Below are 57,671 nucleotides of genomic sequence, written 5' to 3'. Positions count from 1 at the left end.
ACGCCGCAAATGCCAAATTCACCTTCGGCGTGTGGGTCGTCGGTGTCGTAGCCGTAGAGCGTGGGCAGGTCGAACGCAATCGAAAGCCCGGTTTGCCCCTGTTCGAGCAGGTACTTGAAGCGGGCGTTGGTTTCCTCGGCACTCCCAAAGCCCGCAAACATGCGCATGGTCCAGAGGCGGCCGCGGTGCATGGTGGCGTGGATGCCGCGGGTGAAGGGGTATTCGCCGGGAAAGCCGAGCGATTGCTCGTAGTCCATGTCGGCAAGGTCGAGCGGGGTGTACAGGCGCTTGATGGGCACACCCGACATGGTGCTAAAATCGGGATAGCGTTCGGGGAAGCGGGAGATGCTTTTCTGGACGGTGGTTTCTTCCCACTGCTTCTCGTGTTCGGCAAGGCGTTCAAGGGCTTCTTGGTTGAACAGGTTCATGGCTCACTCCTTTGTGATATGTCATCTTTTGGTTGTTGGGCTTCGCTTCACGCAACGCAACAGGCTCGTTGGCTTACGTCCATTCTGCTCCGCCTAGAATGGCTTGACGTATCCACCTTGTCAAAAAGTCGGCGGTCTGCGGCGTGAGGATGGGAATATCGTGCCCGGTGCGGGGCAACAAACGCAATGTTTTGGGTTCAACAGCGCGCTCGTAGAGCGCCAGCGCCGACTCAGGCGCGATGAGCGGATCCCATTCCCCATGAATGAAGAGCACCGGTTCGCGGATACGGTGCACCACGTCCACAGGCGGAATGCTGATGCGCAGTGCGCCAATGCGCGTACCGCGCCCCATTTCGGCGGCGACGCGCCCCAGCCGTGTTTTGAAGAGCAGGCGCAAGCCGAGTGAGGCGGTGCTGCTCCGCATGTAGCGCAGGTGCGCGACCGCGCCGATGGTGGCGACGCCGTCCACGCCGCCCAACAGCGCCGCATGCAGCAGAACCGCCGCGCCCCCCATGCTACTGCCAACGGTGATGATGCGGTGGTAGCCTTGTCGGCGTGCATACGCAACCACGGCTTCGACGTCCAGCACTTCAAGTTCGCCAAAGGTGGCTCGCCCGCCGCTTTCGCCATGCCCGCGGAAGTCGAACGCGATGGCGTCGAAATGCGTGGCGAGATGTTCCACAAAGGCGGGAACGGCGCGATGATATTTGTTGCTCAGAAAGCCATGAGCGTAGATCACCACTGTGTCGCTTTGGCGGCGCAAATGAACGCCCGCGATGGAAACGCCGTCGCGGGTGGTGGCGCGAAAGGGTGTGTGCGGCGTCTCGTAGGCGTGGTTGATGGTGCGCAAAACCAGTTGTTTGCTCCGTTTGGCGAGGCGTTCACCAATCACATGGGCTCCTGGCGCACGTTTCATCGGGCTACGCTTCCATTGTAGAGAGAGAAGGGAGAAAATTCAAGCCTCTGCGCTCAATGGCACGTTGCAGTGCCGTGCAGACGTTGAACGTTGCGCTTTCTTATGCTAAAATGGGCAACGCTCAGGTAGAACATTCAGATTGATGAAGTGAGGTGCAATGACAGACGTGAAACACCAACAAACGGATGCTGATGCGGCCGCCATTGCGCGTATCGCAGTAGATGCTGCGGAAGACCGCAAAGGGAGCAACATTGTCTTGATTGATGTGCGTGGGCGTTCGCCCATTACCGATTACTTTGTCATCGCCACTGGCGAAAGCGACCGACAGTTGCGCGCGCTTTCCAAAGCGATTGAAGACCGCTTGCGCGAAGATGTGGGCGCGAAGCCTTTTCATCGTGAGGGCGAAGCGGAAACCGGCTGGATTTTGCTGGACTACGTGGATGTGATTATTCACCTGTTCTCGCCCGAACAGCGCGCCTATTACCAACTGGAAACGTTGTACGAAGATGCGCCGGTGGTGCTGCGCATTCAGTAACGTTTGACGCCATGCAAAACGCCCCTCGATGTGAGGGGCGTTTTTTTGTGTGCGGTGGGGATTATTCGTAAATCCAGGTGTCGGTGTTGCGCGTGTAGGCGCAAATTTCGTCTTCGCTGAACCAGAGCGACGTTTCAAACGCCGCCGTTTCCGGACCATCCGAGGCGTGCACAATGTTGCGCCCGATGTCCATGGCAAAATCGCCGCGAATCGTGCCCGGCGCGGCGTCCACGGGGTTGGTGGCGCCGACGGTGTTGCGCACGGCTTTGATGGCGTTCTTCCCTTCCACAATCATCACCACGACGGGGCTGGATGTGATGTAGTCAATCAGCCCATCGTAGAAGGGTTTGCCTTTGTGCACAGCGTAGTGCTGTTCCGCCAGTTCGCGGCTCACGTTCATCATTTTCAGCGCCACCACTTTCAAGCCGCGCCGTTCCAGGCGGCTGATGACTTCACCGGTCAGCCCACGCTGAACGCCGTCCGGTTTGACGATGACAAGTGTGCGTTCCATTGGTCTGTTCCTCCTTCTCTGTCTCTCAGAATGACTTGATACGGGTCTGGTCTTGCTCAGCGAAGTGGTCTGGCGCGTTCGTACTGCCTGGGCCAGTCCACGTCGTAGCCAAGGGTGTGCGCGGCGCGCAACGGCCAGTGCGGGTCGCGCAAGAGTTCGCGCCCCAACGCCACCAGGTCGGCTTGCCCCGTGCGCACAATGTGGTCGGCTTGCTCGGGGGCGGTGATAAGCCCCACCGCCATGGTGGGCACACCTGTGGCTTGCCGAATACGCGCGGCAAAGGGCGTTTGGTAGCCTGCGCCGACGACGTCGGGCGGGGGTGGTGTTGGGGTGATGCCGCCCGACGAGCAGTCAATCACGTCTACACCGCGCCGTTGCAGTTCGGGCGCCAGTTGCACAAAATCCTCCACCTGCAAGCCCCCCTCGACCCAATCGGTGGCCGAGATGCGCACAAAAAGCGGCTTTTCTTCCGGCCAGACGGCGCGCACAGCCTCCACGATGCGGAACAAGAGACGGGCGCGCCCCCACAAATCGCCGCCGTACTCGTCGGTGCGGTGGTTGCTGATGGGCGAAAGAAACTCATTCAGCAGGTAGCCGTGCGCGCTGTGAATTTCCACCACGTCAAACCCGGCCTGCAAGGCGCGGCGGGCGGCGGCTTGCCAGGCGGCGATGAGCGCCTCGATTTCGTCCACCGTCAGCGCATGTGGGGTTGCCCACCCTTCGGCGAAGGGGATGGCGCTGGGGGCGACGATGGGTTGGGGACCAAACCCCCGCGCCCGTGAAAAGGCTTTTCGCCCGGCGTGGGCGAGTTGAATGCCCACCGCCGCACCGTGGGCGTGGCAAAAGTCCACAATGCGCGCCAGCGGCGCAATCTGGGCGTCGTCCCACAAGCCCAAATCGTTTTCGCTGATGCGCCCGCGCGGCTCAACCGCTGTGGCTTCGGTGATGATCAGCCCACAGCCGCCAACCGCCCGCGCGCCCAAGTGCACCAGATGCCACTCGGTGGCGCACCCGTCGGATTCCGCCGAGTACATGCACATGGGCGACATGACAATGCGATTGCGCAGCGTAAGACCGCGCAGGGTATAGGGCGCAAACAAGTGCGCAGACATACGCTTTGACTCCTTTCAAGTCGCAATGGCGGGAGTAGTACACTCAATTTTGTGAAAGCGTCAAGCCGCTCCCACTCTGTGAACAAAGGCACAAATGGGAACGATACCAAACTTTGCGTTCCCCCACATTCCGCATACCATGGCTTTGTTTTCTTGCAACCGACGCCATTGTGGAGGGTGTGCATGCAAACCCCAACCTGGGTGCATGATGCCGTGTTCTATCAAATTTTCCCCGACCGTTTTGCGCGTGGGGCCGCCAGCCCCGCCAACCCGCGTTTCGAGCCTTGGGATGCTCCACCCACGTTCACGGGGTTCAAGGGGGGCGATTTGTGGGGCGTTCTGGAACGCCTGGACTACCTGCAAGATTTGGGGATTACCGCCATTTACTTCAACCCCATTTTTCAATCGGCGGCTAACCACCGCTACCACACGCACGACTACTACCGTGTGGACCCGCTGTTGGGCGGCGATGAGGCGTTTCGCGCTCTGCTGAACGAAGCGCACCGTCGTGGTATTCGCATTGTGCTGGATGGTGTCTTCAACCATGCCAGCCGCGGCTTTTTCCAGTTCAACCACATTTTGGAAAACGGCGCTTCGTCGCCCTACTTGTCGTGGTTTTACGTGTATGGGTTTCCGTTGCACGCCTACGATGAAAAACACCCACCCAACTATGCCGCCTGGTGGGGGATGCGGGCGTTGCCCAAATTCAACACCGACAACCCCGATGTGCGCGAGTTTCTCTGGCGCGTGGGGGAATACTGGATTGAGCAGGGGATTGACGGCTGGCGACTTGATGTCCCCAACGAAATTACCACCCCCGGCTTTTGGGAAACGTTCCGCGAACGTGTCAAACGCGCCAACCCCGAAGCCTACATTGTGGGCGAAATTTGGGAAGACGCCACGCCGTGGCTGAACAACCGTTTCGACGCCGTGATGAACTACCTTTTCACCAAAGCGGCTTTGGGCTTCTTCTTGGGCGACCTGCTCGACCCCGCGCTGGTGGAAGGCGTTGGGTATGCGCCCATTCCCGCGCTTGATGCGGAAGCATTCGCCCATTCGATTGAAACGCTGCTCGCGCATTATCCCCGTGCGGCGACGTTCGCCATGCTCAATTTGCTGGGGAGCCACGACACGCCGCGCATTCGCACGCTGGCGCAGGGCGACACCACACGCCTGAAACTGGCGCTCTTCTACCAGATGACCTATCCCGGTGCACCCTGTCTCTACTATGGCGATGAAATCGGCCTGGAAGGCGGCAAAGACCCCGACAACCGCCGTGGGTTCCCGTGGGGGCGGCGCGAGACGTGGGACGCCGACTTTTTGGCATGGACGAAGCGTTGTATCCGCTTGCGCCATGCGCATGGGGCGTTGCGTCATGGCGAATACCGCACGCTGTACGCCCAAGGGGACTTGCTGGCGTATGCCCGCTTCACCGGGCATGAGGTGTTTGTGTTGGCGCTCAATCGTGGCGCGCAGACCGCCGTGTTCGATGTGCCGCTGGGCGACCTGGCGGATGAAGGGGCGCGCTTTACGGACATTTGGAGCGGGAGCCAGCACCTGACCGTGCAAAACGGTGTGTTGCCCGCTCTGCGGCTTGCGCCGGGGAGCGTGGGCGTCTGGCAATATGGCATGCGCCCGCAGGTTTGAACGCGTTTTCAACCAAAGTATAATGCTTGCGAATGTGAAGCGAGAGAAGGCGAGCCTGTGAACATTGTTCGCCGCTGACGATGAAGCAAAAGGAGTTTGACGCCGATGGATATTAAATGGTATGGGCATGCGTGCTTTCGTATTCGTGAAAAAAACGCCGTGGTTGTCACCGACCCGTTTCCCAGTTCGCTGGGCTATAACCGCCCACGGACGCGCGCGGATATCGTGACCATCAGCCACGATCATCCGAACCACAACGCCCGCACCGGGTTTCAGGGCGAGCCTTTCTTCATTACAGGACCCGGCGAGTACGAGGTGGCGGGCGTCTTCGTGACGGGGATTCGCACCTACCATGACACCAAAAAAGGCGCGGAGCGGGGCTACAACACGGTGTACATGATTCGGTTCGATGAGTTGAATGTGTGCCACCTGGGTGATTTGGGGCATGTGCCTTCGCAATCGCAGGTGGAAGATTTGAGCGAGGTGGATGTCTTGCTGGTGCCGGTGGGGGGCGGCGGTGCGCTCACCCCCGCCATGGCGGCGGAAACCATTAGCCTGATTGAGCCGCGCATTGTCATTCCCATGCACTACAAGACCGACGTGTACGACGGGGGCTTGTTGCCCGTGGAGCAGTTTTTGAAAGTGATGGGCGTGAAGGATGTCCCCGTTGAAGAGGAGTTGAAAATTCGCTCACGCAGCCAATTGCCCGAAGAGACGCAAATCATCTTGCTTTCTTACAAGTAGGTGGCTATGCGGATTCGTCCATTGGCAGCACACACACACGCAGACCTGGTGCGCGAGTTAGCCGCACAGGGCTGGGCGATGCCCGAAAAAAAAGCGGCGCACGCCCACCAACTCACCCTGTGGGTGTCGGGATTGACGCCCGAAGAAGAAGCCGTGATGCGCCGTGCAACCGTTGCGGGCGTGAGCGTTCTGGCGCCTGAGGGGGCGCGTGGCGGCGCCTGTTTGCTGCTGACGACACAGGCCGCCTTGCTCGCCCTGGCGGACGAGGTCGAGGCGCGCGGCGCTGATGCGTTGGCGGACGCCTTGCGCGGTACGCACCGCCGGTTGACGACGCCGCCCGCACCGTTGCGCATTGGTCCGCTCATGTGCGAATGGGGCACACGCACCTATGTGATGGGTATTCTCAACGCAACGCCCGACAGTTTCAGCGGCGATGGGTTGCTGCAACAGGATGATTGGGTGCGCGCGGCGGTCGAGCGGGCGCGGCTCTTCGTCAAATGGGGGGCGGATATCATCGACGTGGGGGGCGAAAGCACACGCCCCGGTGCGCAGCCGGTGGACGAAGAAACCGAATTGGCGCGGGTCGTGCCTGTGGTGGAAGCCATTGCGCGCGAGGTCGAAGTTGCCATTTCGGTGGACACCTACAAAGCACGGGTCGCCGCCGCCGCGCTGGAAGCGGGCGCGCACCTGGTGAATGATGTGTGGGGCTTGCGTATGGACCCCGACATGGCGCGTGTGGTGGCGGACTACGGCGTGCCTGTGGTGGTGATGCACAACCGCAGTCGCCCCAAAAACGCGGTGCAGGAAGCCCGTTTGGGTGGGCGGTACGAGGGCATTACGTACACACACCTCTTGAACGATATTCTGGACGAATTGGAAGCCAGCATTGAGATGGCGCTGGCGGCTGGTATTCCTGAGGAACACATCATCATTGACCCCGGTGTCGGTTTTGGCAAAACCGTCGAGCAGAACTTGGAACTCGTTGACCGCCTGGATGCGTTTCGTGCCCTCGGACGCCCCATTTTGCTGGGGACGTCGCGCAAAAGTTTCATCGGCTACACGTTGGATTTGCCGCCTGACGAACGTGTTGAAGGGACAGCCGCAACCGTGGCGATTGGCATTGCGCGCGGCGCTGATATTGTGCGCGTGCATGATGTGTTGCCCATGGTGCGCGTTGCCCGTATGACCGACGCACTTGTACGACGCAGAGGGTAGATGCAATGCCGAAAACAACGCAGACCTCTTCTTCTACCACTTTTACCACGTATCAAGACGAATGGGTCGGGCATGTGGTCTATCATTCGCGCTTGCCCAATGGGCTGCACGTTGTCAGTGTGCCGCTCCCCGATCGCTTGTCGGTGATGGCGGTGCTCTCGTTGCGTGTAGGCTCACGCTACGAAGACGATCGGCAAGCCGGTGTGGCGCATCTCATCGAGCATCTTGTGTTCAAGGGGACGCATACCCGCCCCACATCACGCGATGTTGTGTTGCCGATTGAAGGCGTTGGCGGCATTCTGAACGCCAACACCTCGCGCGAGATGACCAACTATTGGGGGCAAGTGCCTTTCCAGCATGTGGAGCGCTTGTTGGATGTCTTGTTCGACATGGTGATGAACCCCCTCATGCGCGAGGAAGATGTTGAACACGAAAAAGCCATCATCATCGAAGAAATCAACGCCAGCCTGGATATGCCCGACGAAGTGGCGGGGCTGGCGGCGATGGCGCTTCTTCACCCTGGGCATCCGCTTGGGCGCGATATTGCCGGAACGCGCGAGACCGTGCGGGCGCTCACCCGTGAGGACGTGTTGGCGTTCATGCAGACCTTTTACGGTCCGCAAAACGGTGTGCTGGCGGTTGCCGGACGGGTTGAACATGAGGATGTTGTCGCCTGGGCGCAGGCGTTGAGCGCTGAGTGGCAAGGCGGCGCGGGAAAGCAACCCTTTCCTGCACAGCCGTTGCCTGCGGGGCTTCATGTCCAATGCATTCACCGCGACATTGAGCAAGTGCAACTGGTGATGGGGGTGCGCACCGTTCCTGAGCGTCATCCCGACCAATACCCCTTGCTCTTGTTGAATGCGTTGCTGGGCGATGGCATGGCGTCGCGGTTGTTTTTGCAGGTGCGCGAGCAACTGGGCTTGGCGTACCATATCGGTTCGTACCTCTCGTTTGGCTCCGATTTTGGCGAAATGACCATCGAAGCGGGGGTGGACCCCGCGAACGTCATGCTCGCGCTCGAAGCCATTGCCAGCGAGGTGCGCAACATTGTGGCCGAAGGCCCAACCCCCGAAGAAGTCATCTTTGCCCGCGAATACGTGACAGGGCGCTTGTTGCTGGGGCTGGAATCGGGAATGCGGGCGGCGGGTTGGTATGTCACGCAGTTGTTGCAAGGCGTCAGCCCTTTGCTCTCGCCGAGTGATGTGTTGGCGGCGTTGGCGGCGGTGCAGGCTGAAGATATCCAGCGCGTGGCGCAAACGTATCTCACGCCGTCCAACATGGTACTGGTATTGGTGGGACCGGTAGGCGACGCACCGCAGTTGTCGCCGCCGTTGCTGGAAGAACGGCTGATGACATGGCTCGCGTAAGATGATCACGTGAGCGTTGTCGCGGCTGATTGATGCCATGCAAGGGGATGTGGGCACATATCCCCTTTTTCAAAACAGAAAGGAGAAAGCGCTTTCATGTTTACAAAGAAAAGAATGTTCCTGCATGGTGTTGTAATTGTGTTCGCATTGCTCTGCGCCGCCTGTTCGCAACCGCTTGCCGGCTTGAACGACCCACCCCCCACGCCGTCCCCCACGCCCTGGCCGACGCCGGCGCCGCAAAGCATCTACGTCAATCCGCACATATCGCTGGGAACAATCAGCCCCTACGTGTATGGCGCCAACTATGGTCCATGGATGAGCATTCCGCTGGCGTTGCAGGAAGAAGCGCGTCAGTCGGGGATTACCTTTTTGCGCTTCCCCGGCGGCAACTGGGGCGATACCCACACCCTCAAACCGTACCACATTGACGGCTTGATGATGGTCTCGGAAATGTTGGGCGGCGCTGAGCCGAGCATCAGCGTGCGGTTTTTGGACAGCACGCCTGAGGAAGCCGTTGAGGTCATGCGCTATGTCAAGGAGCAGGGCTATCAGGTGCGCTATTGGAGCATCGGCAACGAGCCGAGTTTGTACGATGAGTACGACACCGAGCGGTTCAATCGTGAATGGCGCGCCTTTGCCGAAGCCATGCGAGCCTTCGACCCCGATATCGTGCTCATGGGGCCGGAAATTCACCAGTACACCGGCAACCCGGCGACTGACCCGCGCGACGCGCAGGGGCGCTTGTGGATGGAAGAGTTTTTGCGCGCCAACGGCGATTTGATTGATATCGTCTCCTTCCACCGCTATCCGTTCCCACGCAGCATGACCGACCCAGAAGCGACGCCCGACGAACTGCTTGCCAATAGCGAGGAGTGGGACCATATCATCCCCACTTTGCGCCAAACCGTGCGCGACCTGACGGGGCGCGACTTGCCAATCGCCGTCACGGAAGTCAACTCTTATTGGAGCAACACCAGCAGCGGCGAAACCACCCCCGATTCGTTTTACAGCGCCTTGTGGTGGGCGGATGTGTTGGGGCGGTTGATTCGCGAGGATGTGGAGATTGTCGCGTACTTTGCGTTGCAAACGCCAACCTCGATTGGCGGCTATGGCTTGCTGGCGCGGACGGACGTGCGCCCCACGTACTACGTCTACCAACTCTACAAGCAGTTTGGCGATGAGCGGGTACAGGCCGAAACCGACGTGCCGCGCCTTTCAGCCTATGCCGCGCGCCGCGCCGATGGGGCGCTGACGCTGATTGTGGTCAACCGTGCGGCTGACGCGCAGCGTGTGCCCTTGCAGATTGTGGGCGTCGAACAGGCGACCGCCGAGGTATGGCTCTTCGACCGGGCGCATACAGCCGAGCAGGTTGCCAGCGTCACTTTGCAATCGGGGCAAGCGGTGGATATTCCCGGCGAGGCGGTCGTCCTCTATGTCATTCATCCAGAATGAGGGTTAGCGTTCGTCGAATGTGTGGGGCGGCACGTCGTACACGTCGTACTCATCCGGGGGCGCGGCGACGACGAAGAACGGCCATGCCATCAGCCCGCCCCCCAGCACCAGCAGGAAGAGGCTCAGCGTGAGCGGGCTCATGTGGCGGCTCATCAGAAGCCCCAGCAAAACGCCCAGCACCAGCCCGATGAGCACCGCCAGCACCACAAGCGCCAGCAGCAGAAGAAGCCAATCCGCCCAGGATGTACCGCGTGCAAACATGGCCGCCTCACAAACGCCGCTGGGTGAAGAAACAAACAAGGCGCACCCACGTGCGCCTTGTTTCATTCTTGCAACAGACGTTGCATCCACTGTTCGAGTTCGTCATGTTCCAGCGGGCCGATTTTCACCCCCGCGATGTTCCCCTCGCGGTCCACAAAAAATGTCTCCGGGACTCCCTGAATGCGATACGCATCCGCAATGCGATTGCCTTTGTCCATACCGTTCGGGTAGGTGATGTCGTAGCGGTCAATGTATTCCAGCGCCGGTTCCAGCGTGTCCACGTAGTCCACGCCGATGAACATCACTTGCCCCTTGTAGCGGCGCCATGTTTGCTCAAGCAAGTCGGCTTCGCGGTAGCATTCCACACACCACGACGCCCAGAAGTTGATGACCACAGGCGTCCCGCGAAAATCGGAGAGGCGCAGCGTTTCGCCCTCAAACGTTTCCAGCGTGAAATCAGGGGCGGGGCCGCTGCTCACCTGCCCTTGTTGCGTGCGTATCAGCGCCATAGCCAGCAACGCCAACACCACGAGCGAAACCGCCACAACCCCATAAAACCAGATGGGGCGGCTGCTCGTTGTCGGCTTCGGGGAAACGTCGCCTTGAACGCTCATTCGCTCTCCAATGCCTCTAACTCACGCTCTACACGTTCCAGGTCGGCATCATCCACGGCGATATCGCCCACTACTGGGCTCGTTGTGGGAAACAGCCGTTCGCCGTTGAAACGCTGCCGCCACCACCAGAGGACGCCGAGCCCTGCCGCCAACGCCAGCACAATCGGGAAGAGCCACACGAGCCAGCCCCACCCTTTCTTTTCAGGAGCGCCCAACACTTTGGGACCATACTGCTCGGCGAAGTAGGCTTTGATTTCTTCCGGCGTTTGGCCGGCGGCAAGGCGTTCGGCAATCTCTTGCCGCATATCTTCGCAGACTTTCAACTCGCACACGTCCAGGCGCAAACCGGCGCACAATGGGCAATAGAGTTCAGCCGCCACCGCGTTGACTTCATCGGCGGTGGGGGTTTGCGCCTTTGTTTCGGTCGCAATGCCCAACAGCAGCACCAGCACGCCGCTTATCAACAGCAAAATGCGTTTCATACTTCCGCGCCTCTTTCGCCTCATGATAGACGACTTGGTCGGTGGAAAAGTATAATCCAATTGAACACACGTACAAGTGAAAAGTTTCACGTTGCCTGTTCCGCTGGACGAAACAGAAAAATGGCGGCTGATGGGCGACGCATTCGCCGCATGATTGCGGCGCACTTTTCTTTTTCGTATAATTCACCAGCGACGCGAGCCGCTCTCGCCTCTGTTTGACGGCAATGGCGCCGAGATGATGAGAGACAACTGCATAGGGGGTTGACAACATGAGCGACAACAATCTGAACAAAATTCGTGTGTTGATTGCCAAGCCCGGCTTGGATGGGCACGACCGCGGCGCAAAAGTGGTTGCGCGCGCCTTGCGCGACGCCGGTTTTGAAGTGATTTACACCGGTTTGCGCCAAACGCCGGAAATGATTGTGGAATCCGCCATTCAGGAAGACGTGGACGCGATTGGGCTGAGCCTGTTGAGCGGTGCGCACATGACGATTTTCCCGCGTGTGCGCAAATTGATGGATGAGAACGGTCTGGAAGATGTGATTCTGTTTGGCGGCGGTATCATCAGTGAAAGCGACGCCAAAATTTTGAAGGAGCAATACGGTGTGGCGGGCGTCTTTGGTCCCGGCACGTTGATGAGCACGATTATTGACTTCTTGAAAGATGAACTGCGCAAGCGCGGCAAACTGCCCCCCGAAGAGCCTGCCGCCGCTGAAAGCACCGACGAGGCGAAAGAAGCATGAGCACGCCACCCCAGGAAGCCGTTGAACTGGTTGAACGCTTGCTAGCAGGCGACCGTCGGGCGCTGGCGCGTGCGATTACCCGCGTGGAAAACGGCGGCGCGGTGGGCGAGGCCATTCTCGCGCAACTCTACCCCCGCACCGGGCAAGCGCATATCGTCGGGGTGACGGGACCGCCGGGCGCGGGGAAGAGCACCCTCGTCAACGCCTTGACGAAGGAGTTTCGCGCGCGCGACAAGCGCGTGGCGATTGTCGCCATTGACCCCACCAGCCCCTTTTCCGGGGGGGCGCTGTTGGGCGACCGCATCCGCATGCGCGACCACACGGGCGATGCGGGCGTGTTCATCCGCAGCATGGCGACGCGCGGGAGCCTGGGGGGGCTGGCGCGCGCAACGGGCGATGTCGTTTCGGTGCTGGACGCCGCGGGCTTCGATATCATTTTCATCGAAACGGTGGGCGCGGGGCAGGTGGAAGTGGACATTGCCCGCGAAGCGCACACCACCATTGTCATCGAAGTGCCGGGCTTGGGCGATGATGTGCAGAGCATCAAGGCGGGCTTGCTCGAAATCGCCGACATTTTCGTCGTCAACAAAGCCGACCACCCCGACGCTGTCCGTGTGATGCGCACACTCCGCATGATGCTCGATTTGGGGCATCCGCGCTCGGATTGGAAGATTCCCATCTTGCCGACGGTGGCGACGCGCGGCGAAGGCGTTGCCGAGGTCGCGGACGCGATCGAAGCCCACCGCCGCTACCTGGAAGAGAGCGGCGAATGGCAAACCCGTGTGCGTATCCGCGCCGAAAATGAGTTCGAACGGATTTTGCGCCGTGAGTTGGTGGCGCGCTTGCGACGCCAATTGCCGCCCGGCGAGTATGAGCGCACGCTTGACGAGATTACACGGCGCGGCATTGACCCATACACCGCGGCGCACCGGCTTCTGGAAGGGTGATATGGTTCGACAGCATACCCACACGCCACCGGCAGCCCATATTGATTGGCCTGTGCGCACGTCCACCAAGGACGGCGCGCCGGTTGTGCTGCGCCCCATGAAGCGGCGTGATGTCTGGCGTGCGGCAAGCGGGTTGGGGTATGTCTCGCGCCAGAGTTTCCACATTGGCGTTGAAGACGTGAGCATTGGGCAGGTCGCCAACGAGTTTATGGTCTCGCTCAAAATGCCCCGCTATCTCTACCTGGTTGCCGAGGTGGAAGATGATTTCGCCGGTCTGGCAACCGCGCGACCAGGGCGCTTTGGCGAGAAGGATTTTCACGTGGCGACGCTGAGCATTTGGCTGTTGCCGTTCGCGCGCAACCGGGGTGTGGGGCGCGAGATGATGAAAACGCTCATCGAGTGGTGCCGCGTGGTGGGCTATGAGAAAGCCGAGTTGGAAGTGTTCGCCAACAACGCCCCCGCGGTACACCTCTACCGCTCGCTGGGGTTTGAAGTCGAAGCCGTCCAGCGCCGCGCGGTGCGCACGCCCCGCGGCACATACACGCATAACATTTTCATGGGGCTTTTTCTGACGTAGCCGCTTCTTCATTGCGGTATCGCCAGCCCTGTCGGAACGCCAACGCCCGACAGGGCTTTTTTCGTGCGCCCTGCCTCTCAGCGTTCCGCTTCAAACCAGAGCGTGCGCCCATCGGTCGCCAGGTGCAGGGTCCCGTCCTGGTCGGTGCGCCAGACGCGCACCCCCGCCTGTTGCAGACGGTCCAGCACGGCGTCGTTGGGATGCCCATAGCGGTTGTCCGCCCCTACGGAGAGCAGGGCAAACCGGGGGCGCACCGCGTCCAGAAAGGGGCGCGTGGTGGATGAGGCGCTGCCATGGTGCGCTACTTTGAGCACGGCGCAGGGCGTCAGCATGCCGCTGCGCACCAGTTCGGCTTCGGCGGGCGCTTCAATATCGCCCGTCAAGAGCGCGCAAAACGCCCCGTAGCGCAGGCGCACCACCACCGAATTGTCGTTTTCCACGCGCTCGCTCTGCACGTAGGGGCGCGGCGGTCCCAACACGTCCAGCCGCACGCCATCCCCCAGCATGAGGCGTTGCCCCCGCCGCGCTTCCACCAGGCGCGTCTGCTCCTGCGCCAGCGCCGTTTCCCAGGCGTCCCACAGCGCGGTCGTATCCGCCAATCCGGGGTGAATGACCATCGCCACGTCGTAGCGTTCCAGCAGACCGGGCAAGCCGCCCAAATGGTCGGCGTCGGCGTGGGTGAGGATGAGCGCGTCGAGCGTGCGGTCCCACGGCGGCAAACGCCTGCCCACGCGCGCGAGCAGCAATTGCGGGTCGTTGCCGCCGTCCACCAGCAGTTGCTTGCCGTCGGGGGTGATGATGAGCAGGGCGTCGCCTTGCCCGACGTCGAGGGCGTAGAGGTGCAAACGCCCGTCGGGGGCGTGTTGCGCCGCCAGCCAGGGCAGTGTGGCGAACACCACCAGCGCCGCCAGCCCCACCGTCTGCCGGCGGGCGATGGAAGTGTGCCAGAGTGTGCGCGCCCGTTCGCGCCAGGTGGGTTGAGTGGCGTAGCCCCAGGCGAGCGCCAGCCCCACGTAGTAGCCCAGCAGGCTGCGCGTGCCGAAACGCCCCACGTCCACGCTGGCGAGCGGCAAGCGCGCCGTCCATTCCACCATGGCAAACGTCCACGTCAGCCCCAACCACGGTATCCACGCCAGCGCGCGCCCCAGCGGCAGCCAGACCAACCCCGCCAGCAGCGCCGCCCCGCCCCCCAGCATGACCCACGATTGCACGGGGAGAATCAGCAGGTTGGTGAGCAGCGAGACGATGGAAAGCCGCCCAAACACGCTGACGATGAGCGGCGTGGTGAGCAGTTGCGCCGCGAACGTGACGATGAGCGCGTCGTTCAACAGCGCCATGACGGTGGCGCGGCGAGCCCCCAGCCATGCCAACCGCGCTTCCACCCAGGCGGTGAGCGTCGGCACGAAAAGGATGAGCGCCAGCGTGGCGAGCGCCGAGAGTTGAAAGCCGAGGTCGTAGAGCGTGAAGGGGTTGAGCAAGGTCATGACCAGCGCGCTGGCGGCGAGCGAGTTCAGCGCCAGACTGCGCCGCCCCATGTGCAGGGCGACCACGTAGAGGATGCCCATTAGCGCCGCGCGGCTGACGGCGGCGTCCGCCCCGACGAGCAGCGCGTAGAGCGCCACGCCCCCCACCGCCAGCCAGGTGGCGCGGCGTTCCCCCACCAGCCGTTTGCCCAGCGCCAGAAAAAGCCCCGCGATGATGGAAATGTTGAAGCCCGAAATGACGATGATGTGCGTGGTGCCGGTACGGTTGAAGGCTTCCATGAGGTCGTCGGGGATGCCGCTTTCGATGCCGAGCAAGATGCCGTTGAGCAGCGCCGCATGCGGTTCCGGCGTGATGGCGTTCAACGTCGCCGAGGCGCGGTCGCGCAGGGCGTAGAGCAAGCGGTAGAACAGACGCCCGCGCCCCTCTTCCAGCAGCGTGGCGGACGCCCGCCGCATGAGGCTATACACACCTTTGCGCGCCAGATAGGCGCGGTAGTCGAAATCGTCGAACGTGGGGGGCGTTTCCAGCAAACCGCGCACCAGCAGACGGTCGCCGTAGTGGTAGGCGGGGTAGCGCCCCAGCGAGACGATGAAATCGCCCTGCACGGGGGCGCGCCGTCCATCCGGCAGGGTGATGGCTTCGGCGCGCAGCCGCAGGCGTTGGCGCGTGCCGTCCCGTTCGGGGTAGGCCGCCACCCACCCCTCGACGCCCACACGCGCGCCCAGGTCGTTGTAGCGTGCGAGGGCGGCGCTGTCGAACGTGGGGGTTGCCCAGGCGGTACGCGCCCCGCCGCCCGCCCACGCCGCCAGTAGGAGCAACGCCAGCAGGCGCGTATCGTGCAGGGGGTGCACGCGAAAGACAATGTCCGCGGGATGAATGCGCCGCCACGCATGCCGCCGATACGCCCCGGCGCCCAGCAGGGCGACGAGGGCGAGCGCCCCCCACGCCCAGACCGGCAGGCGCAGGTGAGCGGCGGCGACAATGCCCAGCAACCAGGCGACCACAACCGCGGTCAGCGGTGGAAGCGAGGTCATGGCACGCTCCTTGTGGGATGAGGGCGATTAGATGAAGCCGCCTAGCCCGCGCTCGCGCAGGCTGACCCAGCGGTTCTGCCCAATGACCAGATGGTCGAGCACTTTGATGTCGAGCAAGCGCCCCGCTTCGACAATGCTTTGGGTGACGCGCACGTCTTCGGGGCTGGGCGTGGGGTCGCCGCTGGGGTGATTGTGGGCGATGAGAATGGCGGCCGCGTTGGCGCGGATGGCGTCGCGGAAGACTTCGGCGACGCGCACCACCGAGGCGTTGAGGCTGCCTTTGTAGAGCGTTTTGACCGCCATGACCGTATTCTTCGTGTCGAGGAGCACCACGCGCATGACTTCTTGCGTCAGGTGCATCATGTCGGGCATCAGCAGGCGGGCGGCGTCTTCGGGTGAACCGATTTTGGCGCGGGCTTCGGGGGTGAGGCGCGCCAGGCGACGCCCGATTTCGAGCGCGGCGAGCAGTTGCGCCGTTTTGGCGGGTCCCAGCCCCTTCGCGCTCTGCTGAATGTCGAGCGCGTCGGCGCGTGAAAGCCCCAGCAGGCCGCCAAAATGCACCAGCAGGTGCTGGCTCAGCGCCACCACGTTCATGCCGCGCACGCCGGTGCGCAGGAGAATGGCCAGCAACTCGGCGTCGGAGAGGACGCCCGGCCCGTGTTGCAGCAGGCGTTCGCGCGGGCGTTCATCAAACGGCAGGTCGCGCATCATCAAGGGGCGGTATTCCTGTTCATCCTGTGAGGACATGCGGAAGGCTCCTGAGGTCGGTTGTTCGCGTGGTACGGCGTGGTGAACTGTCGGAGGCGATGTGAGCATGCAATGCACGCCGCCATTGTAGGGGGTGGTGGTCGGCTCTGTCAAACCGCTGGAGCGGGGCGCGCCCCGCCGCGGAAATGACATGTTTTTTCAATCGCGCTATACTCCACCCTAACGATGAGGGTGAAGTGGAAGGAGCAGCGCCATGCCCGTGGTGCGTCTGTTGACGGCTCTGTTGAAACACCAGGCCCGCGTCTGGCTGGGGGAGGAAACCGCCGGCGTCCTGGCCGACGCGCTCATTGAGGCCGAACTCGCCCCCCGCCTGGACGCCTGGCTCACCGACGCCGAAACCCAACGCCGCCTGGAAGCCGCCGCTGAGGCTGCTCGCATCTGGTTGCAGGACCCCGCCAACTGCCCCGACGCCGACCTGCGCCGCCTCTTTCACAGCCTGGACTTCGGCACGCTGCCCGCGGTGCAGGCGGCCCTGGCCCGCCTGCCCGCCGCGCTGGACGCCCGCGGGCTGGAGGACACCCTGCGCGACGCCTTCGACCGCGACCTGCCCACCCTGCCCGCGGAGCGCCGCGCCGAAGCCGCCCGCCTCTACACCGAGGCGCTCCTGCGCGCGGTGGCCCGCCTGCGCGACTTCGCCCTGCCCGTCCTGCTTCACCTGGTGCAGCAAGCGCGCGCCGAACAGCAGGCCGGCTTCGCCCAGGTGCTGGCGCGGCTGGACGAGGTGCTGGCGCGGCTGGCGCAGGGCGAGACACCGCCCGCGGACGACCTGCACGCTCTGCGCGACGCCCTTGTGCAGGGGCGGGTGCTGGTGCACGGCGATGTGAATCACGGCGTCATCATCATCGGCCACCACAACCGCGTGACGCTGAACCCTGCCCAGGCCGAGGCCCTCAAGCCGGTCCTCACCCTGCCCGGCGAACTGCCCCCCGGCTCCCACTTGCCCCTGGGGCGCAACGCCGCTTTCATCGGCCGCGAGGCGGCCTTGGCCGACCTGGCGCGCGCCCTGCTGCCCCCCGACGGCGAAACGGCCGCCGCCCCCGCCGTGCTGGTGACCCAGGCCATCACCGGCCTGGGCGGCGTGGGCAAGACGCAAATCGCCGTGGAGTTCGCCTACCGCTACGGCTACCGCTTCCGGGGCGTGCATTGGCTCGACCTGCGCGACCCCGACCTGCTGGAGGAGCAGATTGCCCGCAACGGCGAGGAAATGGGACTGGCCCGCGGCGCGGGCGAAGACTTGGCCGCGTATGCCCGTCGCGTGCTGGAAGCCTGGCAGCAGGACGGTCCCCGCCTGGTCATCCTGGACAACCTGGAAGAGGTGGACGCCGCCCGCGAGACCCTGCGCCGCCTGCGCCACCACACCCTGCGCCTGCTCCTCACCGCCCGCCGCAGCCTGTGGCCCCGCGATCTGGGGCTGGACGTGCGGCCGCTGGATATCTTCACCCCCGACGAAAGCCGCGCCTTTCTGCGCCGCTACCTCTCGCCCGAGCGCGCCGCCGACGCCGACCTGGACGCCCTGGCCGAACGGCTGGGCCATCTGCCCCTGGCGCTGGAACTGGCCGGCCGCTACCTGAACTACGTGCGCACCCTTTCCGTGGCCGACTACCTGGCGCGGCTGGAGGACCCCTTCGCCCACCCCTCCATGCAGGACTGGAAGTCCGAATGGGGCAACCCCACGGAACACGACCTGAACCTGTGGGCCACCTTCGCCCTTTCCTGGGAGCAGTTGCAAGATGAAAAGGTGCGGGGCGAAACCGCCTCCCGGGAGCAGGAGCAGAACGAAACCGCCCGCCGCCTCTTCCGCGCCGCCGCCTTCCTGGCCCCCAACGCGCCCATTCCCGACGACATCCTGCGCCTGGTGGAGCCCGACGCCGAGCGCCGCGGGCTGGCGCTGGGCCGCCTGCTGGAACTGGGTCTCTGGCGGGAGGACCCCGAAGGCCCGGTGGTGCACCCCCTGCTGGTGGAGTTTGCCCGCCGTTTGGCGGAGGAAACCCCCGACGAAGGCTACACCTTCCTGGTAGCCCTGGCGGACCTTGCACGGGAGACCAACGAGCACGTGGATCGGACGGGCGATTATGCCCTCTTTGCTCCGCTGCTGCCCCACCTGCGCGCCGCGGCAGGACGGGGCGAGGCCCTGGCTCCCGAGGTCGCCGCCCGCCTGTGGAGCGAACTGGGCTACCACCTGCACGCCCTGGCCGACTACGCCGGGGCGCGGGCCTGCTTTGAGCGGGCGCTGCGCATCTTGGAGGCCCATTTGGGCGAAGAGCACCCCAACGTCGCAACGCTGGTGAACAACCTCGGGAGTGTGCTGCAGGACCTGGGGGACCTGGCGGGGGCGCGGGCCTGCTTTGAGCGGGCGCTGCGCATCGACGAGGCGGTCTTCGGCCCCGACCACCCCAACGTGGCCCGCGATGTGAACAACCTGGGGCGTGTGCTGCAGGCCCTGGGGGACCTGGCGGGGGGGCGGGCCTGCTACGAGCGGGCGCTGCGCATCGACGAGGCGGCCTTCGGCCCCGACCACCCCAAGGTGGCCATTCGGGTGAACAACCTGGGGAGTGTGCTGCAGGACCTGGGGGACCTGGCGGGGGCGCGGGCCTGCTATGAGCGGGCGCTGCGGATCGACGAGGCGGTCTTCGGCCCCGACCACCCCAACGTGGCCCGCGATGTGAACAACCTGGGGAGTGTGCTGCAGGACCTGGGGGACTTGGCGGGAGCACGGGCTTGCTTGGAGCGAGCGTTGCGCATTTGGGAGCATCACCTGGGGGAATCGCATCCCCATATGGCCGCGGCAGTGAACAACCTGGGTAGTGTGTTGTATGCCCTAGGGGACTTAGAAGGAGCGCAGGCCTGCTATGAGCGAGCGTTGCGCATTTGGGAGCATTACCTGGGGGAATCGCATTCTCGTGTGGCCGCAGCGGTGAACAATCTGGGGCTTGTGCTGCAGGCTCTGGGAGATCTGGAAGGGGCGCGGGCCTGCTACGAGCGGGCGCTGCGGATAGATGAAGAGGCCTTTGGCCCCGACCATCCCAATGTGGCCCGCGATGTGAACAACCTGGGGTATGTGCTAAAGGCCCTGGGGGATTTGGAAGGGGCGCGGGCCTGCTATGAGCGGGCGCTGCGCATTGACGAGGCAGCCTTCGGCCCCGACCACCCCAACGTGGCCCGCGATGTGAACAACCTGGGGCGTGTGCTGCAGGCCCTGGGGGACCTGGCGGGGGGGCGGGCCTGCTACGAGCGGGCGCTGCGCATCGACGAGGCGGCCTTCGGCCCCGACCACCCCAAGGTGGCCCGCGATGTGAACAACCTGGGGAGTGTGCTGCAGGACCTGGGGGACCTGGCGGGGGCGCGGGCCTGCTATGAGCGGGCGCTGCGCATCAACGAGGCGGTCTTCGGCCCCGACCACCCCAACGTGGCCCGCGATGTGAACAACCTGGGGAGTGTGCTGCAGGCCCTGGGGGATCTGGAGGGGGCGCGGGCCTGCTATGAGCGGGCGCTGCGCATTCTCAGGGCCACACTCCCGCCCGACCACCACCGTATTCGGTTTGTGGAAAACAACCTGCGGGCGTTGGACGGATAAGACCTTGTGCAGACAGGAGGCAGACCCATGCAATTGTGCGACGTGCGCGGCAAATGCTTCGCGCCCATTCAGCAGCCGGAGCGGCTGGTGAGCCTGGTGCCCAGCACCACCGAAACCCTTTTTGCGCTGGGGTTGGGCGACGCCCTGGTCGGCTACACGCGCTTTTGCGTTCATCCCGCCGACCGCATCACCCCCGATAAGTGGATTGGCGGCACCAAGAACCCCAAAATCGAGCGCATTGTGGCTCTGCGCCCCCAACTGGTGCTCGCCAACCGGGAGGAGAACCGCCGCGAAGATGTGGAGGCGCTGGAAGCCGCCGGCGTGCCCGTCTGGGTGGCGGAGCCGCTGACGGTGGAGGCGGCCGTCGCCGATATTCGCACGCTGGGCGCGCTGCTCAACCGCCGCGCGCAGGCCGAGCGCCTGGCCGCGGAGATTGAGCGGAAGGTGGCGGAGGCGCGCGCCGCCCAGCCGCCCCCCTGGCGCTTTGCCTACGTCATCTGGCGTGAACCGTGGATGGCCGCCGGCGCGGAGACCTTCATCAGCAACCTGCTGGCGCTTGTAGGGGGCGTCAACGTCTTTGAGGGGCGCTATCCCGCGTTCGATTGGGAGACGCTGCGCGCGGCGCGCCCCGATGTGGTGCTGCTGGCGTCCGAGCCGTACCCCTTCCGCGAGGAGCACGCCGCCGAAGTCCGCGCGGCGCTGGGCGAGGGCGTGGCCGTGCGGCTGGTGGATGGTGAACTGCTCGCGTGGCATGGGGTGCGCCTGCGTGAAGGGGTACCCTACGCCCTGCAACTGGCGCAAAGCCTGGCGGTCTCGTAAGCGGCGGTGGGCGGGGTTTCACCGCCGCTTTTTACAAACTTCTTACATCTTTCCACACAATTTTCACATTCTCTCCACCGCCTCTCCAAACCCTTCATCTACCATGAACAGTGCCAAGCGATGGCACGCAACCAACCAAATCAACAAGATGGAGGGTACACGATGAAAAAGAAACTGTTCTACGCAACCACATTGGCCGCCGTTCTGGGTGTGCTGGCGTTGGCAGTGGGGATTTTCTGGGCGCCGTCCAGCGCGGCCGCGCAAGAACCCGACACCGACACCCAAACCGTGAACGTCGCAGGCAAGGTGGGGCGCTTCTTCCACGGCATGCGCGACATCATGGACCAATTCCTCGCCGAAGAGTTGGGCGTGAGCGTGGACGAACTGCAAGCCGCGCGTGAACGCGCCGCCGACCGCACGCTCGACTACGCCGTCGAACAAGGGAAGTTGACGCAGGAACAAGCCGACCTCATCCGCGCGCACCGCGTCATGAAGGACTACTTCGACCCGCAAGCGGTGCTCGCCGAGCAACTGGGTATCACGGTGGAGGAATTGCAAGCCGCCCGTGAAGACGGCACCCTGCGCGACCTGCTCGCCGACCTCGACCGCGACGCCCTGCGTGACGCTATGGACGCCGCCTGGAACGCCGCCATTGACCAGGCCGTCGCCGACGGCGCCATCAGCGCCGACATCGCCGACCAACTGCGCGACCGCGGTCCCGCTGTGGGCGGCAAATTCGGCCCCGGCCACGGGCGCGGCGGCCACGGGCGTGGCGGTCCCGGCTTCGGGTTCGGGCGCTAACCCCGCCGTCTCGCCGAAAAGCCCCGTCAGGTCCACCCTGGCGGGGCTTTTTTCGTTGACGGCGTCCCGTTGGCGCGTCCCAATCTCCCCATCTCCAAACTTATGCTACAATCTCCAACTGACACAACCACCTGACGCCCGCGCGCGTCGGGTTTTGCATGTGAAAAGCAGAGATGAAGCAGACAACCATGCCACACGGACTCGACGCCAAATCAATCGAAACGCTGGAACTGCCCAAAATTCTTGAACGGGTGGCCGCGCTAACCGCCTTCTCCGCGGGGCGTGAACGCGCGCTCTCTTTGACGCCGACCAACGACCCGGAGACCGTCCGCCGCCGCCTGGCGGAAACGCGCGAAGCCCGCGACCTGCTCGCCCGCCATCCCAACGCACGCATCGGCGGGGCGCGGGACATCCGCGAAGAGGTGGAGCAGGCGCAGAAGGGGGGCGTGCTCTCGCCCATCACCCTGCTGGACATCCGCCAAACCATCATCGCCGGGCGGCGCTTGCGGTCGCTCATCCTGCGCAACCGCGAACACTACCCCGCGCTGGCGCGCATCGCCGACCGCATCGAACCGTGTGAAGCCCTCGATGAAGCCATCGCCGCCGCCATTGACGACAACGGCGACGTGCGCGACGACGCCAGCCCCAAACTGCGCCAATTGCGCCGCGACATCGCCATGGCGCACGACCGCCTGCTGGAAAAACTGCGCCGCATCATCAGCGACCCCAACATGCAGCGCTGGCTGCAAGAACCCATCATCACCCAGCGGGGCGACCGCTACGTCATCCCCGTCAAGGCGGAGCACAAGGGGCGCGTGCGGGGCGTTGTCCACGACCAATCGTCATCGGGCGCGACTGTCTTCATCGAGCCGCTGGAGACGCTCGACCTCAACAACCAGTGGCGCGAACTGCAAATCGCCGAGCAGCACGAAATCGAACGCATTTTGCGCGAACTGAGCGACCTCGTGGCCGAAAACAGCGATGAACTCATCTGGACGGTCGAAGCCCTGGCCGACCTCGACCTTGCCTTTGCCAAAGCCGAATACGCCGACCGCCTGCGCGCCGTCGAACCCGAACTGAGCGACCCCGCCAGCCCGCCGCGCGACCAGCCGCTGGTGAACCTGCACCAGGCGCGCCACCCCCTGCTCGACCCGGAGACGGTTGTGCCAATTGACGTCTGGCTGGGACCCGATTTCCGCATCCTCGTCATCACGGGACCCAACACGGGCGGCAAAACGGTCACGCTCAAAACCGTGGGCTTGCTCACGCTGATGACCATGTGCGGCTTGCACATCCCCGCCGCCGAAGGCTCGCGCGTGGCGCTCTTCGACAACGTCTTTGCCGACATCGGCGACGAACAGAGCATCGAGCAAAGCCTCTCCACCTTCTCATCACACCTGACCAACATCACGCGCATCTTGCGCGCCGCCACCCCATCCAGCCTCGTCCTGCTGGACGAAGTGGGCGCGGGCACCGACCCCGTCGAAGGGGCGGCGCTGGCGCAAGCCCTGCTCATGCACCTGCTGGAACGGGGAATTTGGGCGATTGTCGCCACGCATTACAGCGAACTCAAAGTCTGGGCGCACATCACGCCGGGCGTCAAAAACGCCAGCGTGGAATTCGACCTGGAAACCCTGCGCCCCACCTACCACCTGCGCATCGGCTTGCCGGGGCAATCCAACGCCATCGCCATCGCCCAGCGCCTCGGGCTCGACCCCGCCATCATCGAACAGGCGCGCGCGTTGCTCTCCTCGCACGACATCGAACTCGAAGCCCTGCTTGCCGATATCAAGCAGACGCGCGACGCCGCCCAGGCTGAAGCCGAAGAGGTGCGGCGCGAACGCGAAGCGCTGGAACAGACCCGCCGCGAACTGGAACGCCGCCTGGCGGAACTCGAACACGAACGCATCCAATTGCTCAACCAGGCGCGCGAAGAAGCCCGCCGCGAACTGGAAGGCGTGCGCGCCCACATCCGCGACCTCATGCAACGGCTGGCGCGCTACGCCGACCAGCAAGAAGAACTGCGCGCCATTCGCCGCGAGATTGACCAGATCGAAAAAGAGGAACTCGCGCCGCTCAAAGCGCCCCCCCTGCCCGATGAAGAACCCGCCGAAGAACCCGTGCCCGACGGTCCCATCCAGGTTGGCGATACCGTCTGGGTGCCCGCGTTGGGGCGCACGGGCGACGTCATCGCGCTGGACGGCGACGAAGCCGAAATTGCCGCGGGCGCGTTCCGCCTGCGCCTGCCGCTGGACGAGGTGCAACGCCGCCCGCAAAAGAAACAGCCCGCCCAGCACGCCGCGCCCACCGTCCCAACGCCGCCGCGCCGCGTCGCCGAAGCCCCGCCGCTGGAACTCGACCTGCGCGGAATGCGGGTGGATGACATGCTCCCCGTCCTCGACAAGTACCTGGACGACGCCTACCTGGCGGGCGTGCCCTCTGTGCGCATCATCCACGGGAAGGGCACAGGCGCGTTGCGGCGCGCCGTGCGCGAACAACTGCGCAACCACCCACTGGTGGCGACCTTCCGCCCCGGCGATACAACCGAAGGGGGCGACGGCGTCACGGTGGTGCAACTCAATCTACGGTGAAAGCCTATGACTTACGAAGAAACACGCGCCTGGCTCTGGTCTCTGATTGATTTTGAGCGCCAACCGCCCGCCACCCGTTCCCCCTACAAACTGGACCGCATGCGGGCGTTGCTGGCGCGGCTCAACAACCCGCAAGACGCCGTGCCGACCATCCACATTACCGGAAGCAAAGGCAAAGGCTCTACGGCGTCCATCATCGAAAGCGTCTTGCGGGCGGCCGGCTACCAGACCGCGCTCTACACCAGCCCGCACCTGCACACCGAGCGCGAACGCATCCAACTGGCGGGGCGCGCCATTTCGCCGGAGTATCTGGCGCATTGCGCTGAACAGGTGCGCCGTGCGGCGGAACAACTGGAAGGGCTTACCTTCTTTGAAGCCATCACCGCCATCGCCTTCCTGGCGTTCGCCGAAGCCGCAGTGGACGTTGCCGTGATCGAAGTCGGTTTGGGCGGCACACTTGACGCTACCAACACCATCAGCCGCCCGCTCGTTTCCATCATCACGCCCATCAGCCTGGAACACACGCACATCCTGGGCGATACCCACGCCCTCATCGCCCGCGACAAGGCGGGCATCATCAAGCCGGGGCGTCCTGTGGTGGTGGCGCCGCAAGTGGAAGAGGCGTGGCGCGAAATCGCCAACGCCGCCCAGCGCCAGAACGCTCCACTGGTGGACGTTGCCCGTGAGTGGGTTTGGGCGCGTCGGGCGCTCAGCCTGCGCGGTCAAACCATCGCCCTGCGCCATCGCACGCGCGCCGAGTGGGCGTGGGACGACCTGCCCTTTGCCTTGCTGGGGGCGCATCAACTCGTCAACGCCGCCACGGCTGTCGCCGCGCTCACCACCGTGCGCGAAGAAGGGGCGCTCACGTGGGACGACGACGCCTTGCGGGCGGGGCTGGCGCATGTGCGCTGGCCGGCGCGCACAGAAGTGTTGAACGCGCGCCCCTTCGTGCTGGTGGACGGCGCGCACAACGACGCATCCGCCCAGGCGCTTGCCGAAACCTTGCGCGACCTGGCGCTCAACGGCGGCGTCTCCTGGGACCGCCTCTGGATGGTGTTCGGCGTTTCCGCCGACAAGGACGTGGAAGCGATTGTGCGCCCTCTGCGCCCCTTCGCAACAGGCTGGATTGCCACCCAAGCGCGGCATCCGCGCGCCATGCCCGCCCCCCGGTTGGCGGAGCGGCTCACCGCCGCCCTCGACCCGTTGGCGGTTGTCCTGCCCGCGCCCGACGTGCAAACCGCTTTCACCAACGCGCTCGACATGGCGGGTGAAGACGGCGCGGTCATCGTCACCGGCTCGCTCTTTGTGGCTGCCGAAGCTCGTGCTTTGTGGTACAATATTCGCCCTTGAAACAGTCAAACGGTGAGATAGAGGCCTATGGACCTTTTCGACATGCAACCACCCGAAAAACCGGAAACCTTTGAAGCGGTGCTGGTGCCGCTGCGCGACATTGTCGTCTTCCCGCGCGCCAACGCACCATTGTTCATGGAAGAATTTTTCCTTGAAGGTGTGGAAGACCTCAACGAAGAAGGCTTTGAAGTGGTGGCGGTCGCCCAGCGGTCTGCTGACATTGACGAGCCCGAACCGGACGACCTGTTCACCGTCGGCACGCTCATTGAGCCTGTGAATGTAATACGCGTGCCCGACGGGGGCGTCAGCGTCATGGTGCAGGGGCTTTCGCGCGTGCGCATCAAGGAATTTTTGCCCCCGCGCGACGGCTTCTTGATGGCGCGCGTCGAAACCATCCCCGAACCGGACGTCGAAAAGACGCGCGAAGTGCAAGCCCTGACGCGGTTGGCGCTCTCGCTCTACGAAAAATACGTCGTGCTCCGCGAACTGCCCGAAGGGTTTTACGGCCTTGCCTACAACATCAGCGAACCAGGCCGGTTGGCGGATTTTCTCGCCGCCAATATCGAGCTTTCCGTCGCCGACCGCCAGCAGCTGCTTGAAATCATCAACCCGGTGGAACGCTTGCAGCGGCTCAACGTTCTGCTCGCCAGCGAACTGGAATTGCTGGAATTGCAAGACCACCTGCACCATCAGGTGCAGGAAGAAATGGACAAAACCCAGCGCGAATACTTCCTGCGCGAACAACTGCGCGTCATTCAGCGCGAATTGGGCGAGCGCGACCCCTTCCTGGGCGAAGCCGAAGAACTGCGCCAGCGCATCATGGAAAGCCCCATGCCCGACACGGTGCGCGAGAAAGCCCTCAAAGAGCTGCGGCGGCTCGAAGCCATGCCGCCCATGGTGCCCGAAGTGGGCATCATTCGCACCTACCTCGATTGGCTGCTGGAACTGCCCTGGGGCGCGCCGCCGCCTGATGAGATTGACCTCAAAAAAGCCGCCGAAGTGCTGGACCAAAACCATTACGCGCTGCAAAAAGCCAAGGAGCGCATTCTCGAATACCTTGCCGTGCGCCAGCTCGCCGGCGAGAAAATGCCCAGCCCCATTCTCTGCTTTGTGGGACCGCCGGGCACGGGCAAAACCAGCCTGGGGCGCAGCATTGCCGAAGCGTTGGGGCGGCGGTTTGTGCGCGTGAGTTTGGGGGGCGTGCGCGACGAAGCCGAAATTCGCGGGCATCGCCGCACTTACATCGGCGCAATGCCGGGGCGCATCATTCAGGGCATGCGCAACGCCGGCGTGGTCAATCCCGTCTTCATGCTCGATGAAATTGACAAACTGGGCTACGATTTTCGCGGCGACCCCGCTTCGGCGCTGCTCGAAGTGCTCGACCCTGAGCAAAACCGCGAATACAGCGACCACTACCTCGAAGTGCCTTACGATTTGTCGAACGTCTTTTTCATCACCACGGCGAATGTGCTCTACACCATCCCGCCCGCCCTGCTCGACCGCATGGAAGTGATTGAGTTTCCGGGCTACACCGAGGACGAGAAAGTGACCATCGCCATGAACTTCCTCATCCCGCGCCAGAAAGAGGCGCACGGGCTGGGGCGCTATGACGTGCGTATCAGCGAAAAAGCGGTGCGCCGCATCATCCGCGAATACACCAACGAGGCGGGCGTGCGCAATCTGGAACGCGCCATTGCCAGCATCTTCCGCAAACTGGCGCGCCGCTACGCCGAGGGCGAGCATCTGCTGCGCCTGGTGACAGACCGCCGCCTGCCGCACTGGCTGGGACCGCCGCAATACACGTTTGGCGTTGCCGAGCGTGAAGATGAGGTGGGCGTGGCAACCGGCGTCGCCGTGACCGAGGCGGGAGGCGATTTGTTGAGCATTGAAGTCAGCGTCATGCCCGGCAAAGGCAACCTGACGCTCACCGGGCAATTGGGCGAAGTCATGCAGGAAAGCGCACAAGCCGCGCTGACCTATGCCCGCGCCCACGCCGACGAACTAGGCATTGACATTGACGACTTCGACAAGATTGACATTCACATTCACGTGCCGGAGGGGGCCATCCCCAAAGACGGTCCCAGCGCGGGCATCACCATGGCGACGGCGCTCATCAGTGCATTGACGGGGCGCAAGGTGGCGTGTGATGTCGCCATGACCGGCGAAATTACGTTGCGCGGGCGTGTGCTGCCCATTGGCGGGTTGAAAGAAAAAGCCCTCGCCGCCCACCGCGCCGGCTTGAAGACGCTCATCATCCCCAAGGGCAACGAAAAAGACCTTGTGGAGGTCCCCGCCAACGTGCGCCGACGGCTCAACATCGTGTCGGTTGAGCGCATGGAGCAGGTGCTTGAAATTGCCCTGCGCCCGCCCGAACCGGACGAAGAAGAAGACGAAGAGGAGATTGAATTGGCGCAGGACCTATGAGCCGCGGTCTGCCGTGGAAGAAGCCGACGGGCGGCTATCGCCCGTCGGTTTTTTGTGTGGGACGCCGCTTTTTCAGGCGTTCTACACAGGTTCTGCACACATTTTCTGGCTTTTGCCGTCGGGGGAGGCGAATGTATAATCTCGTGCCCGGTAAAAGGTGAACAGGTTTATGACGAAAGAACGGATTCGATTGGCAATCGGGCTGCTGGTCAGCGCCGTTTTTCTCTATTTGGCGTTGCGCGGCTTACGCTTGCATGAGGTCTGGAACACGATACAGGGCGCCAACTATTGGTGGCTGTTGCCCGGTGTTGGCGCTTATTTTTTGGGCGTGGTGGTGCGCACATGGCGCTGGCATTACATGCTCCGCCCCATCAAGCCCATCCCCTTGCGTACATTGTTCCCCGTGGTCTGCATTGGCTACATGGGCAACAACATTTACCCGGCGCGCGCGGGAGAAGTGTTGCGGGCGTACATTTTGAAGCGCCGCGAGCAGGTGAGCATGTCCGCCAATATGGCGACGGTGGTTGTTGAACGCCTTTTCGATGGGCTGACCATGCTCCTCTTTGTTTTCCTGGCATTGCCCATCAGCAATTTCAACCCGCGTTATGAAGCCATCGTCACGCTTTTCAGCGCGCTCTTTTTTGGCGCATTGGTGCTCTTTTTGGCGCTTGCCATGCGCCCGCACACAGCGCGCACCTGGTACACGCGTCTGCTGGCGCTCTGCGTGCCCCAACGCTTCCACGACGCCGCGCATCACTTGTTCGACCGCTTCATTGACGGTTTGGCAAGCCTGCGCAACGGGCGCGACGTTTTCATGATTTTCATCACCAGCATCATCATCTGGTTGCTGGAAACGTTGAAGTATTGGTTTGTCATGCATGCGTTCCCGTTCCATGTGAGTTTTCTGGTGCTCATGCTGATGAATGGGATTGTCAACCTGGCGACCACACTCCCCGCCGCCCCCGGATACATCGGCACGTTTGACGCGCCGGGCATTGAAGTGCTGGAAGCCTTTGGCGTGCCGGGGGAAATTGCCGCGGGCTACACCCTGGTCTTGCACGCTGCGTTGTGGTTGCCTATCACGCTCCTGGGAGGGTATTACCTGTGGCGCGAAAACGTCTCTGTGGCACGCGCCCGTGCGGAAGTTGAAGAATTGGCATCATGAGGTTCATGGTGAAGGAAGGTGAGGAATGCAGATAGCCATTCTTGGTGGTGGATTTACCGGCCTGACGGCGGCGTATGACTTGGCGCGCCATGGTGTCGAGGTGACGCTTTTTGAAGGAGCGCCCTATGTGGGCGGATTGGCGGCGGGCTTCAAAGCGCCGCATTGGGATTGGCCGGTTGAACATTTTTACCATCACATTTTTGAAGGCGATACCGATATCCGCGCGTTGGCGGATGAAATCGGTTTTGGGAAGAAGGTCTTTTTCCGCAATCCGATTACCGCCCAGTGGTACAACGGGCGCGCTTGGCCGCTCGATGGCGGCAACCCACTGGAAGCGGCGTTGAACGTCCTGCGCTTTCCGGCCATGCCGCTGCCGGACCGCTTGCGGTATGGGCTGGGGCTGGCCTATTTGAAGTATGGCACGAACGATTGGCGCGCCCTTGAACAGATGACCGCGGCTGAATGGGCGCAGCGCGTCTTGGGACGCCGCGCCTACGAGCAAGCCATCAAGCCGTTGCTGGAAGGCAAGTTTGGTCCCTACGCCGCGGAGGTCAATCTGGCGTGGCTCTGGGCGCGGTTCAAAGCGCGCTCGTTTCGCCTCGGCTACTTTGAAGGCGGTTTTCAGGCGTTTGCCAATGCGCTTGCCGACGCCGCGCGTGTCGCCGGCGCGACCATTCACACCAACACCCCCGTGACGCATATTCAGCGCCTGCCCGAAGGGCGGTGGCGTGTGCGCACAGCCGGCGGCGAAGCCGCCTTCGACCGGGTGCTGGCGGCGGTGCCGCCCTCTGTGTTGGTGCACATCGCGCCCGACTTGCCGAGTGCGTATTTGGCGCATGTGCAGGCGCTCAAATCACTGGGCGCGATTGTCATGGTCGTGGCGCTCCAACACCCGCTGACCCCCAACCTCTACTGGGTGAACCTGGACAAGCGCGAATTCCCCATGCTGGCGCTGGTGGAACACACCAACTACATCGAGCCGACGCACTACGGGGGCGACCACCTGGTCTATCTGGGCGATTATCTTGTCCCCGACCACCCCTACTTTGAATACGATACCGAAGCGCTCTTTGAGGTGTACGAAGCGGCGTTGTATCGCTTCAACCGCGAATACAGCCCCGATTGGGTGCGCAACGTCTGGCTTTTCAAAGCGCGCTACGCGCAACCCGTGCCGCCGGTGGGGCATTCGGCGCATATCCCGTCCATTCGCACGCCGCTGGAAGGGTTGTACTTTGCGAGCATGAGCCATGTCTATCCGTGGGACCGTGGCACGAATTACGCCGTGCGTTTGGGGCGTCAAGTAGCGCACATGATATTGGGTGATACAATGGAAAACCGTCAGCATTCTGCGAATGTTGTGCCGTTGTGAGCCGTGATGAATCAGTTGCAAAAGGAGTGAAGCCATGAAGCGCATTGCCGTTATTGGAACTGGATATGTCGGGTTGGTGACGGGGACCTGTTTCGCCGACCTGGGGAACCGCGTCATCTGCCTTGATATTGATGCTGAAAAAATCGAACGCTTGAAGCAGGGCATCATTCCCATTTACGAGCCCGGTTTGGAAGAGATGGTGCGCCGCAACATTCAAGCCGGGCGGCTGACGTTTACCACGTCCTACGAAGAAGCCATCCCCAATTCGGATATCGTCTTCATTGCCGTGGGCACGCCCGAAGGGGTGGATGGCGAAGCCGACTTGAAATATGTCGAAATGGCGGCCAAGAGTATCGCCGAAGTGATGGACCACCCCATCATCATTGTGAACAAAAGCACCGTTCCCGTTGGGACGGGCGACTGGGTGGCGGATATTGTCAACCGCCACAAGAAGAATGATGTGCCTTTCTGGGTGGTCAGTAATCCTGAATTTTTGCGTGAAGGCAACGCGATTCAAGACTTTTTGAATCCCGACCGCGTGGTGCTTGGTTCAACCGACCGCGAAGCCGCCGAGCAGGTGGCGCAGCTCTATCTGCCGCTGCGTGCGCCCATCATGGTGACCGATTTGCGCACTGCGGAGATGATCAAGTATGCGTCCAACGCGTTTCTGGCGACGCGCATTTCGTTCATCAACGAAATTGCCAGCATTTGCGAAAAACTGGGCGCCGATGTCAAGGAAGTGGCCATTGGCATGGGGTACGACAAGCGCATTGGCCACCACTTCCTGGATGCGGGCGTCGGCTACGGGGGCTCCTGCTTCCCCAAGGATGTGAAGGCACTGGCGCACATGGCGGCGTTGCATGGGTGTCATCCGCAGCTGCTGCGGGCGGTGATGGAAATCAACCGCGACAAGCGCCGCGAGGTGGTGCAAAAATTGCGCGACCTGCTTGACGATCTCAACGGGAAGACCATCGGCTTGTTGGGGTTGGCGTTCAAGCCCAACACCGACGACATGCGCGAAGCCCCCTCGGTGGAAATTGCGCACCTCTGCCGTCGTGAAGGGGCGTATGTCAAGGGGTACGACCCCGTCGCCAAAGAGACGGCGCGCAAGGCGCTCCCGTGGATGGAGCAAGCCGCCGACCCCTACGAACTGGCCAAGGGGTGCGACGCCATTGTCATCCTGACCGAGTGGAACGAATTCAAGCACCTGGACTTGAAGCGCATTCGCGAGCTGATGCGCCAGCCGATTATTGTGGACGGGCGCAACATTTACGAGCCTGAGCAAATGGCTGAATTGGGCTTCGTCTATCGCGGCATGGGGCGTGGGTACAACGGTCGCCGCAAGACGGAACACGACGAACGTCCGAGCAACACCCGCCCCGCCCCGGCGACCACACCGACTGAGTAAATCAAACCCGTGCGGGGCGATGTGTTCCGCATAGCCCCGCACGGTTCCCCCGAAAATGACTTCGCATGAGGAAAAACACCATGAGTGAGAACACGATTCAGACCGCCACCCTTGAAAATGGGTTGCGTATCTTGGTCAAGGAAACCCACCACGCGCCGGTTGCCACGTTTTGGGTTTGGTATGGCGTGGGAAGCCGCAACGAGGTGCAGGGTAAGACGGGCATCTCGCACTGGGTGGAGCATATGATGTTCAAAGGCACGGAGCGCTTCCCCAAGGGCGCGATTGACCGCGAGATTGCCCGCCACGGCGGCATGTTCAACGCCATGACGTGGCTGGATTTCACCGCCTATTATGCTGTGTTGCCGGCGCCCAACATTCAACTGGCGCTCGATATCGAAGCCGACCGCATGGTCAATTCGGCGTTCTTGCCCGAAGAGGTGGAAGCCGAGCGCACCGTTATTCTTTCCGAGCGCCACATGTACGAAAACTACCCCTCTTTTCGCCTTTCGGAAGCGGTGCAGGCGGTGGCGTTTTTCGTACACCCCTACCACCACGAAACGATTGGGTGGGAAAGCGACTTGCGCACCATGACGCGCGATGATTTGTATGCGCATTACCGCACCTATTACACGCCCAACAACGCCATCGCTGTGGCGATTGGCGATTTCAACGCCAACGAGATGATTGACCGCATTGCCGAAACCTTTGGGCGCTTGCCGCGTGGTCCCGAAGTGCCGCCTGTCCGCTTCACCGAACCACCCCAAAACGGCGAGCGCCGCATTACCGTGCATGGACCTGGAAGCACACGCTACCTGCAAGCCGCCTACAAAGCGCCGTCCGCTACCAGCGATGATTGGTTCGCGCTGGCGGTGCTCGACACCGTGCTGGGTGGTCCTGAAAGTTTCAGCCTGCGTGGTCCTGCGCCAAACGCGCGCACCTCACGCCTCTACCGCGCGCTGGTGGATAGCGGCCTGGTTGCCAGCGTCAGTTCGTCGCTCATCCCAACCATTGACCCGTTCCTGTACACCTTCCACGTGACGCTTTTCCCCACAAGCGACCCGCAGGTTGTCGAAAATCGCCTGTTTGAAGAATTGGAACGTGTCCGCGCCGAAGGGATTACCGAAGAAGAATACCAGAAAGCGCTCAAACAAACCCGTGCCCAATTTGCTTTCAGCATGGAAAGCGTCGCCAACCAGGCGTATTGGCTGGGGTTTGCCAGCACGATAGCCGATACCGACTGGTTTACCTCGTTCATTGACCGTTTCAGCCGCGTGACACGCGAGGATGTCCAGCGTGTGGCGCAAACCTACCTCTCACCCCGCCAACGCACGGTTGGTTGGTACATTCCCGAAGAAGGAGCCGCCCAATGAGTTCGACGACATCTCACGAAACGCTACCGCTTGACCCCTCGACGTTGCCCGGACCGGAGACAATCGCCACGCGCACGCTCGCCAACGGCTTGCGCCTGCTGGCGTGGGAAAACTTTGTCAGCCCGGCGGTCTATGTCACCGCTTCGTTTGCCGTCGGCTCGCACGATGAACCCCCCGCCCAAAAAGGGGTGAACAACCTCGTGGCGGCGTTGCTCTCGCGCGGCACACGCGACCACGACTACGACGCCATCAACGAGATGATTGAAAGCCGCAGCGCCTCGTTGGCCTTTTCCGGCGGCGTGCTCTCGACCTCGCTGAGCATCAAATCGCTCGCCGAAGATATGCCCGACTTGTTGCGGCTGGCGTCGGAAATGTTGCGTGCGCCCACCTTCCCCGAAGACCAGTTCGCGCGTGTCAAAGACCGCGTGTTGACGGCGTTGCGCGAACGGGAACACGACCCGCGTTCAATGGCGTCTCTGGCGTTCTACAAACTCGCCTATCCTGAGACGCACGCCTACCACTGGCCCTCATCCGGCTACCTGGAAACGGTTGAACCCATCACCCGCGCCGACGTCGAAGCCTTTTTTGAAACGCACTACGAACCGCGCGACGGCATCATCGTCCTGTCGGGGGCTATGCCCGCGCAACAAGCGCTCGACCTGCTGGAAGATGTGTTTGGCGATTGGGAAAACCGCCCGCACCGTCAGCGCGCCCCCTTGCCGGACGCGCACCCGTTGCCGGAGCAAGCGGTTGAACATTTCACCGAAGTGCCGGGCAAAGCCCAAAGCGATTTTGTGCTGGGCGTGCCTGCGTTGTCCGCCAACGACCCCGATTATGTGCCGGCGCAGGTTGCCAACAGCATTTTGGGTGTCTTTGGGCTGATGGGACGCCTGGGCGAAAGCGTGCGGGATGAAAAAGGGCTTGCCTACTACGCTTACAGTTCGCTAGGGCGTGCCAAAGCCCCCATCAAAGCCCCGTGGATGGCGGTGGCGGGCGTTGCGCCGGAAAATGTGCAACTGGCGGTGGAAACGACGCTGGCCGAAATTCGCCGCATGGCGGATGAGCGTGTTCCCGAAGATGAATTGACCGACAACAAACTCTACCTGATTGGCGCTTTGCCCTTGCAATTGGAAACCAACGAAGGCATGGCGGGCGCTATCAAAAACATGGTCTATTACGACCTGGGGCTGGATTACCTGCAACGCTTGCCGGAACGCATCTGGCGTGTCGAGGCTGAGGATGTCCAGCGGGTGGTGCAGACGTATCTGGCGCATGGTCGCCATGTGCTCTCAATCGCCGGCCCGCGTTCACCTGCGGAGTAAGGCTTATGCCACTGGCCACAGGGGTGGATATCGTGGAAGTGCACCGGCTGGAAGCGGCGGTAGCGCGTTTTGGCGAGCGCTTCCTCAATCGCTTCCTCACGGAGCGCGAACGCGCCGCCTGTGGGCACAAACTGGTGAGCATCGCCGGGCGCTGGGCGGCTAAAGAGGCCGTCGCCAAGGCGCTGGGGTGTGGTATCGGCGATGTCGCCTGGAAAGAAATCGAAGTGTTGAATGATGAACGCGGTGCGCCGCACGTGCTCTTGCATGGGCAGGCGGCGCACCGTGCCGCGCAACTGGGCTTGCATACCTGGTCCCTCAGCATCTCCCACACCGAGACCTACGCTGTCGCCTTCGTCGTCGCGTTGGGGTAGAGCCGTACCGTCATCTTGGCGGGCGGCGCAACGCCGTCGGGCGTGCCGAAAGAAGCAAACGAACCGCCGAAGGTGTTTCTCATGCAGCGTTCAATCGTGCATATTCCCACCGCGGACGGCTGGCGACTGGAAGCCGACCTCATTGTGCCGCCGTCGCCGATGGGCGCGTTGGTGGTGGGGCATGCCATGATGTTGAACCGCACCTCTATGGACCACCCGCCAGGGCAAGGCGTCGCCAGCACGCTCGCCCAAGCGGGGTTTGTGGTGCTCAACGTGGATTTGCGCGGGCGTGGCGCAAGCCTGCCGCACGCCTCGCGGCGCGTGGATTGGTCATACGATGACCTGGTGTTTGGCGATACCCCCGCGCTTGTCGAGTTCATGCAGCGCGAATGGGGCGAATTGCCGCTGGCGCTGGTGGGGCATTCGCTCTTTGGGCATGTCGCCGCCGGCTATCTTGGGTTTCACCCCGATACACCGGTGCGTGCGCTGGCGGCGTTTGCCGCCAACTTGTGGGCGCGGCAATGGGAACAGTCGCGCGTGTTGTGGTGGCGCAAGCGCCTGGCGATGGAAGCCACAACAGCCCTCACCTACCTTTTCGGCGTAGCGCCGGCGCGCCGTTTCCGCCAGGGAACGGATGACGAGGCGCGTACCTACTATCGTCAACTCTGTCACTGGACGCGCCACGGCGTCTGGCGGACGCTGGATGGGCGCGACTACCTGGCGGCGATTGCCAGAGCGCGCCAGCCCATGCTGAACGTCATCGGCGCGCGCGACCGCTTTCTCTGCACGCCCGACAATGCGCGCGCCATGTGGCGACATTGGGGCGGTCCATATGAGCAGTGGGTGATTGATGAATCGTGGGGATTGGGCTATGTGCCGGCGCATGTGGGTATCGTGCTCAATCCGGCCTGCCGCCTTGTTTGGGAGCGTATGGCGCAGTGGCTTCAAGAGGCTATGGGGCTGGCGTCTTCCGCGTCAATGTCCAGCACAACAAAAGAACCGGGCGCGTAGCCCGGTTCTGTTTGTGTCTCGTGGTGCTGTTGTGGGGCTTATCCCTTCACAGCGCCTTGCGTCAATCCGCCCACGATGTAATCCTGCAAGAGCAGATAGACGATGACGATCGGCACTGCGCCAAGAATCGCCCCTGCGGCGAAAAGCCCCCATTTCTGGGAATACTGCCCATCAATCAACTGGAACAACCCCACGGCGAGCGTCAGCGAATCACGGTCTTTCAGCAGAATGCTGGCAAGAATGTAGTCCGAATAGGTGCCGATGAACGTGAGAATGCCCACCACGGCAAGGATGGGGCGCACCAGTGGGAAGATGATGCGCGAGAAAATCTGCCAATCGCTTGCACCGTCAATCTTCGCCGATTCGTCCAGGTCGCGCGGGATGGAGTCGAAAAACCCCTTCATCAACCAGGTGTTGATACCCAAAGCGCCCCCAAGGTAGGCCAGAATGAGCCCCCCATGTGTGCCCAACCCAAGCCATGGAATGTAGGTCCCCAATTGTTGCAAGAGCAAAAAGATGGCAACCATGGCGAGGAAGTTGGGGAATACCTGAATGAGCAGAATGGTCAACAACAAGTTGCGACGCCCGGCAAAGCGGAAGCGCGAAAACGCATACGCCGCCAGGGCGCTAATCATCACTGCCAGAATGGACGTGATGGTTGAAATCTTGATCGAATTGAGCATCCAGCGCCCAAAGGGCTGAACAGGGTTGTTGAACAGCGCCCGGTAGTTTTCAAGCGATGCGTTGGGAGGAATCAACGCTTGTTGCGCCAACGAGTTGCGCGGGTCGAGTGATGCCGAAAGCACCCATACCGCCGGGAAGATGGCGTAGAAAATGAGAACCACTGTCAAAACCCAGCGCACCACGCGCAGCAATTGCTGTTGGCGTGCTTTCGAGTGGCGGATGGCGGTCAAAGAGCGCTCAGACATTTTCGGAAACCTCCTCCCACATGCGCGTGTAGCGGAATTGGAAGAACGTAATGCTCGCGACAATCAGGAAGATGATGATGGTAATCGCCGACGCGTAGCCGTAATCCTTTCCGCCACCGCTTGCAAAAGCCAACCGGTAGACGTATGTCACCAGGATATCGGTGTGCCCAACCGGTGTTGGGGTGCCGCTCATGGGCGGGTTCCCACGGTTGAACAGATAGATGATGTTGAAGTTGTTGAAGTTGAACGCGAACGAGGAAATCAACAACGGACCGACCGAGACGAGCAACAAGGGCAAAGTGATGTGGCGGAAGCGTTGCCACATGTTTGCGCCGTCAATCTCGGCGGCTTCGTAAATGTCGCTGGGAATGGCTTGCAATGCCCCACTACAAACCAGCATCATGTAGGGGAAGCCCAGCCACAAGTTGACCAGAATGACGCCCAGGCGTGCCCACATGGGGTCTGAGAACCAGGGCGGCGAATAGCCGAAGAGGTCCAGCAAGGCGCGGTTGAGCACACCAAACTGCGGGTTCATCATCCCACGCCAGACGAGAATGCTGATGAAGGCGGGAATGGCGTACGGAATGATGAGGAACGAGCGAATGATTTTGCGCCCGCGCATGGTGGGGTCGTTGTAGAGCAGGGCGATGAAAAGCCCCAGGGCGAACGTTGTCAGCACACTGGCGGCGGCAAAAACCACCGTCCAGATGAAGACACGCAGCACAGGCCCACGGATGGCCGGGCTGTTGAACAGGCGGTCGAAGTTTTTCCAGCCGACAACGACAATGTAGCCTGGGTTGAGCGTGTCGCCGTCTTCACTCACAAAGAAGCCCACTTCATCATCGGCGTAGTAAATCTTGCCTTCTTTCTGGTCAATGATGGCGTCTAACTCTTCATCGTACACATATCGCGGCTGAAGAATGGCCGCTTCGCTGGGGGTGCGAATCTGCACGGCATCGGGTGGAACGCCAAACTGAATGTTGGGCAAGTCGCGGTTCGTCGCCGCTTGAATGCGGTTGAGGCGGGTGTAGCCTTCAATCGTGGTTGGAACCCCGTTTTCGTCGGGTGGTCCGAAAATGCCCTCCCCGGCGGTTGCCGGTTCAATCGGTTCTCCCGGTCTGGCGAAGTAGTGGTTGCCTTCTTTGTCGGTCAACCAGAGCGCATAGGTGCCATCTTCGGCCTGGAAAGCCACCCAGGAGTACGTGACGCCCCCTTCCGGCACGTACATGTTCTGCAAGCCGGTGGTAATGCGCTCAATCGCTTGCTGTTTGGTCAGCAAGTGGCCGTCGCTGTAGTTGGTGAAGGCGGTGTAAACCGTGAAGACCAGCGGATAGACGACCATCAAGAGCATGAGCGCCAGGCCGGGTGACATCCAGCGCAGGGGGTAGAGTTCTGGGCGCAAGAAAATGACGTTGACGCCAATCGTGATGATGAGCAACAGGGTGACCAAAATCCAGACGCCGTCGGCGATCATTTGTGTCAGAAGCCAGACCGCCACAGCGTCAATGAACGCCAACCCAATGAGACGAAGAGCGATATCGGATAGTTTGAGGGAGGTGGAGGGGCGGGAAGCCCCCCCACCAGTCGTTGCGCGAGTCATGGCGCGACGCTCCGTGTATGCTTCTGCTTATTGGCCGCTGATAGCCGCGCGAATTTGCTCGGCGGCGTTCTTGAACGCAACCTCCGGATCTTCTTGCTGCTGGAAGACCAGCGTAATCGCGTTGCCCCACGCTTCCCACACCGACGCCATTTCAGGAATGGCGGGCATCGGGTCAGCGTTCTGACCGGCCACGCCGAACGCGGCGATGTCGGGGTCGTCGGTGGCTTCACGCACCGGCAGGTAGGCCGACGGGCGCGGGTCTGCATCAAAGAGTTTCTGCATCACTTCGTCGGTCGCCACGAATTCGGTCAAGAAGGCTTGCGCCAGGAGCGGGTCTTTGCTGAACGCGCTGACCATGAAGCCGTGCACGCCCAGGAACGGCTTGCCTTCGCTCGTTTCATCCGGAATGGGCGCGATGGCGTAGTTCACACCCGATTCGCGGATACGGTTGAGCGCCCACGGACCGGTGAGGAACATCGCGGCTTCGCCGTTTTCAAACATGGCGTGCATCGTGTCCCAGTCCACGTCCGGGCTCAGGTGGCCTTCCTTGACCATTTGGTCGAGCCACTTCGCCGCGGCGATCGTGCCTTCGCTGTCAATGCCCAGGTCTTCGGGGTTGTACGAACCGTTTTCGTCGCGGCCGAAGACGTAGCCGCCGAACGCCGTCATGATCGGGTAGAAGTGGTAGGCGTCACCCGGTTGCAGGACGTAGCCTTGCTTCACCTTGCCTTCGGCTTCCAGCTGCGCGGCGATTTCGCGCACTTCGCTCCACGTCTGCGGCGCTTCGGGCACCAGGTCGGGGTTGTAGAAGAAGGCAAGGTTTTCGGTCAGGTAGGGCATGCCGTAGAGCTCGCCGTCGTAGGTGAAGGCTTGCACCGCGGCATCCAGGAACTTGTCGCGCTTGTCGCCCAGGTCAACGGGCGCCACCAGACCGTTCACTACCAATTCACCCAGCCAGTCGTGGGCGCCGATGATAATGTCAGGCCCTTCGCCAGCCGGACCGGCGACCTTGAACTGTTCGCGAATGTCGCCGAAACCGACCTGCTGCACAACCAGCTCGACGCCATACTGTTCCTTGAATTGTTCAGCCAGTTCTTGCATCACAGGGGCGCGGTTTTCGTCCGCCCAGATGACCAGCTGAGGACCCATTTCGCCTTCACCCTCAGCCGCGGCTTCTTCGGTCGCCGTCGGTTCGGGTTCAGCGGTGGGTTCTTCCATAGCCGCTTCTTCCGTCGGTGTGGGTTCCGCGGGTTGTTCAGCGGCGGGTTCTTCGGTTGCAGGCGGGGTTTCTTCGCCGCCGCCACAGGCAGCCAATGCCATAGCCGCCAGCAACAACGTAATAAGTGTCAACAACAATGTTCGGCGTTTCATCGTCTCTTTCCCTCCTGTCGAGACTTGGTTCATTGGTTGTCAAACGACAAACAGCCAGCAGGACAAACAGACAACATTCACTTCAAGCCAGGCCTCACCCCCTTTCCGGCGATTCTGTTCGTAAGGCAACGGTGTTACGTTCAATGAGCGTTGCAGGCAACACAACGCGGCTCACACTTGCCGCGCCGTTGGCGATGATTTCATGCAGCAGGCGCGCCGCTTCCGCTCCAAGTTCATACAGCGGCTGGCGCATCGTGGTCAGTGGTGGGTTGATATACGGCGCGACGGGGATATCGTCGAACCCCACCACGCTGATATCGTCCGGCACGTTCAGCCCCGCATCGCGTGCGGCGCGAATCGCGCCGATGGCCATGCGGTCGTTGATGGCGTAAACGGCTGTGGGGCGAGGTGAAACCTGAAGCAGGCGGCGCATGGCTTTTTGACCGGAGCGCTCGCTAAAATCGCCGGGCTGGTCGTATGCTTCCGGGAAATCCAGCCCCAGGTGCTCAATCGCCGCCAAAAAACCCGCCCGACGGTCGCGGCTGGCTAAGCGCCGCTCCGGACCGTTGATGATGGCAATGCGGCGGTGCCCCTGACTGTACAGATACTGCACCACACGTTGGGAACTCCCGTAGTTGTCCACGTCCACTCCAACAACGTCGGGCTCGCTGGCGTTGCCGATCACCACAAATGGAAACCCCAGTGATTTCAGGCGGCGCGTCATGTCAGAGCCCAATTCAAGGTCAATGAAGAGGATACCGTCCACCTGGCGCCGCTCGAAGATGGATTGATAAAACTCAAACGTGCCTTCGTCGTCCAACAAGGTCACAGCCATGCGGTGCTCGGTGAAGTAGTTGTAGGCACCGCGGATGATTTCGGTGAAGTAGTAGCCGCGTGGTTCATCGGAACGGGGTTCGCGGAACGAAGAAGGAATGATGACCCCCACTGCATCGGCGCGCTGGCGTTTGAGGGCGCGCGCCGCAAAATTTGGGTGATAGTTGAGTTCACGCACGGCTGCCAGAACGCGCTCGCGCGTTTCCGGATGGACGCCCGGTTGATTGTTCAAAACGCGCGAGACAGTTGAGCGAGAGACGCCGGCTCGTTTGGCAACGTCGTAAATCGTAGCCACCCCGTTCACCCCTTTTTTTGGAACGTTCTCACTGGGAACGTTCCCAAGTATATCACAAAAACAAGGCTTGTCAAGAGGCAATTTTGTGAAAAAAGAGACAAAATCGGCGCGAGCGAGACGCCTTGCAATTGCCAATTTGCCCGAACACATCAAAATACAAACTGTTCGACTTTGATATTGTAAGGGGTTATGGCATGACCACCGAGACGCACGTTTTGCTTGCAACCCTGCTTGCGGCGTTGCCGTGGGCGGAAACACCATCACCGCTTGCCAACCTTGCCATTCGCGGTATCACCGCCGACTCGCGTGCTGTTCAGCCGGGCACGCTTTTTGTCGCCTATCGTGGCGTGAGTGTGGATGGGCACCGCTTCATCGGCGACGCCGTGGCGCGCGGCGCCGCCGCTGTGGTCGGCGAAGCCGCTCCTGAGGACGTCGGCGCGTTGCCCGTGCCCTACATCCGCGTGCGCGATGGGCGCGAAGCCCTGGCATGGCTTGCCGCCGCCTGGCATGGGCATCCCTCGCAACGCATGCGTGTGGTGGGCATCACAGGCACCGACGGCAAAACCACCACCACCACGCTGGTGAGCAGTGTCTTGAGCGCCGCCGGCGAGCATGTGGGGGTGCTCACCACCATCGGCGCGACCATTGGCGGCCAACACTTTGAAACAGCGCCGCACACCACCACCCCCGACGCGCTGGAATTGCAACAGTATTTGCGCCACATGGTTGAGGCGGGGGTGACAACCGCCGTGCTGGAAGTAACATCGCACGGGCTGGCGCAACACCGTGTCACCGGTATCGCGTTCGATACCGCCATCGTCACCAACATCACGCACGAGCATCTGGATTTCCACGGGACGCTCGAAAACTACCGCCGCGCCAAGGCAATGCTTTTCGAGCACCTGATGAACACGCCGCACAAGCCCAACACGCCCAAGGTGAGCATCCTCAACGCCGATGACAGCAGTTTTGCGTACCTGCGCCCCATTCCCGCTGAGCGCTATTTGACCTACGCGGTTGAACAGCCCGCCGACGTGCGCGCCGAACAGGTGCGCTACGACAATAGCGGTACAACCGTGCGCGTTGCGTCGCCGTTGGGCACGTTCGACGTGCATACGCATCTGCTTGGTCCGTTCAACGTGTACAACGTGCTCGCCGCTGTTGCCGCCGGCATTGCCCACGGCGCAGATATTCCCGCCATTCAGGCAGGCATTGAGGCCGTTCAGCGCGTGAAAGGGCGCATGGAACCCGTGGACATGGGGCAACCTTTCCTCGTCCTGATTGACTTTGCGCATACGCCCGTCTCGCTTGAACAGGCGCTCACCGCCGCCCGCGCCATGACCGACGGGCGCGTGATTGTCGTCTTTGGTTCGGCGGGGTTGCGCGACCGCGCCAAACGGGGCATGATGGGGCGCGTCGCCGCACGCCTGGCGGATCTCGCAGTGCTGACCGCCGAAGACCCGCGCACCGAGGACGTGAACGCCATCATCGCCGAAATCGCCGCCGGGGCGGAAGCCGAAGGCGCAGAGGAAGGGCGCGACTATGTGCGCATTCCCGACCGCGCCGAAGCCATTGCCTACGCCGTGGCGCAAGCCCAACCCGGCGACGTTGTGCTCACGTGCGGCAAAGGGCACGAACCCACCATGTGCTACGGCACCACCGAATACCCGTGGAGCGAACACGACGCCGTGCGTGCTGCCTTGCAACGCTTGGGCTTCACCGCCCATCAACAACCATCCTGAGCCATCACAAAGGTAGTCTGCCTATGCTGGCCGAACTCACCATCCGCAACTTCGCCATCATTGATGAAATCCGTGTCCAGTTTGAACCGGGCTTGAACGTGCTCACCGGTGAAACCGGGGCGGGGAAATCCATCATCATTGACGCGGTTGGCTTGCTCTTGGGCGATCGCGCGCAAAGCGACGTGGTACGCGCCGGCACCGACCGCGCCCTGGTGGAAGGCGTCTTCCTGGTGGATGAACGGCTGGCGCGCACACTCCGCCCCCGTTTGCAGGAGCGCGGCTTGGTTGAAGCCGACGACCCGCTCGACACCATCATCCTCACGCGCGAAGTGCGCCTGCATGGGCAGAACATTTGTCGCATCAACGGGCGTCCCGTGCCGCTGAAACTGCTCCAGGCCGTGGGCGAACAGTTTGTGGACATTCACGGGCAAAGCGAGCACCTGTCGCTCTTGCGCCCCCGCACCCAACTGCGCCTGCTCGACCGCTTTGCCGGCACGCTCGACCTGCGCGCCCAATTCGCCGCCAAAGTCGCCGAATGGCAGCAGGTGCGCAAAGCCCGCGAAGCGCTGGCGCTCAGCGAGCGCGAACTCGCCCAACGTGTTGACCGTCTGACCTACATCGTCGAAGAAATTCGGCAAGCCAACCTTGCCCCCGACGAGGAAGAAACTCTGCAAGCCGAACGGCGCTTGCTCGCCAACGCCGAGCGCCTGGCGTTGCTCTCACAACAAGCCTACACCTTGCTCTACGAGGGCAGCGACGAACAACAAGCCGTGTTGGATATGCTCGGCGAAGTCCAGCGGGCGTTGAACGAACTGGCGCGGCTCGATGAACGCCTGCGCGAACAAGCCAACGACGTCCAAACCGCCGCCGCCATCCTCGATGACGTGGCGCACACCCTTAGCGACTACATGGAGCGTGTGGAGTACAATCCCGCGCGGTTGCAGGAAATTGAGCGGCGGCTCGACCAGATTTTCCACCTCAAACGCAAATATGGCGATTCCATTGAAGAAGTGCTGGCGGTTGCCGCCCGCGCCGAACAAGAACTGCAAGACCTCGCCGACGCCGAAGTGCGCCTGGCGGAACTGCGCGAACAGGAAGAAGCCCTGCTCCACGACATCGGTCGCCTGGGGGTGGAACTGAGCCGCGCCCGGCGTGAAGCCGCACGCCAACTCTGCGCCGCCGTCGAACACGAATTGCGGGATTTGCGGCTGGGGCATTCGCGCCTCGACGTTGCCTTCACCTGGCAGCCATCCCCCGAGGGGGCGCCCGTGCCCGACGCATTCGACAACGACCCCACCGCCCGCTACGCCTTCGACGCCAGTGGGTTCGACCGTATCGAATTCCTGGTCTCCACCAACCCGGGCGAACCGCTCAAGCCGATGGCGCGTGTCGCGTCGGGTGGTGAAACGGCGCGGCTCATGCTTGCGCTCAAAACCGTGCTGGGGCATGCCGACGAAACGCCCACCCTCATCTTCGACGAGATTGACACGGGCATTGGGGGACGCCTGGGGGGCGTGGTGGGGCGCAAATTGCGCGGTTTGGCGGAACGCCATCAGGTGCTTTGCGTCACCCACTTGCCGCAACTCGCCGCCTTTGGCGACGTGCATTTTCGCATTCACAAAGTCGTCGAAGGCGGGCGCACCCTCACGCGCGTGGAACGGCTGGACGAACAAAACCGCCTTGCCGAACTGGCGATGATGCTCGGCACAGGCGAATCGGCGTGGGAAGCGGCGGTGGAATTGCGCCGCGCCGCGCGGCAGGTTTGACACAACACCCACTTTGCCGTAAAAAAGCGTCAACAGCACTGCACAAGTGCATACGCAAAAGGCGATGACGGAAACGAGTAGGTGCGCACCGGGGCGCCAGCGAGTTGGGGATGGTGGAAGCCCAACGCCTACGACGCACCGAAAATCCTTCCCGAGCCTCTCCCCGAAACGCCGTGCGGCGGAGTAGACGGAGACGGGGGTCGCCGTCCGTTACCAACGGCGCGGGTGTACTGGCACCCGTCAGGAGTGGCCTGCCTGTGCAGGCAACAAGGGTGGTACCGCGAGCCAAACGCTCGTCCCTTGACGGGGCGAGCGTTTTTTGATGCGAAAAGGAGGCTCCCTTGACCGAGTTGCTCTACCAAATGGACAGTTATCTGCGAGAATTTGACGCCACGGTGCGCGCCGTGCGCGATGAAGGTGTCGTGCTCGACCGCACCGCCTTCTATCCGGGCGGCGGCGGGCAGCCCGCCGACACGGGCATGCTGACAGACGCCGAAGGCAACACCTACCGCGTGGTGGGCGTGAAGCGCCTCGATGGGCAGATTGTCCACCTGCTTGAAGGCGACGCGCGCCCTGCGCTGGGCGCGCCTGTGCATGGTGTGCTGGATTGGGAGCGGCGCTACCTGCTCATGCGCACCCACACCGCCATGCACATTTTGTGCGGCGTCGTCTGGCGCGATTACGGCGCGCAGGTGACGGGCGGCAACATGGAGCCGGGTCGGGGGCGTATGGATTTTGAGTTTGAGCACTTGCACAAAGACCTTGTGCAGGAAATCGAGGAAAAAATCAACGCCGAAGTCGCCGCCGCGCGTGAAGTGCGCGTGGCGATTCTCCCACGTGAAGAAGCCTTCCAAATTCCCGACTTGATTCGCACCAAAATCAACCTCTTGCCGCCGCACATTCAGGAAGTGCGTGTGGTGGAAATTGTGGGGCTGGATTTGCAAGCCGACGGTGGCACGCACGTCGCCAACACCCGCGAAGTCGGCGCCATCAAAATTGTGGGCTACAAAAGCAAGGGGCGCATCAACAAGCGCCTGATGATTGCCTTGGAGGAGGGACTGTGAACTATCTTCACCCGCCGCGCAAAGGGGAAGCGCTAGTGCAAAGCGGCACGGCGCAGGTCGAAGACGCCAGCGGCGCGTATCTCGAAACGTGGGAGCACTACCGCGCACCCGACGGCAGCAGACTGGTGCGCATTGAGCAGACGGGCGCGCACACGCGCCTGGTGCATGTCATCCTCTCGCCGACGGGCGTGCTTGACCGCCTGCAAGTGCGTGTCTCCCTGGCGGACGGTCGCCACGAGCAGACCTACACCTTCTTTGACGATAGCGTGCTGATTGCCGACAACCGTGTGGCGGGACGCCAGGCGATTCCCCCCGTGCAGATCGTCCTGACGCCGTTTGCGGCGGTCCCTCTCTGGCAGTCGCCCCCCAGGGGCGACGTCTCCGCCCTGGTGGTGTCAGCCGCGCCGGGGGGACGCCTGCATTGGGAAGAACGCACGCTGCACATCGCCCCGCCTGAAACGGAGACGCTGACGCTGGGCGGTCAGCCCATTGCCGCGCATCGCTACACGCTCAGCGGCGACGATTTCAGCGCGACGCTCTGGCTGGACGACGCGGGAATGCTATTGCAAGCCCAAACGCCCGCCTACACGGCACATTTGACGCGACGAGGGTGGTAAGCCGATGAGCACCAATCGCATGGACGACATCCTGGCGCGCATTCGGGCGCTGAGCGAAGAGGAACGGCGCACGTTGTTCGCACGCTTGTGGCAGGAAAACGACCTTGCCGAGGCTTTGCGTGCCGCGCAACACCTGCGCCCTGCGGCTTCAGGCGCCGCAACCTGGCCGCAAGACGTGCATTATGTGCTGATTTTCGATGGAGGGAGCAAGGGCAACCCCGGCAAAGGCTACGGAAGCGCCATGCTTGTGCGCACGGATACGGGACAACGCAAAGTGCAACGCTTCGACTTTGAGGGCAGTTTGACCAACAACGAAGCCGAATACAAGACGCTCATCGAAGCCGTGCGGCTCTTGTTGGACAAAATCCGCGCACATGGAAAAGACCCCGCCGCCTATCGGCTGGAAGTGCGCGGCGACAGCGACCTGGTGGTTCAGCAGTTGAGCGGGCGCTGGAAAGCCCGCGACGCCCGCATGGCGGCGTTGCGCGATGAGGCGCTTGCCTTGCTCAATCAGTTTGGGGGCTGGCGTATCACGCATCACGATCGGAGCAACAGTGTGCACTGGTTGGGGCACTGAGCGCAAAAATCCTCAAAAAGGAGGGAGTCAATGACTGTTTTCGAGCCGGTTTCCAATAAACCACAGTTTGTTGAAGAAGAAAAACGTATTCTCGACTTCTGGAAACAAAACCGCATTTTTGAAAAAAGCGTCGAACAGCGCGAAGGAGCGGAGCCCTGGGTCTTCTACGAAGGACCGCCCACGGCGAACGGTTTGCCGCATATCGGGCACGTGCTGACACGTGTCTACAAAGACATCTTCCCACGCTACCGCACCATGAAGGGGCGCTACGTGCTCCGCAAAGCGGGGTGGGACACGCACGGGCTCCCCGTGGAACTGGAAGTGGAAAAGCAACTGGGGCTGACGGGCAAAAAGCAAATCGAAGAGTACGGGGTGGCTGAATTCAACAAACTCTGCCGCGAATCGGTCTTCCGCTACGTCGAAAAGTGGCGTGAACTGACCGACCGCATCGGCTTCTGGATTGACCTTGACCACCCCTACGTGACGATGGAGAACTCGTACATCGAAACCATCTGGTGGATTCTCAAAAACTTCTGGGAACGCGACCTGCTCTACCGCGACTACAAAGTGGTGCCCTATTGCCCGCGGTGCGGTACGCCGCTCGCCAGCCACGAAGTATCGCTGGGCTACGCCGAAACCGAAGACCCCTCGGTCTATGTGAAATTCCCCGTCGCCGATGAAGAAGGCGTGTACCTGCTCGCCTGGACCACGACGCCCTGGACGTTGCCGGGCAACGTGGCGTTGGCGGTGGGCGAAGACATTGACTATGTGAAAGTGCGCCACGGCGACGACGTGCTCATTCTGGCGAAGGAACGCCTGAGCGTGCTCGATGGGGACTACGAAATCCTCGCCGAGATGAAGGGCAAAGACCTCGCCGGGATTCACTATCGCCCACTCTACCGCTTCTTGCCCGTCGAACAAGAGTACGCCTACGTCGTCACGGCTGACTTCGTGAGCATCGAAGACGGGACGGGGATTGTGCACATCGCGCCCGCCTTTGGTGCGGACGACATGAACGTGGGACGCCAGTACGGCTTGCCCGTCTTGCTCACAGTCAACGATGAAGGGCGCTTCATTCCCGAAGTCAAGCCCTGGGCGGGCATGTTCGTCAAAGAAGCCGACCCGCTCATCATCGAAGATTTGCAGCGGCGCGGCTTGCTCTACAAAGCCGAAACCTACGTCCACAACTACCCCTTCTGCTGGCGGTGCAAAACGCCGTTGCTCTACTACGCCCGCCCGACCTGGTACATCCAGACCACGCGCTACAAAGAGCAACTGCTTGAAAACAACCGCAAAATCAACTGGGTGCCCGAACACATCCGCGATGGGCGCTTTGGCAACTGGCTCGAAAACAACATTGACTGGGCGCTGGGACGTGAACGCTACTGGGCAACGCCGTTGCCCGTCTGGACGTGCGACGAGTGCGGCGAAATGGTCTGCATTGGCTCGGTGAAGGAACTGGAAGAACGCACCGGGCAGGATTTGAGCGACCTCGACCTGCACCGCCCCTACGTGGACGAAATCACCTTTGCCTGCGAAGCCTGTGGCGGCACCATGCGCCGCGTGCCCGAAGTGATTGACGTCTGGTTCGACAGCGGCGCCATGCCCTACGCGCAATGGCACTACCCGTTCGAGAACGAAGACATCTTCAAACAGCAGTACCCCGCCGACTTCATTTGTGAAGCCGTTGACCAGACACGCGGCTGGTTCTACTCCCTGCACGCCATTAGCACCTTGCTCTTCAACCAGCCCGCCTACAAAAACTGCGTGGTGCTCGGGCTGATTCTGGACGAAGAAGGGCAAAAAATGTCCAAGAGCAAGGGCAACGTGGTAGACCCGTGGGACGTGCTCAATGTCCATGGTGCGGACGCCGTGCGCTGGTACTTCTTCGTCTCCGCGCCCCCCTGGGCGGAACGCCGCTTTGGCGTCAACGTGGTGGAAGAGGTGGTGCGCCGCTTCTTGCTGACACTCTGGAACACCTACGCCTTCTTCGTCACCTACGCCAACATCGCCGACTGGAACCCCGCAACGGGGGAAACGCCGCCCGTGGCGGAGCGCCCCCTCATGGACAAGTGGTTGCTCAGCGAGCTGCACCAGCTCATCAAGACGGTGGACGCCAAACTGGATGGGTTCGACGCCACCGGCGCAGCGCGCGCGATTGACGCCTTCGTTGACCAACTCTCCAACTGGTATGTGCGCCGCAACCGCCGCCGCTTCTGGGACGGCGACGCCGCCGCCTTTGCCACACTCTACGAAACGCTGGTGCTGCTCAGCCAATTGCTCGCGCCCTTCACGCCCTTCCTGGCGGACAACCTCTGGCAAAACCTGGTGCGCCGTGTGCGCCCCGACGCTGCGGAGAGCGTCCACCTGACGGACTTCCCCGTGGCGGACGACGCGCTTATTGACGAAACGTTGAACGAGCAGATGGCGCTTGTGCAGACGATTGCCAGTCTCGGCTTGTCCGCCCGCAACAAAGCCCAACTCAAAGTGCGCCAGCCGTTGCGCGCGGTGGTGGTCAGCTTGCCCGCCGAGGAACGCGCGGCGCTCGAAAATCCCGAAATGCAAGCCATTCTGCTGGACGAGTTGAACGTGAAGGAACTGCGCTTTGCATCCAGCGATGAGTTGGCGACCTACAAAGTGGGTCCCAACCCCGCCAAACTGGGTCCCAAGTACGGCAAACTCTTCAAAGCCCTGCGCGAATACCTGAACACCGAAGACAACACCCCCATTGCGCGGGCGTTGCTGGCGGGGCAAACCGCCACCGTCACGGTCGAAGGGCAAACGCTCGAAATCGCACCCGATGAAGCCACCGTGGAAACGCTGGACGCGCCCGGCTACGCCGTCGTCACCGAAGGTCCCTACACGGTCGCCGTCACCACCGATGTTGATGACGCCCTGCGCCGCGAAGGGCTGGCGCGTGACATCGTGCGCCACCTGAACCAGCTGCGCAAGGAAGCCGACTACAACCTGACCGACCGCATCGTGGTCTGGGTGCATGGCGACAGCGTGCAGGAGGTGCTGGATGAGTGGCGCGACTACATTGCCCGTGAAGCCCTTGCCACCGAAGTGAAAACCGACGCGCCGCCCGCCGACGTGGACGCGCAGCAGCGCGTGGCGCTGGATGGTGGCGAGGTGGTGCTGGCGGTCAAGCGCCCCTAAAACACCGACGTCCGCAGCGTGCAACGTGCGACGCGCCGACCAGGTGCGTCGCACGTTTTTTGTTGGCGCGCCTGGGTGGTGCTCATTCTGTACTTTCTTTCACACCCGCATTTTGTTATAATCCGCGCGGCTGGACGACCAACCACAACAGCATATCGCGCAACAATCAATGGCGATGAGACCCAAAGGAGGCACTGCATGAATATCGAACTGACCCAAGAACAGCGCATGATTCGCGATTTGGCGCGTGATTTTGCACAGAACGAAATTGCCCCTGTTGCCGCGAAGTACGACGAAGCGGGCGAATTCCCATGGGAAACCGTCAAGCAGATGGGTAAATTGGGGCTCATGGGCATCATGGTGCCCGAAGAATACGGCGGCGCTGGGCTGGATACGCTCTCGTATGTCCTCGCGATGGAAGAAATTTGCAAAGCCGACGCCGCGCACGGCACCATCATGTCGGTCAACAACTCCCTCTACTGCGAAGGTATCTTGCAATTTGGCACGGAAGAACAAAAGCGCAAGTATCTCGTGCCGGTTGCCACAGGCGAATGGGTGGGGGCGTACAGCCTCACCGAGCCTGAAAGCGGTTCGGACTCCGCCGCGCTGAAAACCCGCGCCGAACGCCAAGGCGACGTCTACGTCATCAACGGGCGCAAATCGTGGGTGACAAACGGTCCCGTTGCCAACGCGCTCATCCTCTTTGCCCGCACCAACCCCGACTTGCCGAAACACAAAGGCATCAGCGCCTTCATCATCGAAACCGACAAACCCGGCTTCACCGCCGGCAAGCCGGAGCACAAACTGGGGGTGCGCGCCAGCGTGACCTGCGAATGCACCTACGAAAACTACGAATGCCCCGCCGAAAATCGCTTGGGTGAAGAAGGCGAAGGCTTCAAAATTGCCATGACCATCCTCGACAACGGGCGTATCGGCATTGCCGCGCAAGCCCTGGGCATTGCCCAAGCCGCATTTGAAGCCAGCGTCAAGTGGGCGAAGGAACGCCACGCCTTTGGTGGTCCCATCGCCAATTTGCAAGCCATCCAGTTCAAGCTGGCGGACATGGCGACCCGCATTGAAGCCGCGCGCTTGCTCGTCTATCAGGCGGCGATTGCGAAAGACCGCGCTAAGCAGACCGGTGAGCGCTACACCAAACTCGCCAGCATGGCGAAGCTCTACGCCAGCGAAACTGCCATGTTCGTGACACACCAGGCCGTCCAGATTCACGGCGGCATGGGCTATTCCAAAGAACTGCCTGTGGAACGCTACTTCCGCGACGCGAAAATTACCGAAATCTATGAAGGCACCAGCGAAATTCAGCGGCTGGTGATTGCCCGCAACATTTTGCGCGAGCAACTGTAAGCCAACCCGCCCCGCCTGCGTGACCCGACTGAGCAGGCGGGGTTTTTTCTCACGGTGGGAGATATGTCGGAAAAACCGACGCATCGGCGTGAACGACTGTTCATTTCGCCCTCGTTGGGGCGCGAAAATTCGCTCAGCTACTGGTGGAAAGCCGTTCATCCACTCCGTGTGGTGTGGAACTTTTGCTGGATTTACGCCGCGCGCTACTGCCCATCACTGGCGCTCAAACGCTGGATGCTGCGCCGCACGGGCATGCGCGTGGGCAAATCCGTCTCGGTGGGGCTCGCCGTCGTTTTCGACATATTCTTTCCCGAGCTCATCACCATCGGCGACAACAGCATCATCGGCTACAACTCGGTGGTGCTGGCGCACGAATTTATGGTGGATGAGTGGCGCAAAGGGCCGGTGGTGATTGGTAAAAATGTGAGTATCGGTGCGAACTGCACTATTTTGCCGGGTGTTGTCATTGGCGACGGGGCGACCGTTTCCGCCATGAGCCTCGTCAACCGTGACGTGCCGCCGGGCGCGTTTGTTGGTGGTGTCCCGGCGCGTGAATTGCAACGACAATCGTGAAGGAGGTGCCATGACGCTCGACCCCAAGATTGAGGAACTGCGACGCCGAAAGGCGCAAGCCCGCATGGGCGGTGGGCCGGAGCGTATCGAACGCCAACACAAAGCGGGCAAACTGACCGCACGTGAGCGCATTGAGCTGCTGTTGGATGATGGCAGTTTTCAGGAACTGGACGTGCTCGTGGAGCACAACGAAACCAACTTTGGCATGGCGAGCAACCGCATCCCCGGCGACGGCGTGGTGACGGGCTACGGCACGATTGACGGGCGGCTCGTGTACGTCTTCGCGCAAGATTTCACCGTCTTCGGTGGCTCGCTGGGGCGCGCCCACGCCAACAAAATCTGCAAAATTCTCGACCTCGCCATGCAAAATGGGGCGCCCGTTATCGGTTTGCAGGACTCCGGCGGGGCGCGCATTCAGGAAGGCGTGGTCAGCTTGGGCGGCTACGCCGACATCTTTTTGCGCAACACCCTTGCCAGCGGCGTCATCCCCCAAATTTCGGCCATCATGGGACCGAGTGCAGGCGGCGCTGTCTATTCGCCCGCCATCACCGATTTCATCTTCATGGTCAAAAACACCTCGTACATGTACGTGACCGGTCCCGACGTGGTCAAAACGGTGACGCATGAAGAAGTCACCCATGAGGAATTGGGCGGGGCGATGGTGCACAGCAGTAAAAGCGGTGTGGCGCACTTTGCCGCCGAAAATGAACCGCACTGCCTGGAAATGATTCGCACCTTGCTCAGCTACATCCCGCAAAACAACATGGAGGACCCGCCCTACCAGACGCCGCTCGACGACCCGCTGCGCATGGAAGAGGCGCTCGACAGCATCGTCCCCGACAACCCCAACAAGCCCTACGACATGAAAGAAGTCATCCGCCTGATTGTGGATGATGGTGTCTTCTTTGAAGTGCAAGAACACTTTGCGCAAAATATCATTATTGGCTTTGCCCGCTTCAATGGGCGTTCGGTGGGCATTGTCGCCAACCAGCCCGCCGTTCTCGCCGGTGTGCTCGATATTGACGCCTCGGTCAAAGCCGCGCGCTTCGTGCGCTTCTGCGACGCCTTCAACATCCCCATCGTCACGCTGGTGGACGTGCCGGGCTTCTTGCCCGGTGTGGCGCAAGAGCATGGCGGTATCATCCGCCACGGCGCGAAACTGCTCTACGCCTATGCCGAAGCGACCGTGCCCAAAGTGACCGTCATCACGCGCAAAGCCTACGGTGGCGCGTACGACGTGATGAGCAGCAAACACCTGCGCGGCGATATCAACTACGCCTGGCCTAGCGCCGAAATCGCTGTGATGGGCCCCCAAGGGGCGGTGAACATCATCTTCCGCCGCGAACTCGCCGAAGCGGAAGACCCCGAAAAACGTCGTGAAGAGTTGGTCGCCGAATACCGCGAACGCTTTGCCAACCCCTACGTCGCCGCTGCACGTGGGTACATTGATGACGTGATTGAACCGCACCAGACGCGCCCCAAAATCATCAGCGCGCTGGAAATGCTGCGCAACAAGCGCGTCAAAAATCCGCCGAAAAAACACGGGAACATCCCGCTGTAAGCGTTGAGTTGGGGAGCGTTGAGAAGAGCGTAAAGGGAAACAGCTATGTTCCAGAAAGTGTTGATTGCCAACCGTGGCGAAATTGCTGTGCGGATTATCCGTGCCTGTCAGGAACTGGGCGTGCGTACCGTCGCCGTCTATTCCGACGCCGACCGCAAAGCCCTGCATGTGCGCTACGCCGATGAAGCCTACCACATCGGTCCACCCCCGCCGGGCGAATCGTACCTGCGCATTGACAAACTGATTGACGTTGCCCTGCGTGCCGGCGCTGATGCGGTGCACCCTGGGTATGGGTTTCTGGCTGAAAACGCTACCTTTGCCCGCGCCGTCGCCGAAGCCGGGCTCACATTCATCGGACCAAGCCCGGAAGCCATCGCGCTGATGGGGGATAAAGTCGCCGCGCGCCGAAGTGCAGAACGCGCCGGCGTGCCGCTTGTGCCGGGCACCAAAGGCGGGCTGAGCGACGAGGAACTCATCGAAGCCGCGCACCGCATTGGGTTTCCTGTGATGGTGAAAGCCGCCGCCGGTGGTGGGGGTAAGGGGATGCGCATCGTCCGCACCCCTGAGGAATTGCCCCGCGCCATCCAGGCCGCCCGCCGCGAAGCCAAGGGCGCTTTCGGCGATGATTCGGTCTATATCGAGAAACTCATCGAAGGCGGTCGCCACATCGAAATCCAGATTCTGGCGGACGAGCATGGCAACGTCATCTCGCTGGGCGAACGTGAATGCTCAATCCAGCGTCGCCACCAAAAATTGCTGGAAGAAGCCCCTTCGCCTTTCATGGATGAAGACCTGCGCCGCCGCATGAGCGAAACAGCCGTGGCGCTCGCGCGCGAAGTGGACTACGCCAACGCGGGAACAATCGAATTCCTGGTGGACCGCGATAAAAACTTCTACTTCCTCGAAATGAACACCCGTTTGCAGGTGGAGCATCCCGTCACAGAACTGGTGACGGGCGTGGACATCGTCAAGGAACAACTGCGCATCGCCTCAGGCCGCCGCCTGCGCTACAAGCAGGAAGACATCACCATGACCGGTTGGGCGATTGAAGCGCGTATCACCGCCGAAGACCCCTTCAACAACTTCCTGCCTTCCATCGGTGTGATTACGCGCCTGCAAGAACCCACGGGGCCGGGCGTGCGCATCGAAAGCGGCGTCTTTGAAGGCTTTGAAGTCTCACTGCACTACGACCCGATGATTGCCAAACTGGTTGTGTATGGGGAAACACGCGGCGACGCCATCTTGCGTTTGCGGCGTGCGCTCAACGAATACCGCATCCTGGGCGTGAAAACCAACATCCCCTTCCATCGGCGTCTTGTGGACAATACCAACTTCATCGGCGGTGTGTACGATACCGCCTTTATCGAAAACACGCCCGAATTGCTGCAACCAACCAGCCAGAAGCGTGGCCTGGAAGCCGCTATTGCCGCTACCTTGCTCATGCACCAGCGCCGACAGAAAGCGTTGGTGTACGTGGCGGGCACCGATGACACCACCAGCCGCTGGCGTCTGGCGGCGCGTATGGAGGCGCTCCGATGAGTACACGCTACATGACCTATGTGGACGGTCGCGAAGAACCGGTTGAAATCATCATCCACGTGGACGGCACTGTCGAAGTGGACGGCGAGCGCGTGGATGTTGACCTGGTCCACATCAGCGACGAGACGATTTACTCCATGCTGCTCGCCAACCGTTCCCACGAAGTCTTTGCCGAATACGAGGGCGAAGGCGAATGGATTTTGCTGGTTGATGGTGAACGCCACGAAGTGCGCGTTGAAGACGAGCGCATGCAACGCTTGCGGCAATTTGGCGGCGGGACGCATGGTCCCGTTGGAGATACCAGCGTGGACGCTCCCATGCCGGGGTTGGTTGTCAAAGTGCTGGTCAATGTCGGCGACGCCGTCGCGGAAAACCAGCCTGTCGTGATTCTGGAAGCGATGAAAATGGAAAACGAACTGCGCGCGCCCGTCGCCGGTGTTGTCAAAACCGTGCGTGTGCAGCCGGGCACAGCCGTCAATCTGGGCGAATCGCTGGTGGTCATCGGTCCGCCGTCGGAGGAGTCTTGACGCTGGGAACGCCCGCCACGTTGGCGGGCGTTTTTTTGCCTGAATGGAGACGCCGTTCGTTGAATTTGCGCGTTTGTGCGGAAGTAACTACGCTTTGTACAGACGAGCCACACCGAAGCCGCACACACGCAGGGAGGAGCCAGGTTGTGACGACCATTCTCGACTTTCGACAAGGGGTAGCACAGCGTTTGCTGCGCGAAGGCCGCCGCTACGAAGCCAAGGGCGACCTTTCGGCTGCCGCTGACACCTACCGCCGCGCTGTCGAGATGGATCCCGATTTTTGCCCTGCACGTCTCGCCCTGGCTGACCAGTACCGCAAACTGGGGCGCTTTGAAGAGGCGTTGGAGCAGTGCCGTATCGCCGTTGAACTCATGCCCGATGCGCACACCCATTTGCAACTCGCGCAACTGCTCATGGAACTCGGCCACTTTGCTGAAGCCGAAAGCGCTTTGCTCCACGTCCTGCGTGATGAGCCCGAAAACAATGTTGCCCGCTTTACGCTCGCTTTTCTCTACTACCGACGCCGCGACTATGCCACCGCCATCACCGAGTTTTACCGCGTTGCCCAATTAGACCCGAATTGGGCAACGTTTTTCTTTTTGGGGGATTGCTACTTCTCGCTGGAACGCTTCGACGTGGCGCAACGGGTTTGGAAAACCGCTTTGCTCTACGCGACATCATCCGATGAATTCGACCTCACGCGCAACGCGTTGCAACGTGTGCGCCGCTACCTTGAATTTCCCCAGCGTGATTACGCCGATTTGAAAGCCCACTACTACCGCGAAGATGGCGTGGTCTATCTGGGCACCGCCGAGGATGACGGCTTGCACATTCCGCCCTACATCTCGCATGATTTCACGTTCCGCGACATCGCCGTGACGTTGCGTCGCCTGGTGGCGCTTCTCGAAGCGCTGGGGATGACCTTCGACGCCGTCGCACCGGTGGACATCGTCAGCCTGCCGCTGGCGCTGGCGTTGAGCCACTGGTGGGGCACACGCACCGAACCATTGCCCACCGACCACGTGTTGCTGGTGCAGGCGCTGGGGCGTGAAGCGGCTTCCCTTCGCATGGTGGCGGAAGAGCAGATGAGCGCCATCACGTTCTGCCTGAGCGTTGGCTGGCGTGAACCGTGGCTCCCTGACCTGATTGGCGTGGTGGCGCCGCTGAAAAGCAGTGTTCCCTGGTACGCCCCCGATGCCCCACACGCCGATGCGCAATGTCAACTCGACCGCGCCGACCATCTCGCGCAAACCCTTTTGCAAGAGATGCACACACTCCCCCCAGACCCCAACCTTGACGCCCAACTTGCCTACTACACCGAACAACACCGCCTCTTGCGCTTTGCACCTGCGCCGCGCTTGCAATAAAAAAGCCTGCCAGAGTCTCCTCTGACAGGCTGAGAGACGACCGCCCAAAGCCTAAATTTCCACCAAACGCACGTCCTCAATCCCTTCAATCGCGCGAATTTGGTCGAGCACATCCGCCGGCGGCTCCTCATCCAGCCCGATAGCCATGACGGCTTGACCGCGCGGCTGGTCGCGCCCCACTTGCATGAAACTGATATTCACATCGGCTTCACCCAAAATGGCGCCGACTTTCCCAATCATGCCGGGGCGATCTTGATTGCGGCAGAGGAGCATGCACCCTTGCAGTTCCAAATCAATCCAGAAATCACCAATGCGGATGACGCGCGGGCTGCCACGCAACACCGCCCCCTGGACGCTGTGGTAATCGCCGTTGGT

At 61.9% G+C, this 57,671-nt stretch carries 48 protein-coding genes and 1 other annotated feature (2 of these 49 only partly in view); of the genes, 34 read left to right on the top strand and 14 right to left on the bottom strand.

All coding sequences use genetic code 11. From position 1 onward, the window contains the following. Both SE16_RS09135 and SE16_RS09130 read right to left on the bottom strand, forming a co-directional pair. Nucleotides 1-428, bottom strand: the 5' portion of a protein-coding gene (locus SE16_RS09135; protein WP_054492939.1) for an acyl-CoA mutase large subunit family protein. Its footprint begins 1,261 nt before the window's first position; the window shows 428 of its 1,689 coding nt (coding positions 1-428); its start codon is at nucleotides 426-428; the stop codon falls past the left edge of the window. Nucleotides 429-501: 73 nt separating this feature from the next. Further along, nucleotides 502-1,320 (bottom strand): alpha/beta hydrolase, encoded by an 819-nt coding sequence (locus SE16_RS09130; protein WP_054492940.1) that lies wholly within the window; start codon nucleotides 1,318-1,320, stop codon nucleotides 502-504. Between the two features lie 181 nt (nucleotides 1,321-1,501). Here SE16_RS09130 and rsfS point away from each other — a divergent pair, with 181 nt between their 5' ends. After that, complete coding sequence (rsfS, locus tag SE16_RS09125) at nucleotides 1,502-1,879, top strand: ribosome silencing factor (protein WP_054492941.1); 378 nt, start codon at nucleotides 1,502-1,504, stop codon at nucleotides 1,877-1,879. Nucleotides 1,880-1,940: 61 nt separating this feature from the next. On the opposite strand, the gene ndk is transcribed toward rsfS, so the two are convergent. Both ndk and namA read right to left on the bottom strand, forming a co-directional pair. Continuing rightward, nucleotides 1,941-2,390, bottom strand: a complete 450-nt coding sequence (ndk, locus tag SE16_RS09120; protein ID WP_054492942.1) for a nucleoside-diphosphate kinase — start codon at nucleotides 2,388-2,390, stop codon at nucleotides 1,941-1,943. 56 nt (nucleotides 2,391-2,446) lie between these two features. Next, nucleotides 2,447-3,502 (bottom strand): NADPH dehydrogenase NamA, encoded by a 1,056-nt coding sequence (gene namA, locus SE16_RS09115; protein ID WP_060687522.1) that lies wholly within the window; start codon nucleotides 3,500-3,502, stop codon nucleotides 2,447-2,449. A 183-nt stretch (nucleotides 3,503-3,685) separates the two neighbouring features. Between namA and SE16_RS09110 the strand changes: the two genes are divergently transcribed. The 5 genes from SE16_RS09110 (at nucleotide 3,686) to SE16_RS09090 (ending at nucleotide 9,927) form a co-directional block, all read left to right on the top strand. Then, nucleotides 3,686-5,149 carry a glycoside hydrolase family 13 protein gene (locus SE16_RS09110; protein ID WP_054493302.1) on the top strand — a complete coding sequence of 488 codons (1,464 nt, stop codon included), beginning with the start codon at nucleotides 3,686-3,688 and terminating at the stop codon, nucleotides 5,147-5,149. Nucleotides 5,150-5,254: 105 nt separating this feature from the next. Further along, the gene (locus SE16_RS09105) at nucleotides 5,255-5,893 is read left to right on the top strand and encodes an MBL fold metallo-hydrolase (RefSeq protein WP_054493303.1); all 639 of its coding nucleotides are present in this window, start codon (nucleotides 5,255-5,257) and stop codon (nucleotides 5,891-5,893) included. A gap of 6 nt (nucleotides 5,894-5,899) precedes the next feature. After that, complete coding sequence (folP, locus tag SE16_RS09100; RefSeq protein ID WP_200907316.1) at nucleotides 5,900-7,108, top strand: dihydropteroate synthase; 1,209 nt, start codon at nucleotides 5,900-5,902, stop codon at nucleotides 7,106-7,108. Nucleotides 7,109-7,113: 5 nt separating this feature from the next. Then, entirely contained in the window at nucleotides 7,114-8,475 is a 1,362-nt protein-coding gene (locus tag SE16_RS09095; protein ID WP_054493304.1) for a M16 family metallopeptidase, read from the top strand. 96 nt (nucleotides 8,476-8,571) lie between these two features. Then, nucleotides 8,572-9,927, top strand: coding sequence for a hypothetical protein (locus SE16_RS09090; RefSeq protein ID WP_152918140.1), 1,356 nt, complete (start codon nucleotides 8,572-8,574; stop codon nucleotides 9,925-9,927). A 3-nt stretch (nucleotides 9,928-9,930) separates the two neighbouring features. On the opposite strand, the gene SE16_RS09085 is transcribed toward SE16_RS09090, so the two are convergent. The 3 genes from SE16_RS09085 to SE16_RS09075 form a co-directional block, all read right to left on the bottom strand. Next, nucleotides 9,931-10,188 (bottom strand): hypothetical protein, encoded by a 258-nt coding sequence (locus SE16_RS09085; RefSeq protein WP_054493306.1) that lies wholly within the window; start codon nucleotides 10,186-10,188, stop codon nucleotides 9,931-9,933. A gap of 62 nt (nucleotides 10,189-10,250) precedes the next feature. Beyond that, complete coding sequence (locus tag SE16_RS09080) at nucleotides 10,251-10,802, bottom strand: TlpA family protein disulfide reductase (protein WP_060687507.1); 552 nt, start codon at nucleotides 10,800-10,802, stop codon at nucleotides 10,251-10,253. After that, a complete protein-coding gene (locus tag SE16_RS09075) occupies nucleotides 10,799-11,284 on the bottom strand; it encodes a cytochrome c-type biogenesis protein (RefSeq protein ID WP_054493307.1) in 486 nt (161 codons plus the stop codon). Before SE16_RS09075 ends, SE16_RS09080 begins: the two co-directional genes overlap by 4 nt. A 269-nt stretch (nucleotides 11,285-11,553) precedes the next feature. Between SE16_RS09075 and SE16_RS09070 the strand changes: the two genes are divergently transcribed. From SE16_RS09070 to SE16_RS09060, 3 genes are read left to right on the top strand one after another with little or no spacing between them, the layout of a single operon-like run. After that, complete coding sequence (locus tag SE16_RS09070) at nucleotides 11,554-12,027, top strand: cobalamin B12-binding domain-containing protein (RefSeq protein ID WP_054493308.1); 474 nt, start codon at nucleotides 11,554-11,556, stop codon at nucleotides 12,025-12,027. Further along, nucleotides 12,024-12,974 carry a methylmalonyl Co-A mutase-associated GTPase MeaB gene (gene meaB, locus SE16_RS09065; protein WP_054493309.1) on the top strand — a complete coding sequence of 317 codons (951 nt, stop codon included), beginning with the start codon at nucleotides 12,024-12,026 and terminating at the stop codon, nucleotides 12,972-12,974. The genes SE16_RS09070 and meaB overlap by 4 nt, the downstream gene beginning before the upstream one ends. Nucleotide 12,975: 1 nt before the next feature. Further along, entirely contained in the window at nucleotides 12,976-13,551 is a 576-nt protein-coding gene (locus SE16_RS09060) for a GNAT family N-acetyltransferase (protein WP_054493310.1), read from the top strand. A 77-nt stretch (nucleotides 13,552-13,628) separates the two neighbouring features. Here the strand turns inward: SE16_RS09060 and SE16_RS09055 are convergent, their stop codons facing one another. Further along, complete coding sequence (locus SE16_RS09055) at nucleotides 13,629-16,070, bottom strand: DNA internalization-related competence protein ComEC/Rec2 (RefSeq protein ID WP_060687499.1); 2,442 nt, start codon at nucleotides 16,068-16,070, stop codon at nucleotides 13,629-13,631. A 27-nt stretch (nucleotides 16,071-16,097) separates the two neighbouring features. After that, a complete protein-coding gene (radC, locus tag SE16_RS09050) occupies nucleotides 16,098-16,817 on the bottom strand; it encodes a RadC family protein (protein ID WP_054493033.1) in 720 nt (239 codons plus the stop codon). Between the two features lie 214 nt (nucleotides 16,818-17,031). Here radC and SE16_RS09045 point away from each other — a divergent pair, with 214 nt between their 5' ends. The 13 genes from SE16_RS09045 (at nucleotide 17,032) to SE16_RS08985 (ending at nucleotide 36,413) form a co-directional block, all read left to right on the top strand. Beyond that, nucleotides 17,032-20,412, top strand: coding sequence for a tetratricopeptide repeat protein (locus SE16_RS09045; protein WP_060687497.1), 3,381 nt, complete (start codon nucleotides 17,032-17,034; stop codon nucleotides 20,410-20,412). Nucleotides 20,413-20,439: 27 nt separating this feature from the next. Next, nucleotides 20,440-21,231: a helical backbone metal receptor gene (locus SE16_RS09040; protein ID WP_054493400.1), complete on the top strand. Its 792-nt coding sequence runs from the start codon at nucleotides 20,440-20,442 to the stop codon at nucleotides 21,229-21,231. Between the two features lie 162 nt (nucleotides 21,232-21,393). Next, the gene (locus tag SE16_RS09035; protein WP_054493190.1) at nucleotides 21,394-22,032 is read left to right on the top strand and encodes a hypothetical protein; all 639 of its coding nucleotides are present in this window, start codon (nucleotides 21,394-21,396) and stop codon (nucleotides 22,030-22,032) included. Between the two features lie 188 nt (nucleotides 22,033-22,220). Beyond that, nucleotides 22,221-24,623, top strand: a complete 2,403-nt coding sequence (locus tag SE16_RS09030; RefSeq protein WP_054493189.1) for an endonuclease MutS2 — start codon at nucleotides 22,221-22,223, stop codon at nucleotides 24,621-24,623. Nucleotides 24,624-24,629: 6 nt separating this feature from the next. Further along, a complete protein-coding gene (locus SE16_RS09025) occupies nucleotides 24,630-25,973 on the top strand; it encodes a bifunctional folylpolyglutamate synthase/dihydrofolate synthase (protein WP_054493188.1) in 1,344 nt (447 codons plus the stop codon). A gap of 27 nt (nucleotides 25,974-26,000) precedes the next feature. Further along, on the top strand, nucleotides 26,001-28,397 hold the full coding sequence (lon, locus tag SE16_RS09020; protein WP_054493187.1) for an endopeptidase La: 2,397 nt from the start codon (nucleotides 26,001-26,003) through the stop codon (nucleotides 28,395-28,397). Between the two features lie 169 nt (nucleotides 28,398-28,566). Further along, nucleotides 28,567-29,562 carry a lysylphosphatidylglycerol synthase transmembrane domain-containing protein gene (locus SE16_RS09015; protein WP_054493186.1) on the top strand — a complete coding sequence of 332 codons (996 nt, stop codon included), beginning with the start codon at nucleotides 28,567-28,569 and terminating at the stop codon, nucleotides 29,560-29,562. Nucleotides 29,563-29,587: 25 nt separating this feature from the next. Further along, nucleotides 29,588-30,931, top strand: a complete 1,344-nt coding sequence (locus SE16_RS09010) for an NAD(P)/FAD-dependent oxidoreductase (protein WP_054493185.1) — start codon at nucleotides 29,588-29,590, stop codon at nucleotides 30,929-30,931. Nucleotides 30,932-30,965: 34 nt separating this feature from the next. Then, nucleotides 30,966-32,339 carry a UDP-glucose dehydrogenase family protein gene (locus SE16_RS09005; protein ID WP_082374276.1) on the top strand — a complete coding sequence of 458 codons (1,374 nt, stop codon included), beginning with the start codon at nucleotides 30,966-30,968 and terminating at the stop codon, nucleotides 32,337-32,339. A gap of 80 nt (nucleotides 32,340-32,419) precedes the next feature. Next, nucleotides 32,420-33,709 carry a M16 family metallopeptidase gene (locus tag SE16_RS09000; protein ID WP_054493184.1) on the top strand — a complete coding sequence of 430 codons (1,290 nt, stop codon included), beginning with the start codon at nucleotides 32,420-32,422 and terminating at the stop codon, nucleotides 33,707-33,709. Then, nucleotides 33,706-35,031 carry a M16 family metallopeptidase gene (locus SE16_RS08995; RefSeq protein WP_054493183.1) on the top strand — a complete coding sequence of 442 codons (1,326 nt, stop codon included), beginning with the start codon at nucleotides 33,706-33,708 and terminating at the stop codon, nucleotides 35,029-35,031. Before SE16_RS09000 ends, SE16_RS08995 begins: the two co-directional genes overlap by 4 nt. Before the next feature lie 5 nt (nucleotides 35,032-35,036). Further along, nucleotides 35,037-35,402, top strand: coding sequence for a holo-ACP synthase (acpS, locus tag SE16_RS08990; RefSeq protein WP_054493182.1), 366 nt, complete (start codon nucleotides 35,037-35,039; stop codon nucleotides 35,400-35,402). 81 nt (nucleotides 35,403-35,483) lie between these two features. Then, the gene (locus tag SE16_RS08985) at nucleotides 35,484-36,413 is read left to right on the top strand and encodes an alpha/beta fold hydrolase (protein ID WP_054493181.1); all 930 of its coding nucleotides are present in this window, start codon (nucleotides 35,484-35,486) and stop codon (nucleotides 36,411-36,413) included. 38 nt (nucleotides 36,414-36,451) lie between these two features. On the opposite strand, the gene malG is transcribed toward SE16_RS08985, so the two are convergent. The 4 genes from malG to SE16_RS15785 form a co-directional block, all read right to left on the bottom strand. Further along, nucleotides 36,452-37,342, bottom strand: coding sequence for a maltose ABC transporter permease MalG (malG, locus tag SE16_RS08980; protein ID WP_054493180.1), 891 nt, complete (start codon nucleotides 37,340-37,342; stop codon nucleotides 36,452-36,454). Beyond that, nucleotides 37,335-38,942: a maltose ABC transporter permease MalF gene (gene malF, locus SE16_RS08975; RefSeq protein ID WP_054493179.1), complete on the bottom strand. Its 1,608-nt coding sequence runs from the start codon at nucleotides 38,940-38,942 to the stop codon at nucleotides 37,335-37,337. The genes malG and malF overlap by 8 nt, the downstream gene beginning before the upstream one ends. Nucleotides 38,943-38,969: 27 nt before the next feature. Beyond that, nucleotides 38,970-40,313, bottom strand: coding sequence for a sugar ABC transporter substrate-binding protein (locus tag SE16_RS08970; protein WP_054493178.1), 1,344 nt, complete (start codon nucleotides 40,311-40,313; stop codon nucleotides 38,970-38,972). 94 nt (nucleotides 40,314-40,407) lie between these two features. Next, a complete protein-coding gene (locus SE16_RS15785) occupies nucleotides 40,408-41,442 on the bottom strand; it encodes a LacI family DNA-binding transcriptional regulator (RefSeq protein WP_054493177.1) in 1,035 nt (344 codons plus the stop codon). Between the two features lie 194 nt (nucleotides 41,443-41,636). Here SE16_RS15785 and SE16_RS08960 point away from each other — a divergent pair, with 194 nt between their 5' ends. From SE16_RS08960 to SE16_RS08905, 12 genes are all read left to right on the top strand, one after another. Beyond that, entirely contained in the window at nucleotides 41,637-43,184 is a 1,548-nt protein-coding gene (locus SE16_RS08960; protein WP_082374272.1) for a UDP-N-acetylmuramoyl-L-alanyl-D-glutamate--2,6-diaminopimelate ligase, read from the top strand. 23 nt (nucleotides 43,185-43,207) lie between these two features. After that, nucleotides 43,208-44,950, top strand: a complete 1,743-nt coding sequence (gene recN, locus SE16_RS08955; RefSeq protein ID WP_054493176.1) for a DNA repair protein RecN — start codon at nucleotides 43,208-43,210, stop codon at nucleotides 44,948-44,950. Between the two features lie 55 nt (nucleotides 44,951-45,005). Then, nucleotides 45,006-45,254, top strand: a binding site (T-box leader). A 37-nt stretch (nucleotides 45,255-45,291) separates the two neighbouring features. Next, the gene (gene alaXM, locus SE16_RS08950) at nucleotides 45,292-46,014 is read left to right on the top strand and encodes an alanyl-tRNA editing protein AlaXM (protein WP_152918127.1); all 723 of its coding nucleotides are present in this window, start codon (nucleotides 45,292-45,294) and stop codon (nucleotides 46,012-46,014) included. Next, nucleotides 46,011-46,631 carry a hypothetical protein gene (locus SE16_RS08945; protein ID WP_054493175.1) on the top strand — a complete coding sequence of 207 codons (621 nt, stop codon included), beginning with the start codon at nucleotides 46,011-46,013 and terminating at the stop codon, nucleotides 46,629-46,631. The genes alaXM and SE16_RS08945 overlap by 4 nt, the downstream gene beginning before the upstream one ends. Before the next feature lie 4 nt (nucleotides 46,632-46,635). Then, complete coding sequence (locus SE16_RS08940) at nucleotides 46,636-47,208, top strand: ribonuclease HI family protein (protein ID WP_054493174.1); 573 nt, start codon at nucleotides 46,636-46,638, stop codon at nucleotides 47,206-47,208. Nucleotides 47,209-47,238: 30 nt separating this feature from the next. Then, on the top strand, nucleotides 47,239-50,367 hold the full coding sequence (gene ileS, locus SE16_RS08935) for an isoleucine--tRNA ligase (protein ID WP_054493173.1): 3,129 nt from the start codon (nucleotides 47,239-47,241) through the stop codon (nucleotides 50,365-50,367). 198 nt (nucleotides 50,368-50,565) lie between these two features. Further along, nucleotides 50,566-51,729 (top strand): acyl-CoA dehydrogenase, encoded by a 1,164-nt coding sequence (locus SE16_RS08930; RefSeq protein WP_060687495.1) that lies wholly within the window; start codon nucleotides 50,566-50,568, stop codon nucleotides 51,727-51,729. A 63-nt stretch (nucleotides 51,730-51,792) separates the two neighbouring features. Then, complete coding sequence (locus SE16_RS08925; protein WP_060687493.1) at nucleotides 51,793-52,302, top strand: acyltransferase; 510 nt, start codon at nucleotides 51,793-51,795, stop codon at nucleotides 52,300-52,302. 10 nt (nucleotides 52,303-52,312) lie between these two features. After that, the gene (locus SE16_RS08920) at nucleotides 52,313-53,863 is read left to right on the top strand and encodes an acyl-CoA carboxylase subunit beta (RefSeq protein WP_054493172.1); all 1,551 of its coding nucleotides are present in this window, start codon (nucleotides 52,313-52,315) and stop codon (nucleotides 53,861-53,863) included. A 45-nt stretch (nucleotides 53,864-53,908) separates the two neighbouring features. Continuing rightward, the gene (gene accC, locus SE16_RS08915) at nucleotides 53,909-55,402 is read left to right on the top strand and encodes an acetyl-CoA carboxylase biotin carboxylase subunit (protein ID WP_054493171.1); all 1,494 of its coding nucleotides are present in this window, start codon (nucleotides 53,909-53,911) and stop codon (nucleotides 55,400-55,402) included. Further along, nucleotides 55,399-55,929, top strand: a complete 531-nt coding sequence (locus SE16_RS08910; RefSeq protein WP_054493170.1) for a biotin/lipoyl-containing protein — start codon at nucleotides 55,399-55,401, stop codon at nucleotides 55,927-55,929. Before accC ends, SE16_RS08910 begins: the two co-directional genes overlap by 4 nt. 146 nt (nucleotides 55,930-56,075) lie before the next feature. After that, complete coding sequence (locus SE16_RS08905) at nucleotides 56,076-57,296, top strand: tetratricopeptide repeat protein (protein WP_054493169.1); 1,221 nt, start codon at nucleotides 56,076-56,078, stop codon at nucleotides 57,294-57,296. Between the two features lie 51 nt (nucleotides 57,297-57,347). Here SE16_RS08905 and serA read toward each other — a convergent pair whose 3' ends face one another. Next, nucleotides 57,348-57,671 carry the 3' portion of a phosphoglycerate dehydrogenase gene (gene serA / locus SE16_RS08900; RefSeq protein WP_054493168.1) on the bottom strand. It continues 1,290 nt past the right edge of the window, so the window shows 324 of its 1,614 coding nt (coding positions 1,291-1,614); the start codon falls outside the window, past its right edge; it ends in the stop codon at nucleotides 57,348-57,350.

Origin of the sequence: Ardenticatena maritima (assembly GCF_001306175.1) — a bacterium.
Lineage (GTDB): Bacteria > Chloroflexota > Anaerolineae > Ardenticatenales > Ardenticatenaceae > Ardenticatena > Ardenticatena maritima.
This window is presented reverse-complemented; position numbering and strand designations above follow the sequence as displayed.

Excerpts from the sequence above, each read along its gene's own strand:
- SE16_RS08930 (WP_060687495.1), top strand. The coding sequence starts at position 50,566 with ATGAATATCGAACTGACCCAAGAACAGCGCATGATTCGCGATTTGGCG.
- SE16_RS09085 (WP_054493306.1), bottom strand. The coding sequence starts at position 10,188 with ATGTTTGCACGCGGTACATCCTGGGCGGATTGGCTTCTTCTGCTGCTG.
- SE16_RS09015 (WP_054493186.1), top strand. The coding sequence starts at position 28,567 with ATGACGAAAGAACGGATTCGATTGGCAATCGGGCTGCTGGTCAGCGCC.
- meaB (WP_054493309.1), top strand. The coding sequence starts at position 12,024 with ATGAGCACGCCACCCCAGGAAGCCGTTGAACTGGTTGAACGCTTGCTA.
- ndk (WP_054492942.1), bottom strand. The coding sequence starts at position 2,390 with ATGGAACGCACACTTGTCATCGTCAAACCGGACGGCGTTCAGCGTGGG.
- SE16_RS09095 (WP_054493304.1), top strand. The coding sequence starts at position 7,114 with ATGCCGAAAACAACGCAGACCTCTTCTTCTACCACTTTTACCACGTAT.
- acpS (WP_054493182.1), top strand. The coding sequence starts at position 35,037 with ATGCCACTGGCCACAGGGGTGGATATCGTGGAAGTGCACCGGCTGGAA.
- SE16_RS09005 (WP_082374276.1), top strand. The coding sequence starts at position 30,966 with ATGAAGCGCATTGCCGTTATTGGAACTGGATATGTCGGGTTGGTGACG.
- SE16_RS08960 (WP_082374272.1), top strand. The coding sequence starts at position 41,637 with ATGACCACCGAGACGCACGTTTTGCTTGCAACCCTGCTTGCGGCGTTG.
- malF (WP_054493179.1), bottom strand. The coding sequence starts at position 38,942 with ATGACTCGCGCAACGACTGGTGGGGGGGCTTCCCGCCCCTCCACCTCC.
- SE16_RS08920 (WP_054493172.1), top strand. The coding sequence starts at position 52,313 with ATGACGCTCGACCCCAAGATTGAGGAACTGCGACGCCGAAAGGCGCAA.
- namA (WP_060687522.1), bottom strand. The coding sequence starts at position 3,502 with ATGTCTGCGCACTTGTTTGCGCCCTATACCCTGCGCGGTCTTACGCTG.
- lon (WP_054493187.1), top strand. The coding sequence starts at position 26,001 with ATGGACCTTTTCGACATGCAACCACCCGAAAAACCGGAAACCTTTGAA.
- SE16_RS09000 (WP_054493184.1), top strand. The coding sequence starts at position 32,420 with ATGAGTGAGAACACGATTCAGACCGCCACCCTTGAAAATGGGTTGCGT.
- SE16_RS08940 (WP_054493174.1), top strand. The coding sequence starts at position 46,636 with ATGAGCACCAATCGCATGGACGACATCCTGGCGCGCATTCGGGCGCTG.
- accC (WP_054493171.1), top strand. The coding sequence starts at position 53,909 with ATGTTCCAGAAAGTGTTGATTGCCAACCGTGGCGAAATTGCTGTGCGG.
- SE16_RS09010 (WP_054493185.1), top strand. The coding sequence starts at position 29,588 with ATGCAGATAGCCATTCTTGGTGGTGGATTTACCGGCCTGACGGCGGCG.
- SE16_RS08925 (WP_060687493.1), top strand. The coding sequence starts at position 51,793 with ATGTCGGAAAAACCGACGCATCGGCGTGAACGACTGTTCATTTCGCCC.
- ileS (WP_054493173.1), top strand. The coding sequence starts at position 47,239 with ATGACTGTTTTCGAGCCGGTTTCCAATAAACCACAGTTTGTTGAAGAA.
- SE16_RS09040 (WP_054493400.1), top strand. The coding sequence starts at position 20,440 with ATGCAATTGTGCGACGTGCGCGGCAAATGCTTCGCGCCCATTCAGCAG.
- SE16_RS09025 (WP_054493188.1), top strand. The coding sequence starts at position 24,630 with ATGACTTACGAAGAAACACGCGCCTGGCTCTGGTCTCTGATTGATTTT.
- SE16_RS08970 (WP_054493178.1), bottom strand. The coding sequence starts at position 40,313 with ATGAAACGCCGAACATTGTTGTTGACACTTATTACGTTGTTGCTGGCG.
- SE16_RS08910 (WP_054493170.1), top strand. The coding sequence starts at position 55,399 with ATGAGTACACGCTACATGACCTATGTGGACGGTCGCGAAGAACCGGTT.
- SE16_RS09030 (WP_054493189.1), top strand. The coding sequence starts at position 22,221 with ATGCCACACGGACTCGACGCCAAATCAATCGAAACGCTGGAACTGCCC.
- SE16_RS08985 (WP_054493181.1), top strand. The coding sequence starts at position 35,484 with ATGCAGCGTTCAATCGTGCATATTCCCACCGCGGACGGCTGGCGACTG.
- SE16_RS09060 (WP_054493310.1), top strand. The coding sequence starts at position 12,976 with ATGGTTCGACAGCATACCCACACGCCACCGGCAGCCCATATTGATTGG.
- malG (WP_054493180.1), bottom strand. The coding sequence starts at position 37,342 with ATGTCTGAGCGCTCTTTGACCGCCATCCGCCACTCGAAAGCACGCCAA.
- rsfS (WP_054492941.1), top strand. The coding sequence starts at position 1,502 with ATGACAGACGTGAAACACCAACAAACGGATGCTGATGCGGCCGCCATT.
- folP (WP_200907316.1), top strand. The coding sequence starts at position 5,900 with ATGCGGATTCGTCCATTGGCAGCACACACACACGCAGACCTGGTGCGC.
- SE16_RS09035 (WP_054493190.1), top strand. The coding sequence starts at position 21,394 with ATGAAAAAGAAACTGTTCTACGCAACCACATTGGCCGCCGTTCTGGGT.
- SE16_RS08995 (WP_054493183.1), top strand. The coding sequence starts at position 33,706 with ATGAGTTCGACGACATCTCACGAAACGCTACCGCTTGACCCCTCGACG.
- SE16_RS09110 (WP_054493302.1), top strand. The coding sequence starts at position 3,686 with ATGCAAACCCCAACCTGGGTGCATGATGCCGTGTTCTATCAAATTTTC.
- recN (WP_054493176.1), top strand. The coding sequence starts at position 43,208 with ATGCTGGCCGAACTCACCATCCGCAACTTCGCCATCATTGATGAAATC.
- SE16_RS09070 (WP_054493308.1), top strand. The coding sequence starts at position 11,554 with ATGAGCGACAACAATCTGAACAAAATTCGTGTGTTGATTGCCAAGCCC.
- SE16_RS09045 (WP_060687497.1), top strand. The coding sequence starts at position 17,032 with ATGCCCGTGGTGCGTCTGTTGACGGCTCTGTTGAAACACCAGGCCCGC.
- SE16_RS09080 (WP_060687507.1), bottom strand. The coding sequence starts at position 10,802 with ATGAGCGTTCAAGGCGACGTTTCCCCGAAGCCGACAACGAGCAGCCGC.
- SE16_RS09055 (WP_060687499.1), bottom strand. The coding sequence starts at position 16,070 with ATGACCTCGCTTCCACCGCTGACCGCGGTTGTGGTCGCCTGGTTGCTG.
- SE16_RS09090 (WP_152918140.1), top strand. The coding sequence starts at position 8,572 with ATGTTTACAAAGAAAAGAATGTTCCTGCATGGTGTTGTAATTGTGTTC.
- SE16_RS09075 (WP_054493307.1), bottom strand. The coding sequence starts at position 11,284 with ATGAAACGCATTTTGCTGTTGATAAGCGGCGTGCTGGTGCTGCTGTTG.
- SE16_RS09105 (WP_054493303.1), top strand. The coding sequence starts at position 5,255 with ATGGATATTAAATGGTATGGGCATGCGTGCTTTCGTATTCGTGAAAAA.
- radC (WP_054493033.1), bottom strand. The coding sequence starts at position 16,817 with ATGTCCTCACAGGATGAACAGGAATACCGCCCCTTGATGATGCGCGAC.